Annotated in this window: 55 protein-coding genes and 4 pseudogenes (1 of these 59 cut by a window edge); 30 read left to right on the top strand and 29 right to left on the bottom strand. The window is 67.9% G+C overall.

Annotated features, from left to right (window positions below; genetic code table 11):
• From QC385_RS14375 to QC385_RS14350, 5 genes and pseudogenes are all read left to right on the top strand, one after another.
• On the top strand, positions 1–433 hold the 3' portion of the coding sequence (locus QC385_RS14375) for an Asp23/Gls24 family envelope stress response protein (RefSeq protein WP_279542063.1). Its footprint begins 50 nt before the window's first position; the window shows 433 of its 483 coding nt (coding positions 51–483); the start codon falls outside the window, past its left edge; the stop codon is at positions 431–433.
• A gap of 76 nt (positions 434–509) precedes the next feature.
• Positions 510–677 (top strand): hypothetical protein, encoded by a 168-nt coding sequence (locus QC385_RS14370; RefSeq protein ID WP_279541705.1) that lies wholly within the window; start codon positions 510–512, stop codon positions 675–677.
• A 383-nt stretch (positions 678–1,060) separates the two neighbouring features.
• A pseudogene (locus tag QC385_RS14365) lies at positions 1,061–2,341 on the top strand (acyltransferase family protein); the annotation flags it as partial.
• Complete coding sequence (locus QC385_RS14360; RefSeq protein WP_336621288.1) at positions 2,311–3,144, top strand: universal stress protein; 834 nt, start codon at positions 2,311–2,313, stop codon at positions 3,142–3,144. The pseudogene QC385_RS14365 and the gene QC385_RS14360, both read left to right, overlap by 31 nt.
• 554 nt (positions 3,145–3,698) lie before the next feature.
• Positions 3,699–4,181 carry an SPW repeat protein gene (locus QC385_RS14350; RefSeq protein ID WP_279541703.1) on the top strand — a complete coding sequence of 161 codons (483 nt, stop codon included), beginning with the start codon at positions 3,699–3,701 and terminating at the stop codon, positions 4,179–4,181.
• Positions 4,182–4,920: 739 nt separating this feature from the next.
• Here QC385_RS14350 and QC385_RS14345 read toward each other — a convergent pair.
• The 3 genes and pseudogenes from QC385_RS14345 to QC385_RS14335 form a co-directional block, all read right to left on the bottom strand.
• Positions 4,921–5,853: pseudogene (locus tag QC385_RS14345) on the bottom strand (TerC family protein); the annotation flags it as partial.
• A gap of 359 nt (positions 5,854–6,212) precedes the next feature.
• The gene (locus QC385_RS14340) at positions 6,213–6,368 is read right to left on the bottom strand and encodes a DUF6131 family protein (RefSeq protein ID WP_099054574.1); all 156 of its coding nucleotides are present in this window, start codon (positions 6,366–6,368) and stop codon (positions 6,213–6,215) included.
• Positions 6,369–6,450: 82 nt separating this feature from the next.
• Positions 6,451–6,678 (bottom strand): DUF6207 family protein, encoded by a 228-nt coding sequence (locus QC385_RS14335; RefSeq protein WP_279541702.1) that lies wholly within the window; start codon positions 6,676–6,678, stop codon positions 6,451–6,453.
• Between the two features lie 151 nt (positions 6,679–6,829).
• Here QC385_RS14335 and QC385_RS14330 point away from each other — a divergent pair, with 151 nt between their 5' ends.
• Entirely contained in the window at positions 6,830–7,036 is a 207-nt protein-coding gene (locus tag QC385_RS14330; RefSeq protein ID WP_279541701.1) for a hypothetical protein, read from the top strand.
• 318 nt (positions 7,037–7,354) lie between these two features.
• Here QC385_RS14330 and QC385_RS14325 read toward each other — a convergent pair whose 3' ends face one another.
• The 4 genes from QC385_RS14325 to QC385_RS14310 all read right to left on the bottom strand — a co-directional run bounded on the left by QC385_RS14325 (position 7,355) and on the right by QC385_RS14310 (position 9,751).
• Complete coding sequence (locus QC385_RS14325) at positions 7,355–8,329, bottom strand: ATP-dependent DNA ligase (protein ID WP_279541700.1); 975 nt, start codon at positions 8,327–8,329, stop codon at positions 7,355–7,357.
• 91 nt (positions 8,330–8,420) lie between these two features.
• A complete protein-coding gene (locus tag QC385_RS14320; protein ID WP_279541699.1) occupies positions 8,421–8,645 on the bottom strand; it encodes a DUF5133 domain-containing protein in 225 nt (74 codons plus the stop codon).
• A gap of 195 nt (positions 8,646–8,840) precedes the next feature.
• Complete coding sequence (locus QC385_RS14315; RefSeq protein ID WP_279541698.1) at positions 8,841–9,065, bottom strand: hypothetical protein; 225 nt, start codon at positions 9,063–9,065, stop codon at positions 8,841–8,843.
• A gap of 227 nt (positions 9,066–9,292) precedes the next feature.
• Positions 9,293–9,751 (bottom strand): anti-sigma factor antagonist, encoded by a 459-nt coding sequence (locus QC385_RS14310; protein ID WP_279542061.1) that lies wholly within the window; start codon positions 9,749–9,751, stop codon positions 9,293–9,295.
• 400 nt (positions 9,752–10,151) lie between these two features.
• Here QC385_RS14310 and QC385_RS14305 point away from each other — a divergent pair, with 400 nt between their 5' ends.
• Positions 10,152–11,387: an MFS transporter gene (locus tag QC385_RS14305; RefSeq protein ID WP_279541697.1), complete on the top strand. Its 1,236-nt coding sequence runs from the start codon at positions 10,152–10,154 to the stop codon at positions 11,385–11,387.
• A gap of 127 nt (positions 11,388–11,514) precedes the next feature.
• On the top strand, positions 11,515–12,297 hold the full coding sequence (locus tag QC385_RS14300; protein ID WP_279541696.1) for a phosphotransferase enzyme family protein: 783 nt from the start codon (positions 11,515–11,517) through the stop codon (positions 12,295–12,297).
• Positions 12,298–12,382: 85 nt separating this feature from the next.
• Here QC385_RS14300 and QC385_RS14295 read toward each other — a convergent pair whose 3' ends face one another.
• Both QC385_RS14295 and QC385_RS14290 read right to left on the bottom strand, forming a co-directional pair.
• Positions 12,383–12,517 carry a hypothetical protein gene (locus QC385_RS14295; protein ID WP_279541695.1) on the bottom strand — a complete coding sequence of 45 codons (135 nt, stop codon included), beginning with the start codon at positions 12,515–12,517 and terminating at the stop codon, positions 12,383–12,385.
• A complete protein-coding gene (locus QC385_RS14290; protein WP_279541694.1) occupies positions 12,514–13,407 on the bottom strand; it encodes a LysR family transcriptional regulator in 894 nt (297 codons plus the stop codon). The genes QC385_RS14295 and QC385_RS14290 overlap by 4 nt, the downstream gene beginning before the upstream one ends.
• Before the next feature lie 222 nt (positions 13,408–13,629).
• Here QC385_RS14290 and QC385_RS14285 point away from each other — a divergent pair, with 222 nt between their 5' ends.
• Entirely contained in the window at positions 13,630–14,016 is a 387-nt protein-coding gene (locus QC385_RS14285) for a VOC family protein (RefSeq protein ID WP_279542060.1), read from the top strand.
• Positions 14,017–14,077: 61 nt separating this feature from the next.
• Here QC385_RS14285 and QC385_RS14280 read toward each other — a convergent pair whose 3' ends face one another.
• Positions 14,078–14,548, bottom strand: coding sequence for a hemerythrin domain-containing protein (locus tag QC385_RS14280; protein ID WP_279541693.1), 471 nt, complete (start codon positions 14,546–14,548; stop codon positions 14,078–14,080).
• Between the two features lie 427 nt (positions 14,549–14,975).
• On the opposite strand from QC385_RS14280, the gene QC385_RS14275 reads away from it, so the two are divergent.
• From QC385_RS14275 to QC385_RS14260, 3 genes are all read left to right on the top strand, one after another.
• Positions 14,976–15,476: a cupin domain-containing protein gene (locus tag QC385_RS14275; protein WP_279541692.1), complete on the top strand. Its 501-nt coding sequence runs from the start codon at positions 14,976–14,978 to the stop codon at positions 15,474–15,476.
• Between the two features lie 1,367 nt (positions 15,477–16,843).
• The gene (locus QC385_RS14265) at positions 16,844–18,148 is read left to right on the top strand and encodes a serine/threonine-protein kinase (protein ID WP_279541691.1); all 1,305 of its coding nucleotides are present in this window, start codon (positions 16,844–16,846) and stop codon (positions 18,146–18,148) included.
• A 144-nt stretch (positions 18,149–18,292) separates the two neighbouring features.
• A complete protein-coding gene (locus tag QC385_RS14260) occupies positions 18,293–18,847 on the top strand; it encodes an RNA polymerase sigma factor (protein ID WP_279541690.1) in 555 nt (184 codons plus the stop codon).
• A gap of 360 nt (positions 18,848–19,207) precedes the next feature.
• Here the strand turns inward: QC385_RS14260 and QC385_RS14255 are convergent, their stop codons facing one another.
• On the bottom strand, positions 19,208–19,378 hold the full coding sequence (locus tag QC385_RS14255; protein WP_279541689.1) for a DUF5670 family protein: 171 nt from the start codon (positions 19,376–19,378) through the stop codon (positions 19,208–19,210).
• Positions 19,379–19,691: 313 nt separating this feature from the next.
• On the opposite strand from QC385_RS14255, the gene QC385_RS14250 reads away from it, so the two are divergent.
• Positions 19,692–20,039, top strand: coding sequence for an ANTAR domain-containing protein (locus QC385_RS14250; RefSeq protein WP_279541688.1), 348 nt, complete (start codon positions 19,692–19,694; stop codon positions 20,037–20,039).
• Positions 20,040–20,080: 41 nt separating this feature from the next.
• Here the strand turns inward: QC385_RS14250 and QC385_RS44010 are convergent, their stop codons facing one another.
• Together QC385_RS44010 and QC385_RS44005 are read right to left on the bottom strand one after the other, a co-directional pair.
• Positions 20,081–20,281 (bottom strand): STAS domain-containing protein, encoded by a 201-nt coding sequence (locus QC385_RS44010; protein WP_336621287.1) that lies wholly within the window; start codon positions 20,279–20,281, stop codon positions 20,081–20,083.
• Positions 20,269–20,457, bottom strand: coding sequence for a hypothetical protein (locus QC385_RS44005; RefSeq protein ID WP_336621286.1), 189 nt, complete (start codon positions 20,455–20,457; stop codon positions 20,269–20,271). The genes QC385_RS44010 and QC385_RS44005 overlap by 13 nt, the downstream gene beginning before the upstream one ends.
• 146 nt (positions 20,458–20,603) lie before the next feature.
• On the opposite strand from QC385_RS44005, the gene QC385_RS14240 reads away from it, so the two are divergent.
• Complete coding sequence (locus QC385_RS14240; RefSeq protein WP_279541687.1) at positions 20,604–21,083, top strand: ATP-binding protein; 480 nt, start codon at positions 20,604–20,606, stop codon at positions 21,081–21,083.
• 112 nt (positions 21,084–21,195) lie between these two features.
• Here the strand turns inward: QC385_RS14240 and QC385_RS14235 are convergent, their stop codons facing one another.
• Positions 21,196–21,702 carry a peptidase inhibitor family I36 protein gene (locus QC385_RS14235; protein ID WP_279542059.1) on the bottom strand — a complete coding sequence of 169 codons (507 nt, stop codon included), beginning with the start codon at positions 21,700–21,702 and terminating at the stop codon, positions 21,196–21,198.
• A gap of 334 nt (positions 21,703–22,036) precedes the next feature.
• On the opposite strand from QC385_RS14235, the gene QC385_RS14225 reads away from it, so the two are divergent.
• A complete protein-coding gene (locus QC385_RS14225) occupies positions 22,037–22,345 on the top strand; it encodes a hypothetical protein (RefSeq protein ID WP_279541686.1) in 309 nt (102 codons plus the stop codon).
• A gap of 186 nt (positions 22,346–22,531) precedes the next feature.
• On the opposite strand, the gene QC385_RS14220 is transcribed toward QC385_RS14225, so the two are convergent.
• Positions 22,532–22,879 (bottom strand): hypothetical protein, encoded by a 348-nt coding sequence (locus QC385_RS14220; RefSeq protein ID WP_279541685.1) that lies wholly within the window; start codon positions 22,877–22,879, stop codon positions 22,532–22,534.
• An 865-nt stretch (positions 22,880–23,744) separates the two neighbouring features.
• Between QC385_RS14220 and QC385_RS14215 the strand changes: the two genes are divergently transcribed.
• On the top strand, positions 23,745–24,671 hold the full coding sequence (locus tag QC385_RS14215; protein WP_443032901.1) for an alpha/beta hydrolase: 927 nt from the start codon (positions 23,745–23,747) through the stop codon (positions 24,669–24,671).
• An 850-nt stretch (positions 24,672–25,521) separates the two neighbouring features.
• Positions 25,522–25,692: a hypothetical protein gene (locus QC385_RS14210; protein ID WP_279541684.1), complete on the top strand. Its 171-nt coding sequence runs from the start codon at positions 25,522–25,524 to the stop codon at positions 25,690–25,692.
• 439 nt (positions 25,693–26,131) lie between these two features.
• Here QC385_RS14210 and QC385_RS14205 read toward each other — a convergent pair whose 3' ends face one another.
• Positions 26,132–27,781, bottom strand: coding sequence for a sensor domain-containing diguanylate cyclase (locus tag QC385_RS14205; RefSeq protein WP_279541683.1), 1,650 nt, complete (start codon positions 27,779–27,781; stop codon positions 26,132–26,134).
• Between the two features lie 1,014 nt (positions 27,782–28,795).
• Entirely contained in the window at positions 28,796–28,957 is a 162-nt protein-coding gene (locus QC385_RS14200; protein ID WP_279541682.1) for a hypothetical protein, read from the bottom strand.
• 198 nt (positions 28,958–29,155) lie between these two features.
• Here QC385_RS14200 and QC385_RS14195 point away from each other — a divergent pair, with 198 nt between their 5' ends.
• The 7 genes and pseudogenes from QC385_RS14195 to QC385_RS14165 all read left to right on the top strand — a co-directional run bounded on the left by QC385_RS14195 (position 29,156) and on the right by QC385_RS14165 (position 35,977).
• The gene (locus QC385_RS14195) at positions 29,156–30,379 is read left to right on the top strand and encodes a hypothetical protein (RefSeq protein WP_279541681.1); all 1,224 of its coding nucleotides are present in this window, start codon (positions 29,156–29,158) and stop codon (positions 30,377–30,379) included.
• A gap of 634 nt (positions 30,380–31,013) precedes the next feature.
• Complete coding sequence (locus QC385_RS14190; protein WP_279541680.1) at positions 31,014–31,532, top strand: HEAT repeat domain-containing protein; 519 nt, start codon at positions 31,014–31,016, stop codon at positions 31,530–31,532.
• A gap of 413 nt (positions 31,533–31,945) precedes the next feature.
• The gene (locus QC385_RS14185; protein WP_279541679.1) at positions 31,946–32,563 is read left to right on the top strand and encodes a LysE family translocator; all 618 of its coding nucleotides are present in this window, start codon (positions 31,946–31,948) and stop codon (positions 32,561–32,563) included.
• Between the two features lie 27 nt (positions 32,564–32,590).
• On the top strand, positions 32,591–33,307 hold the full coding sequence (locus tag QC385_RS14180) for an MOSC domain-containing protein (RefSeq protein WP_279541678.1): 717 nt from the start codon (positions 32,591–32,593) through the stop codon (positions 33,305–33,307).
• Positions 33,308–33,374: 67 nt separating this feature from the next.
• Positions 33,375–33,524 carry a hypothetical protein gene (locus QC385_RS14175; protein WP_279541677.1) on the top strand — a complete coding sequence of 50 codons (150 nt, stop codon included), beginning with the start codon at positions 33,375–33,377 and terminating at the stop codon, positions 33,522–33,524.
• A gap of 234 nt (positions 33,525–33,758) precedes the next feature.
• Positions 33,759–34,607, top strand: a complete 849-nt coding sequence (locus tag QC385_RS14170) for an MOSC domain-containing protein (protein ID WP_279541676.1) — start codon at positions 33,759–33,761, stop codon at positions 34,605–34,607.
• A 117-nt stretch (positions 34,608–34,724) separates the two neighbouring features.
• Positions 34,725–35,977 (top strand): annotated as a pseudogene (locus QC385_RS14165) (IS256 family transposase).
• 35 nt (positions 35,978–36,012) lie between these two features.
• On the opposite strand, the gene QC385_RS14160 reads toward QC385_RS14165, so the two are convergent.
• From QC385_RS14160 to QC385_RS14145, 4 genes and pseudogenes are all read right to left on the bottom strand, one after another.
• Complete coding sequence (locus QC385_RS14160; protein ID WP_279541675.1) at positions 36,013–36,579, bottom strand: GNAT family N-acetyltransferase; 567 nt, start codon at positions 36,577–36,579, stop codon at positions 36,013–36,015.
• 349 nt (positions 36,580–36,928) lie between these two features.
• Positions 36,929–37,087: pseudogene (locus tag QC385_RS14155) on the bottom strand (thioredoxin-disulfide reductase); the annotation flags it as partial.
• A 311-nt stretch (positions 37,088–37,398) separates the two neighbouring features.
• Positions 37,399–38,346: a hypothetical protein gene (locus QC385_RS14150; protein WP_279541674.1), complete on the bottom strand. Its 948-nt coding sequence runs from the start codon at positions 38,344–38,346 to the stop codon at positions 37,399–37,401.
• A gap of 673 nt (positions 38,347–39,019) precedes the next feature.
• Entirely contained in the window at positions 39,020–41,542 is a 2,523-nt protein-coding gene (locus QC385_RS14145) for a tetratricopeptide repeat protein (protein WP_279541673.1), read from the bottom strand.
• 1,023 nt (positions 41,543–42,565) lie between these two features.
• On the opposite strand from QC385_RS14145, the gene QC385_RS14140 reads away from it, so the two are divergent.
• A complete protein-coding gene (locus QC385_RS14140; protein ID WP_279541672.1) occupies positions 42,566–42,721 on the top strand; it encodes a hypothetical protein in 156 nt (51 codons plus the stop codon).
• Between the two features lie 64 nt (positions 42,722–42,785).
• Here the strand turns inward: QC385_RS14140 and QC385_RS14135 are convergent, their stop codons facing one another.
• Positions 42,786–43,709, bottom strand: coding sequence for a DUF4238 domain-containing protein (locus tag QC385_RS14135; protein WP_279541671.1), 924 nt, complete (start codon positions 43,707–43,709; stop codon positions 42,786–42,788).
• Between the two features lie 438 nt (positions 43,710–44,147).
• On the opposite strand from QC385_RS14135, the gene QC385_RS14130 reads away from it, so the two are divergent.
• The 3 genes from QC385_RS14130 to QC385_RS14120 are packed head-to-tail and all read left to right on the top strand — an operon-like array spanning position 44,148 to position 45,586.
• Positions 44,148–44,390: a hypothetical protein gene (locus QC385_RS14130; RefSeq protein WP_279541670.1), complete on the top strand. Its 243-nt coding sequence runs from the start codon at positions 44,148–44,150 to the stop codon at positions 44,388–44,390.
• Positions 44,391–44,394: 4 nt separating this feature from the next.
• A complete protein-coding gene (locus tag QC385_RS14125) occupies positions 44,395–44,955 on the top strand; it encodes an RNA polymerase sigma factor (protein ID WP_279541669.1) in 561 nt (186 codons plus the stop codon).
• Complete coding sequence (locus QC385_RS14120; protein WP_279541668.1) at positions 44,948–45,586, top strand: hypothetical protein; 639 nt, start codon at positions 44,948–44,950, stop codon at positions 45,584–45,586. Before QC385_RS14125 ends, QC385_RS14120 begins: the two co-directional genes overlap by 8 nt.
• A gap of 305 nt (positions 45,587–45,891) precedes the next feature.
• On the opposite strand, the gene QC385_RS14115 is transcribed toward QC385_RS14120, so the two are convergent.
• From QC385_RS14115 to QC385_RS14090, 6 genes are all read right to left on the bottom strand, one after another.
• Entirely contained in the window at positions 45,892–46,020 is a 129-nt protein-coding gene (locus tag QC385_RS14115) for a hypothetical protein (RefSeq protein WP_279541667.1), read from the bottom strand.
• Between the two features lie 142 nt (positions 46,021–46,162).
• A complete protein-coding gene (locus QC385_RS14110) occupies positions 46,163–46,417 on the bottom strand; it encodes a DUF2000 family protein (RefSeq protein ID WP_279541666.1) in 255 nt (84 codons plus the stop codon).
• Positions 46,418–47,381: 964 nt separating this feature from the next.
• Positions 47,382–47,924: a hypothetical protein gene (locus tag QC385_RS14105; protein ID WP_279541665.1), complete on the bottom strand. Its 543-nt coding sequence runs from the start codon at positions 47,922–47,924 to the stop codon at positions 47,382–47,384.
• Positions 47,925–48,161: 237 nt separating this feature from the next.
• Positions 48,162–49,484, bottom strand: coding sequence for a helix-turn-helix domain-containing protein (locus tag QC385_RS14100; RefSeq protein WP_279541664.1), 1,323 nt, complete (start codon positions 49,482–49,484; stop codon positions 48,162–48,164).
• A gap of 505 nt (positions 49,485–49,989) precedes the next feature.
• On the bottom strand, positions 49,990–50,331 hold the full coding sequence (locus QC385_RS14095) for a helicase associated domain-containing protein (protein WP_279541663.1): 342 nt from the start codon (positions 50,329–50,331) through the stop codon (positions 49,990–49,992).
• Between the two features lie 262 nt (positions 50,332–50,593).
• Positions 50,594–51,277: a TetR/AcrR family transcriptional regulator C-terminal domain-containing protein gene (locus QC385_RS14090; protein ID WP_279541662.1), complete on the bottom strand. Its 684-nt coding sequence runs from the start codon at positions 51,275–51,277 to the stop codon at positions 50,594–50,596.
• Positions 51,278–51,396: 119 nt separating this feature from the next.
• On the opposite strand from QC385_RS14090, the gene QC385_RS14085 reads away from it, so the two are divergent.
• Positions 51,397–52,101: a DUF4386 domain-containing protein gene (locus QC385_RS14085; protein WP_279541661.1), complete on the top strand. Its 705-nt coding sequence runs from the start codon at positions 51,397–51,399 to the stop codon at positions 52,099–52,101.
• A 300-nt stretch (positions 52,102–52,401) separates the two neighbouring features.
• Here the strand turns inward: QC385_RS14085 and QC385_RS14080 are convergent, their stop codons facing one another.
• Positions 52,402–54,942 carry a DEAD/DEAH box helicase gene (locus QC385_RS14080; RefSeq protein WP_279541660.1) on the bottom strand — a complete coding sequence of 847 codons (2,541 nt, stop codon included), beginning with the start codon at positions 54,940–54,942 and terminating at the stop codon, positions 52,402–52,404.
• A gap of 656 nt (positions 54,943–55,598) precedes the next feature.
• Here QC385_RS14080 and QC385_RS14075 point away from each other — a divergent pair.
• Positions 55,599–55,766, top strand: a complete 168-nt coding sequence (locus tag QC385_RS14075) for a hypothetical protein (RefSeq protein WP_279541659.1) — start codon at positions 55,599–55,601, stop codon at positions 55,764–55,766.
• Positions 55,767–56,131: the final 365 nt, after the last annotated feature.

Genomic DNA, 56,131 nt, shown 5'->3' with positions numbered 1-56,131 from the left:
GAGCGCGCTGAAGGGTCGTACCGGGGCCGGGGCTCCGGCCGAGACACGGGGGCAGACCACCATCGCGGACGGGGTAGTGGCCAAGATCGCGGGCATGGCTGCCCGCGAGGTACCGGGCATCAATCTCGGGGCTGGCATGGCCCGCGCCTTGGGCGCTGTGCGGGAACGCGTCCCCGGCGGAGGGGGAGGCGAAGCCGTCACGCGGGGGGTGAAGGTCGAGGTCGGCGAGCGGCAGGCCGCCGTGGACCTGGACGTCGTAATCGAGTACGGCGCCTCCATCGTCGACGTCGCCGGCGACGTACGCACCAACGTGATCAGCGCCGTGGAGCGGATGACGGGCTTGGAGGTCGTCGAGGTGAACATCACCGTCGGCGACGTCCATCTGCCCGACGAGGAGGAAGAAACCGAGCCGGAAGAGGGCCGTGTGAGGTGATCCACCGCCGGACCCCGGTGGGCGCGGGTGCTCGCCCGAACGGTGACGTACGTTCGCGAGACGGGTGGAATGCACGATGAGCGCAGCAACGACGGGCCTCGCGGCCGGAATGGCTCTGGGCTTCGCCGGCTATTTCGGCGGCTTCTGGGCGTTCCTGCTGGTGCTGGTCATGGGTGCGGCGGGGCTGGTTGTCGGCCTCGCCGCGCAGGGCGACCTCGACCTCCGGGGGCGGAGGCAGCGGTGAAAACCCGGCCCGATTCGTCCGGCGAGCGGTCGGGCCCGCCGTCCGCCGCCCCCGCCGATGACTGAGCGAGCCGCACCGTGACGTTGCCAGAGGCGGGCTCCTGCTGGGCGAGGTGCAGCGCTCCTCACTGTCCTCGCCGATCGCTGCAGGGATGAAGGAGCGGCAGACCGCTGTGATGCGGGAGTCCGGCCACGCGAGATGTCGTCCTGGACGAGCGCTGGCCTGATCTGACAGGTCCGCGCGCCGTGGCGCCGAGAGGGTAGTCCCGCAGTCGGAGCAGACCGCGTGATTCGCGCAGCAGGCAGGTCAGGATGTCTGCGCTTGGGCGGGCGCGCCGTCCAGGGAGTCGAGGAGCTCTCCGAAGGTAGGACTGGCTACTCGACCGCAGCGCGCGGCTCGTACGGCCGACTACCGCACTCCTGGTGACGCTTGCCGCCGCCGCGCTGATCGCCCGGCTGGCGGGCGTCGATCCCGCTCAGGTGGGCCGGGCGGTGTGGCTGGCCTCGATCCCGCTGTGGTTCCTGCTGGTCTACCTCGTGGTGGTCTTCCTGACGCCGCTGATGCACCGCCTGCACCGGCGGGCGGGGCTGGCCGTGCCGCTGGTCCTGGTAGGGCTGGTCGCCGCCGGAGACGTGGCGCGGCTGGCGTTCGACGCGCCGACGCTGCAGCTGGGCAACTACCTCTTCGCCTGGCTGGCGGTGCACCAGATCGGCTTCGCCTGGCAGGACGGGACGCTGCCGGCACGGCCCAAGGTGGCCGTGCCGCTGCTGGTGGGCGGTGCCGCGGTGGCGCTGCTGCTTACGGTGGCCGGCCCCTACCCGGTCAGCATGGTCGACTATGCCGGCATGCGGCTCAGCAACCTCTCGCCGCCTACGTTCGCGCTACTGGCGTTGGCCACGGCTCACCTCGGGCGGGCGCTGCTGCTGCGCGACGCGGGGAGTCGACGGTTGCGACGGCTCGGGCCCTGGCTGGCCGTGATCACCGTGAACTCGGTGATCCTTACCGTGCTGCTGTGGCACATGAGCGCGTTCGTGCTCGTCGCCCTGACCGTGTACGCCTCCGGCCTGTTCCCGCTGCCCCAGCCTCCGGGGGACACCGGAGCGTGGCTGCTGTGGAAGCTGCCGTGGCTCGTCATGCTCTTCACCGTGCTGGGCGCGCTGGTGGCGGCCTTCGGCCGGGTCGAGAGGCGCGGTGTGCGGCGCGGTGCCGTGCCCCCGCGCGGCTGGTGGATGCGGAGGGTGCTCGGCCGGCCCTGGTTGCGCGCCACCGTGACCACCATCGGCTACGCCGCCTGCGTACTCGGTCTGCTCGGCGTGGCCGTCGCCGGTCCCTCCGCCCGCGGCCCGTTGGGGGTGCCGACGGCAGCCCTGGCCGGCTTCCTGGCCGGCGCGGCCCTGTTCCGGGCGGCCCGCGCGGCAGCCGACCCCCGGGCCGGGCCGGCTGAGCAAATGCGCGTGCCGCTCAGGCGGCAGGACCGGCTAGCGCCTGGTGGCGTCCCTGAGGGCAGGGCGAGAGGCTGGGAGAGCAAGGCGCTGGGCCGTTGCCCGCGCCGACGCCGTGGCGAGGAGAGCGCAGCGTGTTGCCCAGGCCGGTCGTGGTGGGAGTGGACGGCTCCTCCGCTGCGCTGGCCGCCGTGGAGGCGGCAGCGCAAGAGGCCCGGATGAGGGGAGCCGAGCTGCACGTCGTGCATGCCTTTGTCTGGCCCGCTATGCATGTCCCGCCCGGCGGCTCGCCTTTGGGCCCGCCGACGGGAGGCGTGCAGGAATCCGTCGAGCATCTGCTCACCGAAGCCGTCGAACGAGCCCTGGCTGCCGCTCCCGGCGTGGTGGCCGATCAGGCGGTCATTGCCGGGGAAGCGGTTACGGCCCTGGAAGCAGAGTCGAGGACGGCGCAGCTGGTGGTGGTGGGCCATCGCGGCTCGGGTGGTTTCGCCGGGCTGCTGCTGGGATCGACGTCGGTCCGTCTGGCCGCTCACAGCCACTGCCCGGTGATGGTGGTACGGGACCGGATGGCGCATGACGGGCCGGTGCTGGTGGCGGTGGACGGTACACCCCAGAGCCGTGGGGCGATCACGTATGCGTTCGAGGAGGCTTCGCTGCGCGGCGCGGACCTGGTGGCGCTGCACGTATGGGGGACGTGGAGCGACCACGGTGACACCCGCCCGGCGGACCTGGTGGACCTCATCGGTGATGTGGAGACGCTTCAGGCACACGAGGAGCAACTCCTGAACGGGGCCCTGTCCGGGCACCGAGAAGAGCACCCTGAAGTGATCGTCCAGGCACGTGTTGTGCGAGGCCGTACGCGGCCGACACTGATCGAGGCGAGTCGTGGAGCCCAGCTCATGGTGGTCGGCACGCGCGGACGCGGCGGATTCACCGGACTGCTCCTGGGCTCGGTCAGTCAGGCCATGCTCCATCACGCGCACTGCCCGGTCACCGTGGTGCGTTCCGACCTGGTACTCCCGTAAGAAATGGCACCAAGCCGCCTTCCAGAGCGGTGCTCGCGCCGCTCGGGATCCTCCGGAGCCGGATCGACCGGACACAGTGCCCACGGTGCCGACAGCCGCCGCGCGGCGAACAGCGACTCCAGCGCGGCCCGGCGCCGCCGGTACGGCCAGACCTTCGTGTCCGTCCCGGACAACCTGAGCAGATCGAAGACCGAAGTGGGCCGGCCACTCGGCAGCCGCCCGGGCCACCGCGCCGGGCAAGCCGGTCCTGTAACCGCTCGAACGCGAGCCGCCGTTCCTCCCACACGACGAGCTCGCCGTCCAGTGTCGAGACATCGTCCGCTCGACGTCGGGTCGGCGTCGGGGTGCGCGCACGGCGCGGCGTCAGTCACCGCACGGCGGCGATCACCATCGATGGCGACGCGTCACACCCCCGTGCCGAGCGCCCGACAGTCGCCTCTGGTACGACCCGAAGTCGTCCGGCCCGAAAAGCAACCCAAAGCCGACAGATCGGGTTTATCCATCCTTTACGGGTACGCGGAGTGCGAGTAAGCCCCTCACAGCTGGAGGCGATCATGAGTTACACCCGGCCCCCCATGGAATCCCACCCGGACATCCTCGAGATGCGTGCTCGGCATGAGCGGGCAGCGACCACTCCGCGTGCGCAGGCGATCGAGGCCCTGGGCGTGATCACCGGACTGTACCTGGCGGCCTCGCCCTGGATAGCCGGCTTCAACGGTTTCTCGACCCTGGCCGTAACCAACCTGATCGTGGGTATCGCCTACGCGCTGCTGATGGGCGGCTTCGGACATGCCTACGAGCGCACGCACAGCATGGCCTGGGCCGCTGCGGCCCTCGGCGCGTGGACGATCATCGCGCCGTGGGTGGTCGCCGGGGAGGTGGACACCACCCGCACCATCACCAACAACGTGATCGTGGGTGTGATCGCCTGTCTGCTGGCTCTTGCGGCCGCTGCCGGTGCGAACATGCCGTCGGGCCGCCGCTCAGGTGGTGCCTCCGGGTACGGCAGCCACGGTGGGGGGCCATCCGAGCGGTAAGAACCGCCCCCTGGCATACCGTCCAACTCGCACTCATACGCCAGGCGTTGTAACCACATCTCAAACACGGCCTAGCGGACCTCGCGGGGCCGAACGGCTGGAGCACGGCGGCTGCCACCGCCGAAGCGCGCCGGCGCCTGGACATCGCGGTGGACGACCAGGCGCCTGGGCGGGACAACGCGGCGTCGGCGCCCGCAGCGCGTGGCCCGGAGCGAAGGCCGCCCAGACGTCGCGGGCTCGGTCCGGGCTTCCCGGCATCCGTACGGACCGCTGAGTGACATGGGTGCCTCCCGCCGGGGCGGGTCTGAGAGTGAGTTCCGGGATGTTGCCCGTCACTCCCTCGGTCCCGGTTCACGCGAACCCCTGCTCCACCTGTCCGTTACCGGGTCGCAGAGTGCTTGTGGTGGGGGTCCAGCCGGTAGTCGGGACAGTCGCGGTTCTGGCATGGGCCCGGGCCCCACACGGGAACGAATACGCCAAGGCTCTTGTGGCGGTGGACCGCGGCTGGCACGGATTTCTTGCACGTCGGGCATACGTACGCTTCTGGCTTGCGCTTCGTTTTGACCATTTTTTTACGATATGCCCGCGCTGACGTGTCGGGAAGTGCCTTGCTTCTGCGCCGCCCCGAGCCTGGGCGGGCTCCACTGTCCTCGCCCGGTGAACCGGGTGCGCTGGGCGTCTCGGGCTGCTCGGTGACCGCGAAGGTGTCCTCTTCGTCGGTCTGTTCCAGAATCCCTATCGGGGCGGGCCTTTTGAGGCTGAGCACCACGGAAGCTGTCAGGACGACGACGATGACCGCGAGGCTGATCGGCGAGGGAATCTCCGGGATGCGGGGGCTGATCAGCTTGTGGGATGCCTGGAGGATGAGCTTGACCCCGATGAAGGCGAGGATGATCGCCAGTCCCTTGTTCAGGTAGTGGAAGCGGTCCAGCAGGCCGGCGAGCATGAAGTAGAGGGCCCGCAGGCCGAGGATGGCGAAGGCGTTGCTGGTGTAGACGATGAAGGCGTCGTCGCTGACCGCGAGGACGGCGGGCACGCTGTCGACGGCGAAGATCAGGTCGGCGGCCTCGATCGCGGCGACCACCGCGAGCAGCGGGGTCGCCATCCGTATGCCGGCTTCCTTGACGAAGAATTTCGCCCCGGCGTAGTCGTCCCGCACCGGGATGAGCTTGCGGAGCATCCGTACGGCGAAGCTCTTGCCCGGGTCGAAGCTCTCCTGCTCGTCCTTGAGGAGTTTGTAGGTGCTGTAGAAGAGGACCGCGGCGAAGGCGAACAGCACCGCGGTGAAGCGGCTGACCACGGCCACGCCGAGGGAGAGGAAGATCCCGCGGAAGACGAGCGCGCCGATGACGCCGAAGAACAGCACGCGGTGCTGGTAGGCGCGGGGCACCTTGAAGTACGCGAAGATCACGGCGAAGACGAACAGGTTGTCGACCGACAGGCTCTTCTCTAGCAGCCACGCCGTCGTGTACTCGGTGCCCGCCGCGGTGCCGAGGACGAGGAAGACGACCGCGCCGAAGATCAGGGCCAGGCTCACCCACAGGCCGCTCCAGGCGGCGGCCTCCTTGAAGCCGATGACGTGCGCGGTGCGGTGGGACAGCAGGTCCACCGCCAGCGACACGACCACCGTCGCGGCGAACGCCCCCCACAGCCAGAGCGGCACCTCAAGCACGCCGAACACCCTCACCATGGCCCGCGCGAATACGCCGGCCCTATACAGGAGTGTCCGGCATTGCGCCCCCGGGGGCATGCGGAACAGGTGAGGCCGGCCGGAGACACGAATCTTCAGGCGGCAGGTGATGACGGGCGTGCACTATGGGTCGAGTTCGACGCCACAGGACCCAGAACGGACCGCACGCGGAGAACATCCGACCGGCGTGACCACAACGCCCCGCAGGATCGAGCGATGTCGCCACGGCACGGCGATCGGCCTGGCCAGTGCCAGGCATACCCGGCACGCCCCGCACCTGATCCTGCGCCGCTGGACTAGCTACACGGGGACGTCGCTTCGGTGCCGGGTAAGGAGGCAGTTCACCAGTAGTGTCGGCGGCCGGCGACTGCGTGTCCCATGGACCCCATGATCCACAGGACCGCGCCGATGACCGCGAGGATGATCCCGATCGTCCACAGGATCGATATGCCGGTGACGAAGCCGACAACCAGCAGAATGATGCCGAGCAGGAGCATGACCGCCTCCGTTTCCGCAGTAGTGCTGCTTTCACTGTGGACCTCGCCACGGCACTAGGGAAGCGCTGGTGACTTTTGAGCTCTAGCGAGCGCCGCGAGGTGAGCTGGAGTTTCTCCTTTGCCCACCTGGTGAGGCGGCCGGTGTAGCCGCCGTCGGCCCAGGTACCCGGGTCGTTCGGTCCGCCGGCGCAGTCGCCCACCGCCCGGCGAGCAGCTTCTGGGCGGCGAACGCGGTCTGGCCATCGGCGGCCGCGACCCCCACCACGGCCAGGCCCGGCTCCGCCAGGTGTGTTTCGTTGATCGGCTTCATGCACGGCATGACGTGCCAGCGCTTTGAGTGCCTTCGAGGATCACTCAACCGAGTCGCCGGCGGGGCCCGCGCTGGCCCGCTCACCCGGTGCGGGTGATGCCCGCAGGCCGGGGCAGGGGTCAGCATGGGCTGTCCCGGAGGGAGAAAGAGCATGCGTTACGAGTTCCGGGTCTGCGGTCCTGTCCCGGAGAACGCTGGGGAGGTGTTCCCCGAGCTGGAAGTTGCCACGCTGGGCGAGCAGACGGTCTTTCACGGGGCCGTCGTCGACGAGGCGCATCTGTTCGGTCTGCTGGCCCGCTTCCGCATGCTGGGCCTGCTGGTCACGGAGATGCGGCAGGCGCCTTCATCGATGGAGTAGCTGCGCTCACCGCCCCTCGGCGACCGCCACCGATGGCCTGCTGCGAGGTCGTCACCCGGACCGCCTCGCGGCAACATCTCCTGCGCCAGCCCTTGCGTCTTCTCTTGCGCGAGCCTCGCCGACACCGCCGCATTGGTGCAGGTCACCCCCACCGTACGGGCGTGGTCGGGGTACTGACATCCCCGTTGCGGCTGCTTTCGCCCATGTCCCTGCTGGAGTTGAGAGGTGAGGGAGGGGCGGGATGGGCGGCGCGGCGCTGCCGACGATCGGGACGCACCCGCCGGTGTTGCGCGCCGGCCGGGGCCGCCGCGCTGCCCGTCACGGCGGCGGTCTCAGGAAGGGGACATCGGTGGGGGAGAGGTCGGTGCGGGGGCGGTGCAGTCGGGCCGGGTGGCGCCACCGACCGGCGGCGTCGCGGGCGACGTCGACGCCGACCTCCACCACGAGCTCGGGATCCACGAGCGTGACGTCCAGCGTCTCCCTGGTGCCCCATCCGGCAGCAAACGACCAGCCCGTCCACGGGTGTCCGGGCCGGGCCGGGGCGAGGAGGCCGGCGACTGTGCTGCTGGTCGCCTGAGTGAGGGCCGTGGTGCGGCCGGTGTACTGAAGGCGCCCACGCTCGTTGTACCTACCCAGCAGCAGACTGCGCGGCGCGGTCACCGGACCGGTGACCGCGCCGACGATCGCCTCGGTGGTCTCCCGCACCTTGTACTTCCGCCAGCCCCTCACCGACGGCTGATACGTACTGTCCAGCCGCTTGTAGACCAAGCCTTCCATGCCGACCGCCGCCCATGTCAGCCACTCGCGCACGGTGTCCGGGTCGGTGGTCGACGGGCACAGCGCCCACGGTGCCGACAGCCTGCGTGCGGCGAATAGCGACTCCAATGCGGCACGGCGCCGCCGGTACGGCCAGAGCGTTGTGTCAGTCCCGGACAGCCGGAGCAGGTCGAAGGCGACGAAGTGGGCCGGCCACTCGGCAGCCGCCCGGGCCGCCCCAGCACCACGCCGCTGCAACCGGTCCTGCAACCGCTCGAAGGCGAGCCGCCCCTCCTCCCACACGACCAGCTCGCCGTCCAGCGCGGTCGCGTCCGGCAGCTGCGCGGCGCCGGCCACAACCTCCGGGAACGCCGGGGCCATCTCGGTGCCGCGCCTGGAGCGCAGCACCACCTGCCCCGAGTCGACGGAGACCAGGGCCCGGAACCCGTCCCACTTCGGCTCTGCGGCCCAGCCGGGCCGCAGACCGGGGTCGGGCACGGGCGAGGTCAGCATCGGCTCCGGCAGCGTCCACGTCACGCACCATGTCTTCCACGCTGGCCGGCCGCCGTTCGAGTGCAGGACCGAGCAGCGCCTCAGGCAGGCAGGGTGATCTCGGGGTTGGGCGTGCTCAGCGATGGAGAGGCTGTTCTCGTCGCATCGCGTCGGCCAGGTGCTGGCGGGCTACGTACAGCGCTGTGTCCAGCTGGCGGGTTCCGGTGACCACGCACAGCGTGTAGGAGGCGTCCTCAAGCTGGCGTTTGGTTTTCTCACTGCCGCTGGACGCCGCGCGCCGTCTGAGCGTCTCGCAGCGTTCGACGAGTTCCCGCAGGAGCGAAGGATGTGGTCTGAGCATGCGGGCTGCCTCCGTCCTCACCCGTTCGGACCTGCCTCCTTCACTCCTACGGTCGCAACCCTTGGCGCCCGCCGCACCCGGAGATCGAGGGCCCGCCGGATCATGGGTGACGGATGGGACCGGTAGCCCGATTGCGCGCTTCGCCACCGTAGGCACCGGACAAGGCGCCTACCCAGCAGCTCCTGTGGGCGCTAGCTAGCTCGGGCGCTCCCATTGGTGCGGACCGAGCCCCTGCCATTCGACTGCGCCAGGGAGATCGAGGTCGTTCTCGTAGCCGGTCAGCCCGACCTTCTCCAGGAGCCACACGAGCTCCTGGTCCGAGTGAGCGATACCGATGCACCGTTGTGCCTCCGGGCAGCGCACGATGACCTGTCGACCGCCTTTTCCGGGAACCGGCGGTTCCACGATGACCAGAGCCACGATGTAGCCCCCCTCTCGCGATGGGGCAAGGTGATCAGTCCGGCGTCGCTCTCTTCGCGCCGCTGTCGCTCATACACCCTGTGTACGACGGGTGTGAGGACCCCGCGACCGGAAAGCAGCCTGGTCCTAGCGGCCCCGGTGCGCACGTTCCTCGGGGGTGGATGGGGCTGTCCGGTCCCCGAGCCGTCCTGGCGGACGTCAGCGCGTGCAGGCGCCCGAGGGGCTGGTCAGTTGGTGAGTGCCTCACGCAGGGTGGGGCGGCAGTCGATGAGGGTGTCGACACCGACGATCGGCAGGGTGCGCATCACTGATCCGGCGGGGACGGCCAGGCGGAGCCAGCCGCCTGTCGCGGTGACGGCCTGGTGGGCGGCGATGAGGATGTTGATGGCGCTGGAGTCGATGAAGGTGACCTGCCGCATGTCGATCACGATGCGGGGCCGGGGGGTGTCGGAGACGTCCAGGGCGGGCCTGAGCTGGTCGCCGGTGTGGTGGTCGATCTCGCCGGCCGGCTGGTGGCGGGCCGTGTACAGCGCTGTGTCGAGCTGGCGGGTGCCGGTGACCACGCACAACGTGTACGAGGCGTCTTCAAGCTGGCGCCTGGTCTCCTCACTGCCACCGGACGCCACGCGCCGCCGCGTCTCGCAGGTGTGACGGAGGCAGGTCCGAAGGGGCGAGGACGGAGGCAGCCGTCATGCTCAGGCCCGATCCTTCGCTCCTGCGGGAGCTCGTCGAACGCTCGCCGCGATTTGTGCACCCCGAAATAGGCAGGCGGAGGGCCGCCCGGTCGGAGGTGGGTTGCGGGGCTGCCTCCCGGGTCCATGATTCTGGCTGTGCTCTGGCCGACCGTGCCGGAATGATCTTCGGGGTGTGCGTCGATCCGGGCCCACTGGCCCGCAGTGGTCGTCCGCCCAGTTCAGCCCGGTGCCCAGCGGCCTGGAGTGAAGCGGTCCTCGTCCTGCATTTCCCGCTCCCGCACGGTGAGGCCGGGCGGCCTACAGGAGGCTTTGCCGCAATCATATTGCTATTGCAAGTAACATGCAAGAAGCTTGGTGGGCCCTTACCGACACCTGGACGCGGAGCCATGCCATGCGCCATCTGATACCGGATGCCGGACCACAGCGCGTCCTCGCCGGCTCGAACTTCGTCTACACCGTTGGCAGCGGCCTTTATTTGACCGCCGGGGTGCTGTACTTCACTCAGGCTGTTCACCTCCCGGCGGGCCAGGTGGGGCTCGGGTTAGGCATCGCCGGTTTCATGGCGCTGGCTGTGGGCATCGCCGTCGGCCATCTCGCGGACACTCACGGAGCACGCGGCGTCTACGCGGTCACCCTTGTCGTCCAGGCGCTGGCAACGGCCGGTTTTGTGCTGGCGGACAGTTTCTGGCCGTTCGTCCTCGCCGTATCCGCAGCCACTGGGGCAAAGGCGGCCGGACTGGCTGCCCGCAGTCCGCTCATCAGGCACTACGGAGGGGACCGGCCGCAGGAGTTCCGTGCCTATCTCCGCGCTGTGACCAACGTCGGCATCTCCCTCGGTGCCTTACTTGCCGGCTGGGTCGTCCAGGTGGGCACCCTCACCGCCTATCAGCTTCTGGTCATCGGCAACGCGATCGCCTTCGTCGCCTCTGCGGCAATCCTGGTTCGCCTGCCGCCGGTCATGCCCGTCGCTACCGTCGCAGGTCCTCGCTGGATCGCCCTGCGGGACCGCCCTTACCTTCTGATCACTGTCCTCGACGGCATCATGGCCATCCAGTTCAAGGTGCTGACCGTGGCCATTCCGCTGTGGCTCGTAGGGGCCACCACCGCACCGCACTGGCTGGTCTCGGCCACCATGCTCACCGGCACCGTGATCGTGGTCGCCTTCCAGGTACGAGCCAGCCGTGGCATCAACTCCCCTGCAGCGGGCGCAGACGCCTACCGTCGGGCGGGCGTGGCCTTCCTCGTGGCCTGCGTACTGATCTCGCTGTCCGCGGGCATTCCGGCTTGGGCCGCCGCCACACTGATCATGACCGCGGTGGTCATCCACACGGTCGGGGAACTGTGGCACGCCGCGGCCGGCTTCGAGGTGTCCTTCGCCCTCGCCCCGCAGCACGCCACCGGCCAGTACCTCGGCGTGTTCGGCCTGGGCGCCGGCCTGGCCGAAGCCCTCGGCCCGGGCCTGCTCATCGCACTCTGCATCACCTGGGGCCGCCCCGGCTGGTACGCGGTGGGCGCCATGTTCGCCCTGACGGGCCTGGCAGCGCCCCCCGCCGTGCGCTGGGCGCAACGTCACGAGCCCGCTGCGCAGAAGCACTCTGAACCCGCGTGGAAGGAGCCAGCCGCCTGAACTCCCCCGGATAAAACAGCCTGACCAAGCGCTGCTGGTTCTCATCTTGTTCTTTAACCTCTGCCCCTGCCTGGTGCGCCTCCTTTAACGGGGTGCTCATGGCGGCCTGATGAAACACACTGGTTCGGTGCAGCATGATGAAGAACAGCCGTTGTCCGGCGGCAATGTCAGCGATGGTGTCGTTCGAGTCGGAGATACCGTCCGCCGTCCGACCGGACCGTGGACTCCCGCAGTGCACGCCTTGCTCACGCACCTGCACGAGGTGGGATTCCGGGCGGCGCCTCGTCCTTTGGGCATTGACGACCAGGGGCGCGAAGTCCTGACCTTTGTGCCGGGACATGTGGTGTGGCCCGACCGGTTCTCTCTGGTGGAGCCCGCTCGGCAACTGGCTCGCGTGGCACGACTGATCCGGGACTTCCACGATGCAGTGCAGGACTTCACGCCACCACCCGACGCGCACTGGCAGGTGCTGATCCCCGCCGAGGGCAGCGACATCATCGCCCATCACGATCTGGCCCCATGGAACCTTGTGGTCGCAGGCGAGTCCCAGTGGGCCTTCATCGACTGGGACACCGCCGGCCCGGGTTCCCGCCTGTGGGACGTCGCGTATGCCATGCACGGGTTCATCCCGTTGTCCGCGCATCCTGACTGGCAACGCCGCGACGCGGGAGACCGGCTGCGAGTCTTCGCCAACGCCTACGGCCTCGATGAAGCCGAACGCCGCCGGCTGGTCCCTCTGCTAGGACGCCGTACGCGTTCCATGCACGACTTCCTGCGCGACCAGGCCGCCCGGGGTGTCCAGCCCTGGGCAAACCTGTGGGCCGCAGGCCACGGCGACGCCTGGCGAAGCGACGCCGAGTACATCGAACAGCGCGAAGACCAGTGGGTACACGCCCTGCTCGCCGACTGAGGCACTTCCGCCCGCGCCTCGCTCCCAGCGTCGAACGGCGTCTCGAACTGGATCGCTCACCGAAGCTGACACGGCGGCGCGTGTGTCACTTCTCAAAGCAAGCCAGCCGGTCCGCGGGATCCAGGCCGATGCCGAGAGGCTCTACGAGGTCTTCAGACGCGACGACCTCCACAAGCTCCCGCAGGTCCAGAGTCTGTGCGACTTCCGCCAGCACACTCATGGCATCGGCTTCTTGGTAATATCCGCCGCAGCCCGTACGAACTCGCGGACGCGCTCTGTGGTGTTCCCTTCCAGCCAGACCGGTCCCCGTTCGATCGGCTGTGCGTCGTGCAGAGGCACATAGACCACGTCCGGTCGAGGGTAGTAACGCCGGGAATGTTCTCCGACCGGCAGGACGCCCCTGCCCATCGCAACCAGCGTGAGCATTTCGGAGAACGATCCTCCGGTCGGCCCCTTGGGAACTGGCCTGCCCGACGGGGTGTAGTCCGGCGTGCGATCCCGCTTGAACCCCGCTGAGGTCACCTCCGGGTACTGCACCACGGGGTGTTCCGCCAGCACTTCGAGCGACACCGACTCCTCGCCGGCGAGCGGATGCCCGGCCGCAGCGGCGAGTACTCGTTTCTCCGTCAGCAGTACTGGCCCACAGGCCATTCCATCGAAAGGGAACGAAGCAACGAGGACGTCTATCGAGCCGTCAAGCAGGCTCGCACGGGAGTTGGACAGCTGAACCTCCCGTACATCGACCTTGCAATCGGGGTGGCGCTCGCTGAACAGACTCACCACCTTCAGGAGTGCAGGTGCCGTCCACTCGCCGAGGAAGGCGACCCGCAGTTCTCCCGTGACACCGCGACTGGCATTGGTGGCCCTTCGGAGCGCCTCCTCCATCCCGGTGACCAAGGGGACCAGGTCATCGGCCAACTGCCGCCCGATCGGCGTGAGTCGAACCGTTCTGCTGGTCCGCTCGAACAGCATGCCGCCGATCCGCCGTTCAAGTTTCTTGATCACCTGACTGACCCGCCCAGTCGTGACGCGCAGGCGCTCGGCGGTACGGCCGAAGTGCAGCTGCTCGGCAAGCGTCAGGAAAGTCTCGATCTCCACCCGCTCCAGCACGATCCCCCATTCGTTGAATCAGGCTCAACGACCGTATTGTGATCCTGCCTTGATGGCGGACTCCCCACAGCGGATCGTAAATGGCGCCCACCTGGACTCCACCATCGAAGGAAGCCCATGAACGTCTCGGACGTCACCACCTGCCCGGCCCGTACCGACGAGCTCCTGCGGGAGCACGGCCATCCCGCACGGAGCCTCGGCGACCAAGCCGGGTTGCCCTCACTGCGCGTGAAGGCATTCGACCATCTGGTCCTCAACGTCGAAGACGTCAATCGGTCCCTGGACTTCTACGCCGGACTCCTCGGCCTGGAACCGGTACGCGTTGCCGAGTGGCGAGCCGGCGAGATCCCGTTCCCATCGGTGCGCATCACCCCGGAGACAATCATCGACCTGGTCAGCCGCCCTCGGGGAGAGTGCAACGTCGACCACATCTGTCTCACCGTGGAACCGCTGGACTGGGAGGAGTTCATCGCTTCGGAAGCCTTCACCGTCCTGGAAGGTCCCATCGACCGCTTCGGCGCACGGGGCACCGCCACATCGGTCTACGTCCAGGACCCGGACGGCAACACGGTGGAACTGCGCTGGTACCCGCAGGACGCCGCAGCGTGACCGCGCTCACACTGATCATTCTGAAGGTGGCGGTCACCGCCACCACCTATCCGGTCAGGAGTCATAACGGGCCCAGCACCTCTCCGGGTACGGCTGCCAGCTCAAGGGTTTCGAGCACAGTGAGCAGCTGCCGCTCCTCGTATCGGAAGTGGTTCTCCATTATCGCGGCGATGCCTTCGAGGTGCTGGTCAAGCTCCTCAGGCGGCGCGGCCCGGTTGACCGCGGCACGGAGGCTGCCAATCAGGTGGGCAATCATCGAGTGATCCTGCTCGAGCGAGCGCAACACCGGGCGCAGCTCCGGATGCGCAGCTGCGATGGCCGGAAACAGGGTGCGGTCTTCCCCCTGGTGGTGGCCGTCGAGCGCCGTGCAAAAGCCATGGCAATACAGCAGAAGTTCACGGGTGGCCGCCTGACCGGGGGTCCCGTCTGCGAGAGAGGCGCGGGTCACTGACAGCGCTTCCCGTAGCCGGTGGTGCACCCGACGGAGTTCTTGGCTCCAGGCGACGAGCCTGGTCGTCTCGCGCTCAGTCACGCGAGAGCGAAGGGTGCGACGCGTGCATCGTCGGCCTCCTTCGATTCGGCGCCTCCATGCCTGACACGGTCTGCCACCGGCACGCGACGCTTCCCAGACACTACCGCGCCTGCTGCCACGTCGACACCACCCCCCGTCCCGCACGCCGAGCATGACCCGCGTAACACCTGATAAGCGTCATCGTGAGCTGCTGGAGCCGCACCATTCCTGCTGCTCCGGCAGCCACCACCTCCCCAGGCTTTCCATCCGCCCACACCAATCTCAACCTCTGCTGCCGGCTGAGCGGTGCCTTCGGCCCGGACATCGCGGCCCTGATCACGCGGGGCGGCTGAAACACCCAGCCCAGACCTCGCCCCGACCTCGCACGCGCGCACGAAAGCGACCTCAAGACCCTAGGAGCATGACCATGAACGAGGAGACACCCACCATGTCCGCGACCAACACTCCGTCTGCGGCGGTGCTGACCCGCCATGCGGATGCCGAGACCTGTTCCGACCCGAGCAGTGTGATGACCCTGCTGGCCGATTCGGACGGCACCGCAGGCGGCTTCACCAGCTACCGATCCACCTTCGCGAAGGGCGGGACAGGGGCGCCGGCCCACTTCCACACCCGCGCATCGGAACTGTTCTTCGTGATCAGCGGGGCTCTGCAGGTGCTGGTGGACGAGGAAGTCACCGTCCTGGAGCAAGGCGACTTCCTCGCGGTGCCACCCCACACCCCGCACGCCTTCGCGGCTGCCCCGGGCCGTGAAGCGGATGTCCTGTTCGTCTTCACCCCCGGTATGGGCAGGTTCGACTACCTCCGCCTGCTCGGCCGGGTGATGCGTGGCGAGGCTGACCCGAAGGAGATCGCCGAGTCATCGGAGCGCTTCGACAACCACTATGTCGACAGCCCTGCCTGGCGTGCCGCTCTGGAGGCTTCCGCATGATCGACTCCACGACCCGGATCCGCATGGCCCGGCCCTCGAGGGACCGCGCCGCCGCAGAACGCTTCTCCGTAGCGGGTCTCGGACTCGAGATGATATGGCGTACCACTGAACGGATCCCCGGCGAACACGACTTGCTCATGGTCGGGCCGCCGGACGCCGCCTGACACTCGAACTCACCCATGACCCAGAACGGCCGATTGAACCCACCCCGACAGCGGACGACCTGCTCCTCGTTGACCGTGGCCGACCCCGACGGGTACTTCCTCGTCCTGTGCTCACGCGACTGGACCCTCTGAACCCGCGGCGTGGTACTGCCGGGTTCCCGGCCGCCGCCGGAGAGGCGGGTGATGACGTCGGCGCGGCTGCACGGCGGCGAGCTTCCCGGCATGGTCGAGCAGGAGCTCCTCGACTTCAGCCGGCCGGCCCTGACCCCAAGAGCCGAGGCGGGCTGGGCAGTCGGCCCGGGGCCGGGTGCGGTCGTCTCAGTCGTGGAAGTTGATGTAGCCGTCGCCGTCGGGGTGGGCGGCCGGATCGCAGTGAGCGGCATCCGGCCTGCCCTCAATGCCGGGAGCCGAGCTCTTGGCACACGTCCAGGTGGCAGCTCAACGCACGTGGGGCTCGCCCGGGCTACACCCGGCCTCACCGGTGGGGGCACGGTCACAGGATCTGTCGGACGGACGACGGCGGCGACGCACCGGTGGCGGAACCTCCGGGCCGGTGCAGCGGGGCCTCCGGGGGCGGCCCCGTCGCAGGTCAGGCACTGGTCATGAGGTCGAGGGAGACTCGACGTTTCCGTCGGCGGACCTGACCGGGCAAGCCGAAAGGGTGCTTAGGCAACTACCCCCGTTGTGCGACGAGCAATGGGCGTCGGGCTCACGGCCGCTGTGGGAGCTGCTGCGGGCTGTCCCGCCCCCAGGCGGCCAACGTCTCTGAGCTGAAAACGGCGGCTTGTTGGCCTCGGTGGCGGGCGGCGGAGGGCCGGTAGTAGACCCGGAGTTCCGCGCTGCTGCCTCCAGAGTCGACCACCATCGACCCGGGCAGGCCCCCTGGGTCGGGTGTGACATCTGCGGCGTTCGGTGCGCTGTAGCAGGTGGGCCGCGAGGGCGGCTCTGTGAGGCCCGCTTTCTCCCCCGTGAGCGGGTACTCGTCATGCAGGGGCAGGCAGGTGCACCCCCCGTCGCCTGCCTGCCCCGCGCAGCCCGCATGACCTGGGGCTCCGGCTTGCCGGCAGCCGCTGCGTGCCCCCGGTGCCGGTCCCGGCCGGAACGGGATGTCTGCGCTTCTGTACGCTGTGGCACGCACCGGCGTAAAACTGCTCATTGCACATGAATTCCGGCGTCGGGCGATGCGGAGTTCTCGGGGGAAGGATGGCTGTGCACGTGCTTGTGGCGGACCGGTACCAGCTCGACGAACCGCTGGGGCGCGGCGCCATGGGCGAGGTCTGGCGCGCCACCGACCAGACCCTGAACCGGCCGGTCGCAGTGAAACTCCTGCACACCGACCAGCAGGAGCAGGTGGCGGCGACCGATGGCGAGCGCTTCCGTCTGGAGGCCCAGATTGCCGCCCGCCTCAACCACCCTCATCTCGTGGGTGTCTACGACTTCGGCTCCCACCATGGCCGGCTCTACCTGGTCATGGAGCTCGTCGAGGGCTGGAGCCTGGCCCAGGAGCGATCGATGCGCGGCACCCTCGCCCCGCAGGACGCCGCCGAGATCGCGGCGCAGACGGCGTCCGGGCTGGCCGCCGCGCACCGCCAGGGCGTGATCCACCGGGACATCAAGCCCGCCAATGTGATGCTCACCGCCGACCGCACCGTGAAGATCACCGACTTCGGGATCGCCCGCTTCGCCGACGACGCCGCCAGCACCATGACCGCCACCGGAAAGATCGTCGGCAGTGCCGCCTATCTGGCCCCCGAGCGCGCCCTGGGCCGCCCCGCCGAGCCCGCCTCGGACGTGTACTCGCTGGGCTGCGTGCTGTACGAACTGCTCACCGGCCGCCCGCCGTTCACCGGCGCCACCTCTCTGGCCGTCGTCCAGCAGCACGTCGACGCCACCCCGATCCCGCCCCACCAACTGCGCCCCGAGATACCGGCCCCGCTCGCCGACTACGTACTGGCCCTGCTGGTCAAGGACCCCGCGCAGCGCCCCACCGCCGACCAGGCCGCCACCTGGCTGGCCAACCCCGCTGACCCGCCCGCCCGGCCCGCACAGCAGATGCATCCCGCAGCCACGCCGCTTCCGCCCCCGCCGGTGCACCTGCCCCGGACGGAAGGTCTCCCGGCGGTGGCACACACCCGAAGTGCCCGGCGTCCTGCGCCGTCCGGCAAGGCCCTGCTCGGCATCGGCGCGGTCATCGTGTTCGGAGTCTCGGCAGCCGTCGGCGCCGCCCTTTCCGCGGACGACAGCGGCGGTGCGTCGCCGCATCCCTCGAGCCCGACCCCCACCGCGACCTCCTCGCCGACCTGGCAGCAGCCCATGACCGAACCCCCGGTGCCCACGTCCTCCGCACCGGTGATCGACCACAGCTACGACGAGGAAGAGGCGAAGAAGCAGGCAGAGCAAGAGCGCAAGGCAGCCGAGGAGGAACGGAAACAAGCAGAGGAGCAGCGGAAGAAGGCCGAAGAAGAGGCCAAGAAGAAAGCGGAAGACGCCCAGAAGGGCGACGACTGAAGCAGAGACACACATCCCCCCGGGTGGGGTGCCAAGTCTTGTCTGTGCCCCATCCCGAGCCCCGGGCACCGAAGGATGCGTCAGCGGCGTCATGCGGCGCGGACCCGACACCTCATGACGCTTCACCGGAACCGAGAGACAGACGTGGCAACGAGCAGACACACCACCCGGCGGCGCCTCCGGCCGCACGACGCGATACTCGCCGCTGCCGTGGCCGGCGCACGCCTCGGTAATGAGGAGGACTTCAGGACCGTCTACCGGATGCTCCACCCCGCGCTGCTGAGCTACCTGACCGCCCGGATCGGCGACGACCAGGCAGCCTCGGACGCGGCCTCCGAGGTGTGGCAGGTGATCGCCCACGAGGTCTTCACCTTCGAGGGTGACGACACTGACTTCCGCGTCTGGGCCCTGTCCCTCGCCCGCCGCCAGATCCCCGACCATCCCCGGACGGATCCCGCCGGGCCCGCGACTGACGACATCCGGCGTCCGCTCTGCGCGCTGCCCCCAGACCTCGCGGATGCCCTGCTGCTGCGCCAGGTTGCAGGACTGGACGACGCCGCAGCCGCCCGCGTCCTTGGCACCACCGCCCCAGCTGTGCAAGCCGCATCACGCCGCGCCACGTGGCTGGTGGGCGACTGCCTCACGTCCCGCCCCATGCCCGGTAGTCCCCGGACGCAGTGGGCCTGCGCCTGGTGCTGACACGGGTATCACTGCCAGGCTTTTCAGGGCGCCGCACGCCCGGACTCTCGAGCCGGGACTGCTCGGCCGGCCTACGACCGGGCAGGCCCCGCCCGAACTCACACCGCGCGGGCGAGGCTGAGCAGCGCACCGGACACCCACCGTTGGGATGCCACCTTGCCTCCAAAAGGGGTGTCGGGGTGGCTGGGGTCCGGTGGTTTGGAGGCGCAGGTTCCACTGCTTCACCGGGCCCCAGCTATGAGGCCCGGTTCCCGGGAGGGTGGTAGTTACACCGTTTGCCCGGAGGGATGTCCTGATCCGGGCCATGCCTGGGGGCCCCGGATGTATCCGGGGCCCCCAGGCATGTTGCTGTGTGGCGGGTTACCAGCGATACCAGCGGCCCTTGCGGCCGCCCGTGTCTGCGGAGCGCATGACGAAGCCCAGCAGCCAGACGACCAGCACGATGACGGCGATCCACCACAGTGCCTTCATCGCGAAGCCCGCGCCGAAGAGGATCAGAGCCAGGAGAAGAACGAGAAGCAAGGGAACCATAGTTATCAACCTCCGTCGCTCCTGGTGCCCGGCGAATGCAGGAACACACGGTCGATTTCCCTGGTTTCTTCACTGCTTTTGCGGGCACTGAACCCAGTTTCTCCACGGCGTTCATCTCACTGCCGGGCTGGTGGGCGGCTGTCGGTTCAGCCGAGTTCCACGCATGTTGGGTCTACAGCCCTTGGAGGCTCTTCGCCGTTCTTTGGACGGCGAAGAGCAGCTCTTGTGTGATGTTCTCGCCACGGTGGGGGTGTCTTGCTGTCGCGGTGGGGGGCAGGCGTACGGGGAAGCCTTGCCCTGTATGGAGACCAGCATGACGACTTCCCGCGTGCCGCGGCCTTCACTCGACGGCACACGTGATGACGCCACGACCGCCCGCCTGGAGCGGGAGAACGCGCAGCTGCGGCACGCCGTCGATTCCCACGCGAGGGTGGACCAGGCCATCGGTGTCCTGATCGCGATCCACCGGCTTGCGCCGGCGGCCGGGTTCGAGGTGCTGCGTGAGGTGTCCCAGCGCACCAACATCAAGCTGCACACGGTGGCTGAGACGGTGATCGCCTGGGCGCTGGGGGAGGCGCTGCCGGAGCCGGTGGGGCGGCAACTGGACGCGGCCGTGCAGCGGCGCTCACACCAGCAGGATGCTCCCGGCGCGGAAGCGTAGAGCAGGCGGAGCGCTGGGCCGCTGACGCAATGAGCGTGACGCTAGGCGGTCAGAGCTTGCTCGAGGGTGGGACGGCAGCCGATGACCTGGTCCACGCCGACGAGCTGAAGGACCCGCAGTACCGATCCCTTGGCGCCGGCCAGACGCAGCCACCCTTGAGCGCTAATCGCGGCCTGGTGGGCGGCGATGAGGATGTTGATGCCGCTGGAGTCCATGAAGGTGACCCGGCTCAGATCGACCACGATGCGGGGCCGGGCGGTGTCGGGACGTCCAGGGCCTGCCTGAGCGGGGCGCCGGTGTGGTGGTCGAACTCGCCGGCCAGGGTCAGCACGCGGATGCCGTCGGCGGCGGTAACCACGACCGACAGCCCTCGGGGCTGCTGGGTTTTCTCGGCGTCCGTCATGGGTTCCTCAGGCATGTCCGTCATACTGGCACGTCAAGACTTGCACCTGGACTGCTGCCCCGGCGTAGTGCGCGCAAGGCCTTGGGACGAGGGGTAAGGCGTGTGCCGCACGTGGGCGGGTACGCGCGGGGGTGTGAACGGGGCATTAGAGGCGGGCCGTGATGGAACCAGTGTCGGTGAGTGAGGACGGCGCGGTACCGGATGAGCGGGCCATACAGACCACGGTGGCCCTGGAAGGTGACGGTACGTGCATCGCCCGCGCCCGCCACCTCGCCGCGGACTTCCTCACCCGCGTCCAGGCCGAGCACGGCCTGCCCATATCGCAGCGCGCCATGGACCTCACCCGGCTGGTGGTCAGCGAGCTGGTCACCAACGCCCGCAAATACGCACCCGGCCCGGTGCTGATGGACCTGCGCGTCACCGGCGACACGGTCGAGATCGTGGTGTGGGACTGCGATCCGGTACTGCCGGTGGCCCGGGCCGCCGACGCCGGGCGGGTGGGCCAGCACGGCCTGGAGATCGTCATGGCCGTCGCCCAGGGCTTCGAAGCGCAGCGGGAGCCGGTGGGCAAACGCATCACCGCCCGCATCGCCCTCCTGGACGACCCCGGCGGCGCCATCACCGGACGACGGCCCCTGTAGGAAACCGCGGCCGCCCCCAGTCATGGGGCGGGGCGTGGGCCGGCGATGTGCCGACAGCCCATGGCGGGCCGGGGCGGCCAACCGGCTCAGATCCGCCGCGGGCTGTGGGTGGTCAGCCGCAGTCGTTGCGGTTGATTTTCAGGGAGCGGGTCTGGTCGTTGAGGTTGTAGCTGCGAAGGTCGTGGATGGAGCCGCCGCTGCGCGTGACGCACACCCATCGGCCGCTGTGGTTGCGCTTTTCATACACCCGGGCGGTGCGGTCGGAGTTGTTGCGGATCGAGCTGCCGCGGTCACGGATCGCGGAGGGAAGGTCCTTCACGCTGCCGTCCGCCGCCCGCCTCACCCAAGGCTGACCGCCGAAGTTGATCTCGGGGTAGATACACACGTAGCCGGACGGGCAGTCGATCGCGGCCCGCGCCACCCTGGCCTCACTGGACGCGGCAGCCGGAGCGGCCATGGGCAGGAGGGTTAGTGCGGCGACGGCCGCAGCACGCATCACATTTTTGATCATGGCACTACACATAGCGGCCACCGGACGCCCGCCGGGCAGGGTTGCTTGCGGGTTCACTCCAACGGGCCCTGAGATAACGACCCGCGGTACGAGGAAGCGGACGAGCATGTCAGCCACTCGCGCACGGTGTCCGGGTCGGTGGTCGACGGGCACAGTGCCCACGGCGCCGACAGCTGGCGCGCGGCGAACAGCGACTCCAGTGCGGCCCGGCGCCGCCGGTACGGCCAGAGCGTCGTGTCCGTCCCGGACAGCCTGAGAGTGAGTAACAGCTCGGTCGACATGTGAGCTGACGCCGGGGAGTGTTCGGCTGGCCTGCTGGTGTGACTGTTCGATGAGCTGCCGATGACGCCGTTGGCGTGGTGTATCGGCCGTGCCGGAACCAGCGGGGGCACCTGGCGGCTCCTGTCCAGCAGATGTGATCCCCGTGCATCCGGAGGTGCCCGTGAGCCGCGTTGCTTTCCCATACGACTGTGCCGAGACGTTCGTCGACCCTTACGCCTGCGATGCGAGCGGTGAGGGCTGGTGGGGCCGGGGCGAGGACCATGATTTTCTCCTTCCGCCGCCCAATCCCATCGAGCGCCTCAAGGCTGCGATCACGCCGCGTGACCAGCGGCGCCTGGAACTGAACGCGACCCTGACCGCGGCCGGCATTCCGCCCTGCCCCGGGGACCGGGAAGCCATCGAGCAGCTCAGCGCGCTGCCCGACGGCATCAACGCCACCCTTCAGCGCTGGCTGCACCACGGCTCGTGACCGCCGGACGCCAGGCCACGGAGCTGGCCCGCCTTCATAGGGCTCGTTGTGAAAGTGTGCCGTGCTGCGAGCCTGCGCGGCTCCGGCCGCCGGTGCGACGGCCGGGGCGCTTCGTCCGGTACCCCTGGCCGCTAGAGGATGAGTTGCCCACCTTCTTTCGCGGGGTGGGGCGCACCTGGGCCTGTTTCACAACTGGTCATGCTGTGGCGTGTCGCCAAACGGGAGGTTTCCGCTTCCGGTGATTTTCAGCTCGCTCGAGTCGAGCCGGCCGCCGCCGGTGACGGTAAAGCGGCCTTCCCAATCCCCCTCCGTTCGGAGGACCAGGTCGTCAGCCCGGCGAATGGTCCATGCATCGGCCGCGGTCCTGGTGTGGAGGGTGCCGATCCACCTAGTGTGGCCGGAGTGGACGTGTTCCTGACCGCCGTGGGGGTCGGAGACCAGCGCCTTGTACTCCGTGAAGGACACCAGCTGAGCGCTCACCTCGTATGGGACTCCATCGGCGATCACGCGCGCCGGTCCGTTGTATTTCCCCATGACGGCCACAGTTACAGCAGGGCGGCATGCGCGGGCACGGACACGCCCCGTGGCCAGGACGGTCGCCCCCTCACCGTCACCTGCCTGGCTGTGCATTCAATGGACCGTCATATCGCCTTCGACTGAATGGATCACGGACCGCGTCCACTCACGGGTGCCCTGCTGCGGGTGGGCGACCTGGCCGCTTTGTGCGTGCAGGGCAGACCTGTCACGGGGGGAACCGGTCTCCACCTGCACGTTGGAGCCCGCTGCCCCCTCCACAGAGGGCGGGCTCCTTGACCCTCATGATCGGGTCATTGTCTATAGCGCGTTGCGGCGCCGTTGTGTCACACGGACACTGCGATGCCCGGCAGGCAGTTCTGCGCCTTACAGGTTTCGCGGTCACCGCGTGGAGGCCTTCGTGGCCCTGGTCTTGTTCTCGGCTGCCTTCTGGACCGACGCAGCAGGCGCCGCGCTGTTGTGAGTGACGGTGGGCGTCGGTGCGGGATCCGACATTGCGGTGTCCGTCGGTGGGATGCCGACGTGCACTATTCGGAGGGTGCGCGTTCGGCGGGCGGGATGAAGAACGGACGCTACTGCGCCTCGGTGGCGTAGCCGACGCCGAGCTCGTGGGGCCTGTTCTGCCGCGTGGTGTAGCGATCGGCGCCCGCCGGGCGCGCGGATGTGGTTGTTCCACGGATGGGGGATAGCGGGCTGGCTGGTGCGGGGTGCGGCTTGGAGGATGGAGTGCGGGGCGCTGCCCTTGGCTTCGGTCCGGCTCGGGATGATCGTGGAGGGGTTGGCGTGCTGTGTGCGGCTTGCAGGGCGGTCTCGGCGTGTGCCTGTTCCCGGCCCTGTCGGGGTCTGTGCCGTGGGTGATGCCCCGGTGGTGCAGGTCGCCGCCCGAATACCGGCTGCACCAGACGTGCATGGCAGGCAGCTATCCCCGGGTGTACGGCCTGTCAGCGTCGATGCGGACGGCGTCACGCTGTCCGGTTTGATGAGTGAGCCTGCGGATGGTTGTGCGCGTGCGGTGATCGTTGCGCTGCACGGCGGGGGGATGAATGCCGGGTATTTCGATGGTCAGGCGCATCCGGATGTGTCCTTGCTGGCGTTGGGTGCGCGCTTGGGCTATACGGTGCTGGCGTTGGACCGTCCCGGTTACGGTGCGTCAGCCGGCCGCTTTCCCCGCGGGCAGCGACTGACCGCGCAAGCAGCTACCGTGCGGGCCGCAATAGCCGCCTTCACTGCCCGCCACGCACCCAGTGCCGGCACCTTGCTGCTGGGGCATTCCTTCGGAGCCAAGGTCGCCTTCGCCGCCGCCGCTGACTGGAGCGTGCGCGAGTTGCTGGGCGTGGATGTCTCGGGGTGCGGCCGCAGGCTTGCGGTGAACCCCGGCCTGGTCGGCTGTGAGGCGGGTGTGGGCCTGCGGCGGTTGAACTGGGGGCCGCTGGGCTCGTATCCAGTACAGACATTCCAGGTGAGCCAGCCGGTGGTGGCACCGATGCCTGCCCATGAGGTCGGCACGGTCGCGGGCTGGACACGGCTGTCGGCTGTGATCCTGCCGCGCGTCCGCGTGCCCGTCCGGCTGACCTTCGCCGAGCATGAGGCATGGTGGCGCCACGACGATGAGGCGATCGCGGATCTGACCGCACGGCTGTCCGCCGCCCCGCGCGTCGTCGTCGACCGCCTGCCTCACGCCGGCCACAACATCAGCCTCGGCTGGACCGCCCGCGCCTACCATCTCAAGGTTCTGGCGTTCGCAGAGGAATGCCTTGCCTATGCGCGGCACACGGCCCTGCGGGAATCCTGACCGCGGCAACCGCCGCACCACATCCCAGGGCGGGGGCAGGCGAGCCAACGGATGCTGCAGGCGGTCGCGGTGCGCGCTGCTGCCTGGCTAGAGCGCCCTTCTTGGCGGTCGGTCGCCCAACAGGGTGAGGGCAGGTGGGCGGGTGGCGCGGGCTCTCGCCGAGGGCGGTGAGGCAGGACAGGGTGAAGGCGTGTCTCGTGTGCTGCTTCGGGTGGGGGAAGAAGAGATTGAGATCGAGGCTTGGCTGGGGGCGTTCCCTGGGGCTGGAGGGCCCCGATGGGGTGGTGTTCTGCGAGGTGTGCCCACGCGGCTGGCTGCTGCCCTGCATCACGGCGATGACGTGCGGATCCGCCTCCTTCCTCGAGGGCAGGAGCGGACGATCCGCGCCGCCGAGATGCACGTTGAGGACCGGGAGTGCGTCGAGGTGCTCTTCCTGGGCGAGGGAACGGATCCGTCGCGTGAATAGGGGCTGGGCCGTTTTCGGCGCGAGGTTGGCGACCTCCCGCTGCGGAGGACAGACAGGGTCGGATGCGGGACGCTGCCCGGCGTTCAAGCCTGCCACCGAGCCCACATGGAAGGAGGCGTACGCGCATTGCTCGTGGTGATGGTATGCGCTGCCCTCGCCGGAGCTGGGCGGTGACCTCTACTCGAGCGAGCTGCAGATCGCCGGCAGCGGGAGCGCCCCGTTCGACGACGAGGCAGGCGCTGGTCCTGGATGAAACAGGACCGGCTACGCAGGGGCCCCCGTCGCGTTGCCTCGCCCGGTCGCGTTCAACTGGTGGACCGGTGACAAACCGGTGCGACGCTGGTGACGCCGGGCTCGTGAACCAACCAGATCTGATGACGGCCGGTGAGCCGCGCTGCTCCCGAACCACACCGGTGCTCGTTCGGCATCGGCACCGGCCGTCCGGTTCCCGTCGCGACGGGAAGGGCCGTCCAACTGCTGACGGGCAAGCCGGTCGAGGGCGGCACGGCCTCCGTGCCGCCGGGCCAGGTGGCGGTCGTGCGAGAGCCGAGCTGACCGCACCGTGCTGGTTGGTCTCCTGGTTAGGCAGCGTCGCCAGTGATGGGCAGTCCTGTCTGCCGTTCGCCTGGGCGTCGATGGGTGGGCAGCCGAACGGCAGCAGGTGGGCTTCCGGACGCCTATCGCGAGGGTGGTCGGGGCTGCCTCGGCTTCGCGGCGGGGGCGGGCTAGGCGGCGGGCCCTGAGGGTGATGAACGTCCACTGGATGTGGGGCTTCGGCGTGGGACACCAGACGTAGAGACCGAGACCATGCAGGCACACGGCTGGTCCCGCGCCGCAGAGCGAGCGTCTGGGTGGTCCGCGAGCGTGATCGCGGTCATGCTCCGCTTTGCCGACCGGCTCCCGCGAGCTCTGGCCTGTGGCTATGGCGATGTCCAGTCCATGCTGGGCGATCAGGCTGGGATCAGGGGTTTGGGGTACCGGCAGCACGGGGTCGCTATCCCAGACCGTGCGCAGACGGTTCGTCTGACGCCTGGAACGGATTGGCCGTCGAGTCGGCCTCGGGTGACGGATTGTGGCGGGTTTGGCGGGGCTGCGGGATGTGCATGCGGATGCGGCCTTTGCCTGTTCTCTTCGCCTCGTACATGGCTTGATCTGCTTGGTGGAGGAGTTCGTCCGGTGTGACGTCCGGCAGGGCTAGTGTCATGCCGATGGAGGCCGAGACGAGTGCCTCTTTGCCTGCGATCTGGTATGGCTGTGTCAGGGCAGTCAGGATTCGCTCGGCGACGTCTTTGGCACGTGAGGGGTGTGTCCCGGCCTCTCCTTCCAGGAGGGCGGCGAACTCGTCACCGCCGAGGCGGGCCACGGTGTCTTCAGCCCGTACGGATGCCTGGATCCGGCGGGCGGCGTGGATCAGGAGAGCGTCGCCCACCGCGTGTCCGGCCGAGTCGTTGACAGCCTTGAAGCCGTCCAGGTCCATGAAGAGCACTGCGGGCGGGGCTGTGCGCGTGGTCCGCTTCAGCAGGGCATGCGCGACTCGGTCGGCGAACAAGGCCCGGTTGGGCAGTCCGGTGAGCGCGTCGTGGAAGGCCAGGTGCTCGAGTTGTTCCCGCTGGATGACCCGGTCGGTCACATCGCGACTGCTGAAGATCATTCCCTCGGTGTGGTGGCTGACCGTCGACTCGACGTGACGCCAACGTCCGTCGGCGTGGCGGACCCGGCAGGACACGCGGCGGCCCGGACCGCGGATGCCTGATGCGGCTTCCTGCCGCAGCGTCTCGACTGCTTGCATCAGCGGCGTCAGGTCGTCGGGGTGGCAGTACAGGGGCAGACGGGCACCCAGCAGGTCCTCAGGCCGGTAACCGAAGACGTGGTGGGCGGCAGGACTGACGTAGAGCACGCGGCCGTCCAGGCTGACGATGGTGATCACGTCGCGGGTGCCGTCGACCAGGGCGCGGTAAAGCGCCTCCCGGGTGGTGGCTTCGCGAGTGATACGCAGGTGATCGGCGTGGATGATGCCCTGGCGGATACCGAGCGAGATGGGCAGCAAACCCGCCAGGACCAGCAGAACCATGTCGGTGCGGCCTCCGGCCATGGTGTGAGCCGTCAAGGCCAGGACACAGATGGCCACGGGCACGAAAGCGGCCACGACCCCGACAACGGGCATGATGCGCTGGTCGACGTCCACGACGCTGGTGCCTCCGGCCAGCCATGGGGCAACGGCGATGAGGAGCAGGCCAGTGATCGAGCAGGCCGCCGCGCAAGGAACGCCGTACCAGGTGCCGGAGGCCGGCATGAGGATGCGCAGCATGTCGCTTGCGGTCAACACGATGAGGGCCAAGGCGGCTACCGTTGTCGCAGTGCGTTCGGGACGCTTCAGGGAGTAGCGCAGTGCCACCAGAAGTCCGAAGACCAGGATGTCCGTCGCCACGCGTGCCAGATCCTGCAAGGACCCGAAGGCATCGCCGCTTTGGTCGGCACGATTCAGCAGCAGCACCCAGCCCAGTGTGAGCAGGGAGCCGGCGATCATCCATCCGTCCAGGACTCGCCGCAGCCAGACCAGCGTCGCCCCGCGGTCCGCAACCGCGATCACCAGTCCGGCGATCGCGACCACCAGGCACAGGACGATTCCGGTGAGCGCCAGCACCTGGAGGACGACGTGGAGCCCGCCAGCGGGCCCTCCTCGAGAGGGAGGGAGCTGACTGATGACGAGGTGGTGAAGGCCGCCCGCTGCCAAAGAACCCGCGAAGAGTGCGAGGCGCAGACGCACCCTTCCGGTAACCGTTCTGGCACGCCCAAGCAGGGACAGGGCGGCCAGACCGTGCGCAGCCGGCACTCCGACGCCGACTGGAAGGAACAGTACCGCCGTCCCGCTCGCGCTCATCGCGGCGGCAAGCACGCATCCCAGCCCCAGAGTCTTGCCCCACCCACATGCTGCCCATGACCAGCCGATACGAACGGCGTGCCATGAGCCCCCCCAACCGGTCTGTCCCGGCCTCATGCGAACCCCCGACGGTCATCGAGCCCAAAGAGGGCAGGCACACCGTGTTCGTACTGCTCGTGCCGGATAAGAGCGTAGGAGGACGTCTAGCGCCCCTCCCCATGAAAAGCGGTAAGTTCACCTGAAAAACGGACGAGCCCCCAGAGGCTGACACCCTGCCAGTTGGAGGTCAGCTGCAGAAGCTGTCTGATCTCCAAGCCCTCTTGGCCGGTGCTCTCGCGATTCACGAGTGTGGGACAACCGGGAGCAGGCCTGCCACCCTGGAGAGCGGTGGCTATGCCATCGCCCAGTCCAGCGCGAAGTCGGCCAGCTGCTGGAGTGTGTCCGTAGTGAGCTCGCGCGCCTCGGCTTCGTGTTCGAGAGAAGGCCACCGGCGCCCTCAGCCTCTGCGACGAAGACCGCCGGTGGCCTTCGTCCCGGCTTCCCATCTACGCAGTTCCCGCCCGCGCCCGCTTGCCCCCTATCACTGCTCCCGGATGGGCATCTCGCGATGAAAGCTGGTTCCGGGAGGCGGTCAGGTAATGGTGTCGAAGGCTTCGATCTCCTCTGCATGATGACAATGGGGCATTTCACCTGCAGTAATCCGGTGTGTGAGTGATCGTGTGCGGGTGGGCGAGCGCCGTGGCGAAAGGCTGACGGTCGAGGATGCGGTCGGTCTTTTTATTCCGGGGCGTCCTGCCTTCCGTGGTCGTTCCTTCGCCGGCGCCAGATGGTCACCGCTTTGCGTAGTCCCTGCCCCATGGCGGCGATGAGAAGCCCGGAGACGATCTGGCTGCCGATGTCGTGAATGACGAAGTTCCACAGGTCCCACTGCCCTGCCAAGGCCTTCTCCCAAGTCCCATGCTGCATCCGGTCGTTGGGGCAAGAATCTCGGCCTCGATCGGGTGTGCGCCAGGGGCGCACACCCCGGTGATCTGCGACTTTTCAAGATCAAGCGAATGGGTGGTTGAGGCTCGGTAGCATGCGCTTCCGCAGCGGCCTCGGTGCGCGGCAAGAAGAGAGCATGCAGCAGGAGGATGGATGGACGCCCTGAGCGCCTACACCAGCGAGCTGAAAAAGGCTTTCGCAGAGTTATCGCTCAGCCAGGCGGCGTTCGCGGCCCGCGACGATGTTCCCTGGGAGCGCACACGGGTTAATCGTTTCCTGTCCGGAAAAGACAACACCATCGCTTCCAGAAGTTTCATTGACTGCCTGGCCAGTGTCGGTTCCCAACTGGGCAAACCCTTAGGTGCCGAAAGGCGCGAGCACCTGCTTTGCCTTCGGCGGGCCGCGTTGCGTGAGCGGGCAACAGCTGTGGGGCTGCTCGAAGTGATCGACGAAGAATTTCACATGGTGCGGGTGCAGATGTCGAACTCACGTGAGGAGATCGAGGTCTACCGGTACATCAAGGATTCCCTGCTGGTCGAAGTGCGTGAGTACCGGCGTCTCTTGGAGGACATGGAAGCGCGCAACGCCGAGCAGCACCAGGCCCTCCAGGTTGCAGCCCTCTACCTCACGACTGCCGAGAGCCGCCTGCAGCACGCGGAGCAGCAGCGCGAGACGCTGCTGACCGTAATCGACCACCTGCAGGACCACCTCCGAGAAGCGCGCCGCTCAGCCCAAGCGTGGGACGGCCTGTCGCAGCACGCGGGCTGGTTCGTCCCCCTGGTCACCGGCGTCCTGCTCAGCTCCCCCACATGGCCGACCGCAGGCCTGGGATTCGTCGCCTTCGCCACGTCCGCAGGCCTCGGCTCTCCCGTCAGCCGCTCGACTGGGAACTCGGTGACCCACGACTACCACTCCGGCACGATGACGGGCCCCTATACCGTGGGCTCCTTCCACGGGACCAGCACCACGGTCAGCACCACACAGTCCACCCACATCGACTTCGTAGCGATCCTCGGCTGGGCGCTCTTCATATTCAGTGCGGTCACGCTCGTCACTCACCACCTGTGGGTGTGGCCGGTCATCGTGGCCTATGCGCTCTTCGAAGTCCTCAGCCGCGCGCGCCTGGGCCCACCACACGCACGCTACGTGCTGCGCACCCTCACCGGCCTCGTCCCAGGCTCTCTCCTGCTGTTGGCCGCCTACCAACTCGGCGCAGACAAGGGGGCCGGCGGTGTCTTCACCATGGACCAAACGGCCTGGACAGCCACGGCCGCTTATGCGTGCATCTACCTCGTCTACGCCATCATCCGCCTGGTGCTGGCCCGTAACCGGCTCCGGCAACCCCCACGCCCTCAGCTGCCGACGAAGACGTCATGACAAACGTGGCCGACCGGGAAGGACCATCCTTGTCGATTTTCTGGCGCCGGTAGGCAACCACCAGGCCAGGGCACCGGCTCCAGCGACCACTCCGAAGGAGATCTTGACCAGGTCGAATCCTCGGCAAGGCCCCAGCTGTACTCGGTGGGCCGCCCCTGCCGCAGAGCGCCCCTCCCGCCGGGCGAGCAGTGGAGGCAAGGGCGGGCAGCGGCACCGGTCGAGACGGTCATGAGGGCCGCATGGTCAACGGCCGGCCGGCCCTGGACGCTGGATGCAATCGTCGCCGTGGGCGACCGCGACCGAGGAGTTGTTCCTCCGTGCGGCCGGTGCGGTCAGGTCCGTCTCGACTACTTCACCGACCTCAAGGTCATCGTCGGCGAGGGCGCCCGCACCCACACTCGGTACTCTGCCGCCTCCACATCCCCGTCATGCTGGTGAAGAGGTGGTGTTCCGACCGCGCGCAATTCCTCGGTGGCTCTGTTCGCGAGAACGGGAGTCGTTTGTCGATGAGCTCAGAAGGCGCCCTCTTGGCGGCCAGGCCGATGTTCACGAGTTCGGGAGGCACCGCTGAGAATGATCTTGCTAGTGTCCACCCAAGAGCTGGGGCGTTCAACGCATGGGAGGGGGTCAGGCGATGACCCCTGAGGAGCAGGATCTGATCATGGACCTGGCGGTCGGACTGGGTGACGGTCCGACGCGTACGCTCGACGAGGTGCTCGCCCATTTCGGCGAGTCCGACGGTGGGGCCTTCGCGCTCCGGCTGTTCCGGGAGGCCGTGGAGCGCCAGGACGCCGACGACGTCGAGATGGCGTTGATCGTCAAGGCCGCCTCCGGCGCCCCGGTCGAGGAGTTCCTGGAGCTGTTGATCGAGCTGTTCCCTGCCGAATGGCACAGGGACCACGAGGACATCGTGTCCCTGCTGGGGACGCTCCACTCGCCCAGGACGGTGCCGACGCTGGCCCTGGCGACTCGCTGGGTTCCCGAGCGCCTGGACTGGGACGAGAACCGGGCGCTCGCGGTGAAGGCGATCTGGGCTCTCGGCGCCATTCCCGGCCCGGAGGCCCGGGAAGCCCTCGAGGGCTTGCGCGACGCCGAGAACGAGATCATCCGTGAGAACGCGGTGAAGCAGCTCGCACGCCGCGGCGAACTCTGACCGCAGAGTCGTAGTCGCTCGTCCGGGACGCCCGGCCGCGTTTCCTCGGCCTGTCGTTCCGGCCGAGATCAATCTTGCCAGGATTTCCTGTACCTCAACGACTCACGGGATGTCGCACAAACCACCCATCGGGCCGTGAGTGACTCCCGAACTCATAGACATTGATCAAGGAACCGGCCCACGCGGTGACTCCCGAAGCCGTCGACAAACGACTTCCGTTCTCGTGTACAAAGCCACCTCGGGGCTGGCGGCGCCACCTGTAGTTGGCGATCGAGGTGATTGAGCGGCAGGGGCTGGACAGGCGGCCGCGAGGATGACCTACTCGGTGGTCGGCTTGAACTCACGCGGGAGGAGGGGCGACCGTGATCGTTGTCACACACGAAGTGTGATGGTGCCACAGCACACTGACTCCCATGTGGACGCAGATTGCCGCGGCGGCCGGAGTGCTCGGCCTGTTGACCGTGGTGCCGGGGCCGGACATGGCCGTGGTCACCAAGCGCGCGATCGCCTCCGGCAGGTCGGAGGGCCTGCGCACCGCTGCCGGTATCACCACCGGGCTACTGGTGTGGGGCGCGTTCACCGTCGTCGGGCTGGCGGCGGTCCTTGAGGCCTCGGCGGAGGCGTACTTTATTCTCAAGTTTTTGGGTGCCGCGTACTTGGCTTTCCTCGGTCTGCAGGTGCTGTGGCAAAGCCGCGGCTCCGCGCCGAGGACCGCCGAGCCGACGGCCACTGGCTCTGGGCGTGCGTACCTGACGGGCCTGACCACCAATGTCCTGAACCCGAAGATCGCCGTGTTCTACACCGGTCTACTGCCGACCCTGGCCCCGGACGGACTGCCCACGGCGGTCGGCATGGGACTGCTGGTGCTGTTGCACGCGGCACTGACCCTGACCTGGCTCGGCAGCTACGTCTACCTCGTCTCCAGGGCGCGCTCGGTCTTCGAACGGCCCCGCGTCCGGCGCCTGCTGGACCGAGTGACGGGCGTGGTGCTCATCGGCTTCGGGGTGCGGGTGGCAGCGGAAGCCAACTGAGGAGCAACTCATGGGAGGGATGGACGCATGGGCACGGTGCTCGGCACGATAGAGCGGATCTGGCGGTATCCGATCAAGTCCACCGGTGGTGAGCCGTTGGACGAGGTCGCCGTCGATGCCCGGGGCCTCGTCGGCGACCGGCTCTACGCCGTGCGGGATGCCGAGGGCAAGTTCGGCTCGGGCAAGAACACGCGCCGGTTCCGGCGCATGCCGGGACTGTTACAGCTGCGGTCCCGGTACTCCGGGGGAGCAGTTACAAAGGTTCCTGAGCTGCTGGACCCGGACGGCGTGCCGGTATTGGATCCCACTACCTTCGTGCGGCGTTATCTGGGCCGGAACGACGTCGAAGTGGCTCGCGAGGGCACAGTCTCGCATTTCGACCAGCTCCCACTCAGCCTCCTGACCACCGCCACCCTTGACTGGGTCCGCGCGGCCGTTCCAGGCGTGCCCGTCGACGAGCGCCGCTTCCGGCCGAACCTGCTGGTGCGGACACCACCGGGCACACCTGCGTTCGTGGAGGACGAGTGGCTCGACAGCGCTGCCCGCATCGGCGGCACTCTGCGTATACGGTTCGAACGTTCCAGCGAGCGGTGCGTGATGACCAACGAGGCCCAGCAGGACCTGCCGCACTCCCCGCTGATCCTGCGAGCCATCGCGCAGGCACATGACATGCGGCTGGACGCACTGGCCACGGTCGCACAGCCGGGGCGTGTGCGACTCGGGGACGCTGTCGAACTCACCTGATCCACTCCGGTACTTCCGAAAAGGGGGCGTCGAAGGCGGAGTCGGCCGACTCTACCGCCACCACCTGGTGCCCGTCCTCGACGTCATCACCCGGCCGAGCTCAACGCCCAAATCGATGCGTGGCCAGCAGGGCGACCAGCGGCGGATCAGCGAGTGCCCGCGCACCGTCGCCGAGTACTTCGCCATCGAAAAACCCTTGCTGCAGCCGCTGCCGTAAGACCACATCGAGACCGGGTGGCTGCTGACACCACGGGTCGACCGCTACGCGCAGATCACAGAGCCACTACCCGGTACCGGTACGGTTCATCGGCCGCCAGGTCCCTTGTCCTGCTGCACGCCTCCGAGGTGGTGGTCTACGACGGCCGTACCGAAATCGCAGTCCCGTCAGAGACGCCACCACCCTGATCTGAAAACGCACCCGGGCCGGTGTGACAGCGCCCATGATTGATCCATGGGAATTGTGACGGCGTTACGCCGTTATCCGGTGAAGTCCATGGTCGGCGAGGCTCTGACAAGCGTGGCGGTCACCGAACGCGGGCTGTGCGGAGACCGGGTGTGTGCCGTTCTCGACGATGCGGGCACAGTCGGCAGCGCTAAACACCCCCGCAAGTGGGGCCCGTTGCTCCGCTGCCGCAGCAGGTTGACCAGCACCGACACGGTCGTGGTCGAGCTGCCGGACGGAATCGTTCTGTCGGCCGGAGACCCTGACCTGGACGCGCGGCTGTCCAAGCTGCTGGGCCGCCACGTTTCCTTGTCGGCCACTCCACGGGAGCATGGCGGCGCGCTCGAGCGGGCGGTGCCCGGATACGAGGGCGGTGTCCCAGACGTCGTGCGGAGCACAGCAACCACCGACGCTACTGGAGCGGCCATCACCTCCGGCCAGGTCGTACCGGGGACCTTCTTCGACTACGGCACAGTCCACCTCGTCACCACAACCGCCCTGGCGCGGCTGCGGGCCACGTACCCCACCGGAGACTTCGACCCGCGCCGCTTCCGACCCAACCTCGTTATCGACACACCCGACGGGCCAGGCTTCCCCGAGGACGCCTGGATACATTCCCGTCTACGCATCGGCGAGGCTCTCTTCCGGGCCGTGGTGCCCACACCCCGGTGCGTGATTCCCACGCTCGCTCAGGAGGAATTGCCACCCGACCCCGGCATCATGCGTGCGGTCGCCCGCGAGCACCGCATACCAGTCTTCGACCTGGGCCGGCTGTCGTGCGTTGGGGTATATCTGGACGTCCTGGAACCCGGCACGGTCCGGATCGGCGACTCGGTCACCAGACTGGGCAACGAGTAATGCTCATTACCTATGGATCGGGCTCGGGTTGATGCGCGGAAGGCGTACCTTCCCGAGTGATCGATCGACTGGTATCGAGTAGGCCCGCGTAGCCGCGCGGGTCGGGAAGGCACGCCCATGCTCAGCGTAGTCAACGCCGATGGCATCACACCGAACGGCTCTCTCATCGATGAGATCGTCCGCGATGGCGCCCGCCGGATGCTGGCCGCCGCCCTGGAGGCCGAAGCCAACACCTATATAGCTGAGTTGGCCGATCAACGCGACGAGAACGGGCGACGGCTCGTGGTCCGCAACGGCTACCACCAGCCCAGGTCGGTCACCACTGCGGCCGGGACCGTCGAGGTGAAGGCGCCACGGGTGAACGACAAGCGCGTCGACGAGGCGACCGGCGAGCGCAAGCGGTTCTCGTCGGCGATACTGCCGCCCTGGTGCCGCAAATCCCCGAAGATCAGCGAGGTGCTGCCCCTGCTCTACCTCCACGGCCTGTCCTCGGGCGACTTCGTGCCCGCGCTGGAGCAGTTCCTCGGCTCCGCCGCCGGGCTGTCGCCCGCCACGGTCACCCGGCTGACCGCGCAGCGGCAGGCCGACCACAAAGCCTTCGGCGAGCGCGATCTGTCCACCACCGACTACGTCTACGTGTGGGCCGACGGCATCCACCTGCGCATCCGCCTCACGCGTGCCAAGTCCTGCGTGCTGGTCGTGATAGGCGTGCGGGCGGACGGCACCAAGGAGCTGATCGCCATGACCGACGGCTACCGCGAGTCCGCCGAGTCCTGGGCCGATCTGCTTCGCGATGCCGCCCGGCGAGGCATGCGTGCTCCCGCCCTCGCCGTCGGCGACGGCGCTCTCGGCTTCTGGAAGGCCCTCGCGGAGGTGTTCCCCGAAACCCGTCATCAGAGGTGCTGGGTTCACAAAACGGCCAACGTCGTCAACGCCCTGCCGTCATCGGCTCAGCCCGGTGCCCGCAAGGCCCTGCAGGAGATCTGCAACGCTGAGGACCGTGAGCATGCCTCATGGCGGTGGCCGCGTTCGAGAAGACCTACGGCGCGAAGTGGCCCAAGGCGACCCGGAAGATCACCGATGACGTCGACGAGCTGCTGGCGTTCTACGATTTCCCCGCCGAGCACTGGATCCATCTGCGCACGACGAATCCGATCGAGTCGACCTTCGCGACCGTCCGGCTGAGAACCAAGGTCACCCGCGGCGCCGGCAGTGCGACCGCCGCCCTCGCCATGGTCTTCAAGCTCGTCGAGTCCGCCCAGGCACGCTGGCGAGCCGTGAACGCACCCCACCTCGTCGCCCTCGTCCGTGCAGGCGCCCGCTTCGAACGCGGCCACCTGGTCGAACGCCCCGAGACCCTGGCGGCCTGAACAGCTTCGCCTTGTCCGCAGAAGGCGAGTGGGTCTCAGGAATCCGTGCGCCGTATATGCAGATGGCCATCGAGAAGGAAGGCGGGTGGCGCTGCGGGCAGGACTCTGTCGAATCCGTAACCGCTCTTCTGTGCAACGCGGCACGATGCCAGATTGTCTTCCTGGTGAAGGAGTTCGAGACGTTCCAGCCCGTCCGCGCCGAAGGCGTCGAAGGCCCAGCCGGTGAGAACCTCAAGAGCGCGCGGGGCCACACTCCGCCCCCGCGCATGGGCTGCTGTCCAATATCCCACCTCAGCAGAGGGTTTGCCGGAGGCGACTTCCTTGAGGACTACGTTGCCCACCAACTGTCCGTGAGCCACATCGGGTTGTCCCTCAAGGACGGCAAAGCAGAACCGGTCCCCTGCTGCCCAACCACGCTGCTGGGCCCGCACCCACCGTGCCCCATCAGCCTTGTTCTCCAGAGGCGTGCTCGTCCAGTGACGCAAAGCGGAGTCCTGGAACGCCTCGACCAGTGCATCAACGTCCTCCGCACACCAGGGTCGAAGAACGAGAGCGGGAGCGGACGGTGTCGGGCCCGCATGCAGCGTGGCGGCGGAGTTCACGAGCTGATCATATGCAGCGGCGTCCGCTGCCAGTGGGCCAAAATCCTTATCCACAGGTCTTGACTATTACTCCTGAGTCGTGCCCCTGCCAGGAGTGCGGGTGTGGGTGCGACAGGCGGAGGTGGTCGCGGATGAGCCGGATGACGGTGTGCCGCACTTCTCGCAGGGCCAGGTAGGTGTGCCGGGCTCCCGCGTCGTCTGCCGGGAGGTCGGCTTCGGCGGTGTAGGGCAGACGGAGGTAGGCGCACAGGACGTCGATGCAGGTCTGGCGGAGCTCGCCCAGGGCCGTTGCCCACCACGGCGCGGGCCCGCCGGGACGTTTCCCCGGCGGGCCCGCAGCGCGGTTCGGTCAGGCCGGGACCGCGGCCGGCTCCTGTTCGGCCTGGGCGGTATTGCGCGATGCGAGGTAGCGCTCGGCGTCCAGGGCTGCGGCCGCTCCGGTGCCGGCGGCGGTGATGGCCTGGCGGTAGGTGTGGTCGACGACGTCGCCGGCGGCGAACACTCCGGGGGCACGGCCCACTACGGCCGCCTCTCCGGACTGCTCGCCGCACCCGCCCACACAGCGGCAGCGCTCGCGCCGTTCGCTGGCGCCGCCCTGGCCGTGCCCCTCGGCGGCTACCGATCGCTGTTCTTCCTCCTGGCCGCCGTCTCCGTGGCCGCCGCGCTCATTGCACCGTGGACAGCCACCGACGCCGTACGCTGCGGACCCGGACGACGGCCCCGCAGTCATTGACCACAACTGATCACTCCGCTGAGTAACCGCAGAACATCGGCAGCGCTGTGCCAACAAAGGGTGCTGATTCGCTTGAACGGGCCGGATCAAGCTCGTTGCAGGTCGCGGATGAGCGAGCGCAGGTTGAGGTGTACCGATGCTCCGGGACCAGTAACTGCCTTTTCGGAGCCTTGGAGGAAGCGGCCGGTCTTCTTCTCCGCGACGACGTGGTCGGCATATCCCGCAGCACAGGCGAGGAAAAGCAAGTCGTTCAGGTCGTTCCTGACCCACTTGTCCGAGGCATTCCGCAGGCGTGCTTGGGTGACCTCGAGCACCCGGCCGTTGAAGGGCAGGCGGGAGAAGAAGCCGACCGCCTTCTCAGGGGCCAGATGGGTCGACAGATCCACAGCGCTGATGCCCGCGAGTACACACGCCTGAGCTATCTCCACCTTCAGGTCATCGAGCATGTACATCGCAGCCACCATGCGCATGTCTCGGTCCGCTGGGTGGCTTCGGAGGGACTCGGCGAGGGTGGTCGGGACAGCAGCCCACCGCTCGATAACAGCGTTCGTGGCGTCTTGCTCCTCCTGTGGCAGAGTCTCTTCCAGGAGGGTGCTTGCCCAGGCTGCCCGCCAGACGATGTCGGACATCCGCAGTGATGTTTCAACGGATGCGGAAGTTCCGATAGTGGGTGCATAGTCGAAGAACGGCGACTCTGCTGCGGTGGTGAAGACATCGCTCGCAGTCAGCGCTGCCCCGCCGAAGGCGCCGATGAATTCGTAGCGACGTACGACCAGCGGATTGAGCATGTGCCATCCGCCGTAAGCGTCGAGCATGGTCTGGGCGAGTTGGCGGCGGCGATCCTTGGTGCCGGCGTGAGCCGTCTCCACCAAGTGAGCGCTGGACAGCGGCAACCGTACTTGGCCCGCATCAACCATCTTCCACAACATGTCAGCGGCTTGGCGCTCCTCGGCGACCTGGATCTTCTCAGGCACGATTCGCGCACGAGCCATCGTGACCCAATGATTCTGATCCAGATAGACGACCTTGCCCATACGTCCCACCTTCGAAAGAGACCCCGCGCGCCTCACGCCGACCTTCAAGAAATCAGACCCCCGGCTCTGACGTCGGGTTGTACAGATCACCCGGCGCGTGTTCGCTCGCCGTACGTGCCCTGCCTGGGGCTCACAAGCGTGGATGGCCCGTGAATCTTTGGCGGAGCTTTCCGTCGTGGCTGTCACGCACGCGTGATGTGCAAGCGTGTCCGTCGAGGGCATGCGGCCGCCGCAGAAAGCCATTGCCCCACCGGCCGGTTGCGATGTGGCGGCTTTGCGTCAGCAGGAGCGTGTCAGTGGCGGTTGGTCAGAGGGGCGATGTCTTTGCTGGTGGCGGCCATGTGGGTCGGGCTCGTCGCTGACACGGGGTGGCATTTCGTGGACTGACGACTGCCATGAAGTGTGCACGGATGACTCACTGTCAGGTCGAGGGCACATCGCACGGAGGCGGACAGCGTGCGGGGGACGACCGGGCGGGGATCGATGCCGCGGGCACGGTCGACAGCCGCGCGGCCGACGCGGCCGCCCAGGAGGCGTTGCATCGTGGCGGACGGGATCGCGGCGGGCCGCCTACGGACGCAACTGCGAGGGAGAAACGAGCGGCCTGGGTGGCATCCCGGGCGCTGGCCGTGGATATAGCCTGAGCACAACGATGACTCCACCCTGGTTCGGGTCATAGGGGAGTGGTCGGAGTTCCGTCCGGTTCCAGACCAGACGGCCAGAGCGCTTGCCAGATCGCTGGTGCCTGTTGGCCCGCATTGACTCCTCGATTGGCTGCCTGAAGGGCGAGACGTTCGGCGTCAGCACGAAGCCCCGAGTCGAGGCGCATCTGGGCCAGCACGTTGAGGGCGTGGCGACTACCAGCGGTAGCGGCAAGCCGCACCAGCCGTTCGGCTTCGTCATGAAGGCCACCCCGCTCCCTGATGTAACCAAGCCGAGCCAGGGCGTCTACGTCACCCCGGTGCGTGGCTTCGACGGCAACGCGCTCGGCGTCGCGGGGGAGCCCGATTTGTTCGAGAAACTGGGACAGTTTGCTCAGGGCCTCTGCATCACCGTGGTCACTGGCTAGGACTGCGAGGCGGACTGCCTCTGTCAGATCGCCTCGCGACGCCGCGGAGCGGGAGAGATGGGAAAGTGTTATGGGGCTTCCCCGGTTCACTGCGAGTTCAGCGTAGACCTCGGCTTCGGTGTACTGCTGGCGCTGTATGTGGAGCTCGGCTAGGCGTCGGAGAGGTGATGCAGTCGGGCAGCTACGGGCGAGGCGTTCAGCGTCTGCGGTTCGCCCGGCTGCATCGAGCTCTTCGACGAGAAACACCAAGGGGACGTCCCGCCCGTTCTCTGCAGCTTTCAGCGCGTACCTTTCCGCCTCGTCCAGGAGGCCGTCGCCGTCACGGGGCCTGATCTGGCTGGCGTGATAGAGAGCTGATACGAGCAGGAAGGGATCCTCAACGCTGCCTTCCCGGATGCATTGGCTCCTAACGACGCGCAGTGTGTCCTCGACGAGCTCTTCCGCGAGCATGGCCTGGACGAGTTCTCTCAGCAGGGTGAAGAACATGAACGCTTCCGGCCCAATCTTCGAGATGATCGATTCAGCCTCGGCGAAGCGCTTGTTGCGTATGGCTTCTTGGGCGCGGTCCCGGACCTTCTGGATCTGCGTCGGCGCCAGAGGAAGGGGGGTCGGATTTGGAGGGGAGGCCGGGGCGACTGAAGGGCGTGCTGCCTGGCCGCCTTCCCGGACCAACCGAGCCTCGGTCTCGGCGACCCTCGCCGCGAGCCAGTCCAGCGGATTCAGGGAAGAACGCGTGGGGGCGGCTTCAGAGGTGGAGATTTTCGAGGCAAGCAACCTGCTGTGCCGCAGCCGCCAGCGGCCTTTCGCCGCCTGTGCTGCTGCCCGGATGTCGGACTCTGCGGTGATGTGGTCATGCACGGCGAGCCAGAAGGACTCTGGAGGACAGATCTCACGGCGCTCGTGCTGACCGTGCTGCTCTAGATAGTCGGCGAGCCGGTAGACGGGGCCGTCGTCGGGAGCCTTGTGGCCCGGCCGTGTCCGTACTCTTCGCAGAGGGGTGATGTTTCCGTGGACAGGCCGCGCCGAATAGGCGAGGGCCTTCTCAAGCCAGTCGTCTCCCGCAGCGTCGAACTCCTCGTCGTTCAGGTAGCCGGCAGCGGCGTGCTCAAGAAAGTTGCGAGGAAGATAGACGCCACACCCCAGTCGCCGGGCGTCCATGGCAGCGGAAAGTACTGCCTTGGGAACCACCGGGGCGTGCTGGTAGCGGCGTAGCAGTTCCGGTGCACCTGCCAGAAACTGCGCGATACGCCCGCCTGAGGCCTGTGCGTGCGCCACTGCCAGACGCTCATCCCAACGTGCGCTCGCCCGCAGCAGCATCAAATCGTCGCTGTCGAACGAGTCCGGCACACGTATCTCCCGGCCAGCCAACAACTCTCTGACTTGACGATGAGCCGCGCCTTCCTTGCCGCTCAGGCGGGCGGTGAGCTCATCCCAGTACTCCGGCCACAAAGTACCCAGAACCAGCACGGGACCACGGTCCGCATCAGCGAGCAGGGTCCGCAGACCGGCAGCGATGCGCTCGCCGATCTGCGGAGCAGCCAGATAGTGCTGCGCCTCGTTCAACCAGACCACAGTGCGGGGCCCGACGCGGGAGAGACCTTCCAATGCCGCGTCAGCTCGCGTGGGATCGAATGGATGCCACAAGCGCCACCCGCGCGGAGCCAGCGACTGAACAGCTTCCCAACAAGCCCGTGTCTTCCCAGTCGACGACCCTCCCACCAAGACCGCCATCTTGCTCTGCCCGCTGGCGCAAGCCTCGACGATCTTCAGCAACTGCGCATCGTGCCGGCGAGGAACGTACATCGGTAGCGCAGCCGAGACGGACACTCGTGCTTCTTGCTGCTCACCTGGCTCAGCTTCAGGGCGCCGGTGACGGCCCTTGATCGCGTGGTGGACCTCTAGGTCCAACGGATCGCACTCGCTGATGAGACGTCCCGAGAAATCAGCGACGTCGGAGACCGACGCGGCATCGGGCGACAGATGAATGGTGTTGTTGTCGCCAACGATCCCTATGCCGATGTCACGGCCAGCCCCCAGCCCACCCTTGGTGACGCTGACCCGCGTACCCGATCCGTCCCGGCTGCCATCGCTGTCCTGACGGCGTCCCCAGGCGGGAGGCGGACTCACGTCTCGTTCCCGTCCCCGGTGATGACCTCACCGATGCTCTCGCCTGCTGCAACACCGCCTGCCCCGGTCGCTTTGACGCTCCGGTTGAGCGGCTCGCTGGGCGGGACGACAGAACGAGCGCGGGGCGCAGTTACGCGGTTGTTGCTGCCGGAAATCGCGCGACCGATGTTCCCCCCGGCAGCTACCGCTCCTGGGCCGGCTTCCACGGTGTGGGCAGAGCCTGGACGCCATAGCGCCACTATCGAGAGGGCTAGACCCGTCAAGCCGACGATCGCGCCCACGACACTCGCAAGCTGGTCAGCAGTGCTCAGATCAACCACCACCGCGACGATGGTTAGTCCGACAGCTGCCAAAGCGCACAAGACTGCCGCGCCGACTAGCGCTGCTCTCCTCCACCCTGTCATGCACCTCATTGAACATCCCACGTGACGCGGCGTCATCCCACCTCCAGCAGCAGATGCTCAGCGAGCTGCTGTTCCGCAGCTCAGCCTGCGGTGCTGGTCTGGGGGAGGGCTACAGCGGCCGGGCACGCTGGTTCTCCTCACGACCCCCCCCTAGATAGATGTACGGCGCTTCGGGAGGCGGCCGCCGCTGCCGAAATCGATGAGCCCGGCGGAGCCCACCAGGTTCCGCAGGCCGCCAAGCCGGGCCTACGCTGCTTCCATGCCGAAGGAATCTCGCGAGGCCAAGCGGGCACGGAAGGCGGCGGCCAAAGCAGCCGCGAGGGCTCGTGCCGCCCGTGTCCTGGCCGGTGAAAACCCCCGACTATTTGCAACAGCTGGCACCGGCTGTCCGGCGGCCGCAGCCGCCCCGACACAAGGTGGTCCAGGCCCCGATCGAGCGGCACGCCAGAGCGCTCCGTCCCCCGAGGAACACCCCGCTTCAACCGCGGGACCGGGAGCAGTACGCGGAAAACGCGCCACCGGTATGGGTGAGGGGTGGCTCCTATGCCGAAGATGACTAGCGGGTCGGCCCGGTCATGGTATCCGGGGATGACCAGCCTCGAAGGAAGACATCAAGCACATGCGGCCGAAGCAGCGGAACAAGTACCGCCGTCTCGGCTTCACCTGGACAGAGATCAAGAGGATCGACCGCGCGATCGGCCGCGGTGAAAGCACGCTCACCCTTAAGACCACAGCTGGCGAGATCACGCTGACCCTTCCACCCAAGTGGCGGTGATCAGACGCAAGGCTTCACGCCGGCGCGATACCAATCTGGTCCGCAGGGGGTGGTCAGCCGACGCTCAGCGGTTCACGCGGTCTGCTTGCCGCTGTCTCGCTTTTGCCCTGGCGAACGTCTCCAGTTCGCTTCGAGGGTGCATGTAGACGTAGCGGTCGGAAGCGAGGATCTGCACGGTGTTGATCTCGTCGACGACGGCCCTGGGGATGCTGCCCAGAGTGTTCTTCGGTCCCAAGGCCAGCAGGTGCCTGGGACCGATGGGCAGGACGATGGAGTGCGCGTCCCCGAAAGCCATGTTGTACGAGAAGGGCGTTGCGTCCGTGCGCACGGTCACCGCTGGATTGTCGCCGATCAGGAACTGCCCACTCTCGGCAGTCAGCACCTCCAGATGCCATTTCGACGCCATCGCACGCACTTTGTTGAACATGTTCTCGATGCTTGTGCGAAACAGCTTGCCGCTCCCGAAGTCCTGGGTGACCTCGGACTGCTCGACGAGACGCTCAGCGAAGGTGCCGAGGGAGCCGGAACCGTCCAGATGGAGCCCGGTCTGGCGCAGCGCCTCACGGCGGAGCTGCTCCGGATACTGCCTGATGAGTTTGCTGCGGACATTCACGCGCACAGTCCCGAACGCGCTGGTGTACACGCCGCGATAGCGGTGCGAACGCACAAAGTGGAGCACGACCAGGTCGCGCAGCGCCTCGATATGCATGGGATCCGCGAATGGAGTGCCGGCTTGCACGGCCGCGAGCGCGGCAGGGGCGCGCGTCTCCACCGATCCCCACAGATCCTCGGCCGATGCGGAGTCGAACGCCACGAAGTCCTCGACCCAGCCGCAACGCCGTGGGCTCTTCAGCTTGTTCCGGCGTTCCGGGTTGCACACGTCGAAGGGCTGTAGCTGCCAGCCGCGGCCTTTCGGATCCAGCATCGTGAACTGCCTGAGGAGGACCTGGGAGACGAGGTGCTGCCGGGATATTTGAGCTGCCGCCACCCGCCAAATTCTGTCAAGCGCCCGGGGTACGGGCCAAGGGTTTGACCGACCCGTCGTGATGGTTCCGGCGTCTGCTGCCGCTGACGCGGGTGTTCCGACGGTGAGGTAGTCGGCCTTTGCTGCGGAGTCGTCCTCCCCGCCGACGCGGGGGTGTTCCAGACACCACGCACCACGCCGGATCGCCTTCGCGACACCTGCCCGCCGACGCGGAGCACAAGCAAAGGGTCCGTGCCGGCTGCGTGTCCGGCACGGACCCTGAAAAAGAACCCCCCGCTCGTGGGAATCGGCCTGTGGCCGTGGCCGCTTGCGGGTCCGCTTGATCCGGGCTCCGGGGCCGCTCTGGCCGTGGCAGCGTATTGACCTGTCACACATTGGCGGGCTTCCTGCTTAAGGGAGCAGACACGGCGCGGCGGGCGCCGTCGGGACGGTGGAGCACGCATGGATCCGGTGACGTTCGCGGTCACAGCGGGAGCAGCAGCCGGGGGGTACCTGCTGCGCCTCGGCTACCGGTGGATCAAGGCCCGCGGTGAGGTACGCCGTGCGGAACTGGAACAGCAGGGCCTGTCGGAGCGCATCCGCTCCCTGCCGCCCGGCAGCCGGCTGACGGAGAAGAGCGCCGACCGCGAGGTCGACATCACGGTCGGCGGCAACCATCTGGCCGCCGGGAACCAGGAGAGGTGAGCCCGTGGCCGAGCCCCCGGTGACGGCCGGGACTGAGGCTGAGCACCGTCCAGCGGTGCTGAGCCGACCGGCCGTCCAGCGCGACGACTTCGAGGCGTTCTACACGCGCGAGATGCGTGCCGTGTCGGTGTTCTTGATGCACCAGGGCGCCACGCCCTACGAAGCCGCCGACGCCGCCCACGAAGCCATCGCCAAACTCCTGCCCGACCAATGGCGCACCCTGGAGCACCCCAGGGCCTGGCTGCGCGTCACCGCCCAGCGCTGCTACTGGCGTCAGGACGACTGCCGTACGTCTCCGACGGACCCGGTGCCTGACCGCCCCGGTGGAACCTGCCCGGTCGCCGAAGTAGTGCTCACCGAAACCCAGCAGCGGGTCGTGGACGCGCTGCAGCAGCTGTCCCCCGGCAGGCGCACCGTCATGGCCTGGTTACTCGATGGCTTCGACTACGCCGAGATTGCTCAGATGCTCGACCTGACGCCTGCAGCCGTGCGGCAGAACATCTGCCGGGCCCGCAAAGACCTGATCGAAATCCTCGACCTCGACAAGGGGGTTGCACATGACTGACCGCACGCCCCACGAGGGCGGACGCCACACTCCCGAGGACCTGCTCGACGCCCTGTTGGCCGGCAACCGCGTCGAACTGCTGAACACCATGACCCGGGCCCTCGACACCGACGCCGGCCTCCGGGCACTGCGAATCCTGCGCACCGGTCCAACGGCAAAGATCGAGAACCGCGCCAGCGAAGCGACGGCCCCACCCCCACATCACCCGATCATCAGCCAACCGATCCGCGAATCCGCACCGCTGCCGCTGTCCAGCGAGGGGTCCGTCAAGGGGGACCCTCACCCGGCGATCGAGTTGATCCAGGACTTCCTCAAAGCCCTGACGGTACTGCGGCGCTCACCAGACATGCCCCCGACAGGCAGGGAGGTCTGCATGGACTGTGTCAGCCTTCTGACGAAGCTGGCGGATGGCCTGGAACAACGGTTCATGGCACGCGGCGAGGCCGTTGACCTTCTCACCGAGGTGGCGCGCCGCCTGGCGGATCTGCAGAGCGAACTTCCCTTCATGTTCGGGCTCGGCCTTGAGTCCGACGAGATCATCGAGGCGTTCGCCGAGCGGCTGAGGAGGATCACTGTGGTGGTAGCCCGCATGTTCGATGAAGCGTACGACAACATCTACATCGAGTACTGACAGCAGATCATCCGTGGTCGGTGTGGCCGCCAGCGCCCGGGACCAGTCAGGGGCCAGTCCCGGGCCAGATGACCATCTTTGCGCTGGCTGAAGAGTTCGCTCACCTGGTTGCCTATCGCTGAGGCCCCCTGGCGGTACGCCGCCCTAGTAGCTGGCCTGCAACAGGCAGCACCGCATCGCCGCACTTGCCGACCCGCTCCCGAGGCGGAGGGTGACGTGGACATCGCGGCCTGACCCCGCGCCCCATCGCCCCTCGGCGATCCGATGACGGAAGGTCCCCTCGCTGCAGCCGTTGCGGTTGGCGGTCAGGTTGTGACGCCGGGAGCCCGCGACGCGGCGCTCTGCTCCTGTCGCCGTTCCAGTTCCCTCTGCCGCAGGATGGCCTCCTTGCGGCACTTCTCCAGGGCGTCCTGGGCCAGACCTTCGTCGGTCACCTGATAGCGGTCTGGCTCGTAGCGATCGACCCGGGCGCTTCTTGGTCAGCGGATCCAGCACATCGCGCTGCCCGAAGACGGCGACTCCGTAGTAGTCGAGCGCCTGCTCCGGCGTGCTCTTCATCCGGTCGAGCTGCTCTGCCTAGGTGTCCCCAGTCATCTCTGCGGTGAAGTCGGTGTACAGCAGTCCTGCAGCGTCGGCCTGGTCGCGCAGCCGCCGGCCCCAGGCCGGGCGCCCTTCGAGGACGATGAGGGAGAGCCCGGAAATGGGGGCGTGGCTGCCGGCATCAGCGTCCGAGAACGCAACGAACGACATCTTGCGCAGCAGCTCCGGCTGCTCGGTGGCTGCCTTGGCGGCCAGCCCCAGGCACAGGTGCGACGCCGCGTTCGCCGCCACCCCGGGCGGAAGCTTCGCCTTGAGGCGGAAGCTTCGCCTTGAGGGCGACGACGAACTTATAGCGGCTGTCGACCTCAGTCGCGTCGACACAGGCGGGACTCGCAGTGGGGACGGTCATGGGTGCCTCTTTCAAGATCTCGAGGGGAGTCGCTGAGGGTCGCCTCGGGCGATGTCTCCTGGAGACTGGCGCAGACCGGGCACGCCAGTCTTGTACGATCTTGCGCCCTGATGTAATCCCGCACACTCACCAGTTGAGATGGCCTGTAAGCCGACCTATACCGTCGCCCAGTTGAGTCCGAGTGCGATGTGCCGGGTTGGTGTCAGTGGGTGGGTGTCAGTGACGGCAGGTCAGGACTGGGTGTTTTCGCTGGTCGGGTGTTGAGGAAGGGTGTGGTCACTGTCGTGGGGCGGTGCATGCGACGGCCACGGCTGTCATGGGGCGGTACACCCCGCTCCGCTCCACTGTCTTGAGAACGGCACTTCTGATCCTTCCTAGGGTTGCGCGGCGGCACGGTGGTCGGTGTCGGTTTTGCGCGGGCGGAAGGGTGTGGGGTGGGGGAGCCGGGCGCGTGGGGTGAGGTCACGGCGGGGTTGAGGGTGTCCAGGCCGGTGCTGGTGGCGCGGTTGCTGGAGCTCGAGGCGGCCGGGGCGTTGACGACGGCGCATGTGCGTGCGGGCGCCCAGGTCGGCGGGGTGAATGTGCGCACGGTGTGGCGCTGGCTGGAGGCGGCGCGGACGGAGGGCCGTATGGACCCCTCCCTGGCGTCGTTGGTGCGCCGGGACTTGGAGGCTGGCAGGTCCTGCCGGACCGCGCGGTGGTGCGCCGGCCGTGGAGGCGTTCGTCGCCGGCGGCTGCGACGACTCCGACGGCGTTGACTTGGCCGACGTCCTCGGAGAGCGCCCGTAAGCGACGCGCCCTGGCCCGCGCGCCTGTCGCCCGAGGCCCTGGCCGTCCTGCTGCTGATCAGTCGGTACGGCGGTCAATCTCGCTCTGCACAGCTTGGATGGCTGCGAGGGCACTTGCGATCGCGGCGCCTTGCAGACGTGAAAGATCGAGCAGATCGTCCAGAGCGACCCTTCTACTGCCGAGTTTTCGGTGGAAGTCGTCTGGCAGTGGGGTCTTTTTGTAGGCGTCGATGTCGGCGACTACCCGCCCGAACGGAAGGTTAGGAAAGCGGCGTTCGGCCTGCTTGATGCGGCTGAGGAGTTCGCTGAGCTTGACCATGTCCGCCTTTTGCACAGCGATGCCCGCCAGTTTGTCGAGCACGACGACGGTTTCGTCGAGCAGGTCGTAGTCGGCCTGGTAGCGCTTTGCTTGCTTGGCGCGGCGGCTCTTGCGGACCTTGTCGATGGAGAAGTAGGTACTGGCGATGAAGGCGGCGAGGCCGATGACGGCTGTCCATGTCCAGGAGCTGGTGAATGTGTTCTGGGAGGTGTCGCTTCCCAGTATCAGGCGAACGCAGGGGTGGGACGCGTTCGGCAGCTGTGATGCTGAGCAGTGCATCATCGGGCATGTCCTTGTGCTGGAGGGCTCTGAGGAGGCTGTGTCGAGTGGTGTGCGGCGGCGTCCTGCGTGATCGTGCCTGATACCTGGACAGGGCACCGGTGATCTCGGCAGCGGGGTGCCTGAGTGCTTCTTGCCTGACTGGCTTTGCCGCTCTGTTTCTGCGGTTCTCGCCTCTGGGGACTGTTCAGCGACGGCGCAGGGGGTGTGCCGTTGAGGCGGTGGTGGACCCGAGCCGCCTCAGGCGCCGCTGTTGCTGGTCGGCTTCCACGGCTTACCCGTGGCAGTGAGGACGGTATCCGCGGATGTGGTATCTCGCCGGGGGGCTGCTTCGCGCCTCGCGGTGCTGGTGACGCGGTCCACCTTCTGCACAGGAGGACTGATTTCCAGGGGACTGTCCACCAGGCCGGCGGCTTTGGCGAGTCGGAGGTGCCGGTGCCCATTCCGGTGGGTGGGCATGGTGTCGTAGTCGTGGACGAGCAGGACTTCCAGATAGAACGGCCGCCGGACGTGTCGCCGCAGGACAGCTTCCAGTGCGGGGTGCCATGCACCGGACTGCAGGGTGCGAAGGGTGGTGCGGTCGGCCACGAACACAGGCAGGTCCAGATGGTCGCGCTGCAGGCGGGCCGGCAGCACCGTCGCGGCGCGCAGCGCGCGCATGAGCTGACGGCTGAGCAGCCCGGACGGGTTCATCAGGAGTTCTGCCCAGGCTTCTCGCACGTGTTCGTTGAGCTTGGGGCAGTCCGGACACGTAGCCCGTGTCAGAACGACATCGGACAGGCGGATGCGCAACGTGGCGCCACACTGCAGGCACTCCACCGTCCACGGCGCGTCGAAACGGCGATAGCGTTCCAGCGCGTCGAAGCCGGCCTTCCGCAGCATCCGGACGGCGGCCTCCTGCGACACCTGGCCGCGGTTGTTGTCGGCGACCACCGACTCGATCTGCTTCAGCTCCTCTCGCCCGTCAGCGTCCTGGCGGGCACCGACGGCGTGCCGCTGTGCACGGAGCCAGGCATCGAACCACACCGTGCGGTCCCGCGGCGGCACCTGGCAGGCGACGAGGAAAGCTTCCAGACAATCCGTGGAAGCGGGCGCCTGCTTACCGGACGAGATCCGGAAGGCGGTACTACGCGACAGCTCTTTGCCAGTGGCCCGCGCCCTGCGCTCCATCATCCGAAACGACGGCGCCCCGTTGGCCTGCCGCAAATCCTCCAACGCGGTGCACAGGCCAAGCAGGTCCTTGACAAGGTCAGGACGCGGCTCCGGCTCCCTGCTCCTGCTCGTACTCCGTCCGCCGAGGCTCCCGCGATGCGCTGCGTGCCACAGCCGGGTGATCTCATCGACATCCATGCCGCACGCACGGGCAAAGGCCTGTGCCACGTCCCGCTTGGGCAAGAAAGCACCCGAGGCTGCCCGCTGCAACGTCCCCGGGCTGATGGACCGCGTCCGCTCCGACAGCTCCGCGTAGGAAAGGCCCGCTCCCCGCCGTCCGTTGCGCAAGGCAACAGCGAGTCTGCCAAGCGGACTGACCGGATCCGGAATCGGCTTTTCTGGTCGCCCCACTGCCTCGTCTCCATTTACCCATGAAGGGCCACTGCATACGGGCCCTGCTTACATCACATGCGGCTCGCATCAGCGGGCCGCGTACTCTTTGCTCCAACCAGACGACGCTTCACGGCAGTTGGCGCTACCGGGGAAGCCGTGCAGCATCCTGCCACCTGGATGCCCCATTGCGCTGAGGGACGACAGATAAATCAGTACCGTCCCATCTCAAGAAACCTCGGCATTCTGGTTGAGACATCCTTGATCAACCTCTGATCAGGTGTTTTACCTCTAGATCGATTCCGTTCGAAGGCGCCTCTTGGTCGCTTGATCCGGTTCGTCTCACGGCTGAAGGAATCGCGGCCATTCGGTTCCCATACTTTCCGTACCACCGCCGCCCAGCGCGACGGTGCCCTGCTTCCTTTGCTCCAACCGCGATTGAACAGGGAATACGAGCCCGCCGCGTTGGCGCGCGAGCAGGCACACGAAAGAGTCGACCCACGGATTGGGTCGACTCTTTCCCCTTTCAGGCCTTCATCTGATCAGCATGAAGATTAGCTGTGCTCAGCCATTGACCGTTTCTGACGCCACTGCCACGCTTCGCCATGCGGCAGTCGGTCCGCAGCCCGATCGTGCCACCGGCCAGTACAGACACTCCCTGACCGCGCCCCGGGCCGACTCGCCCACCGAACCGGCCCCGGGGCAGGCTGGGAGGCGTGACCAGCACGCCGATCGTCGTGCACCGGTGCTCCATCTCGGGCGGCAGCGGCGTGACACCGAGCTGTTCCAGGAGCAGGCGCTGCCCGTCCTTCAGCCCGTGCCAGATGGTGTGCTGTCGCTGTCTCTGGAGCCACCGGCCGACGTCCATGCCTGGCTGGGCCGTGTGAGGGCGGCGCGGTGAAGACGTCCGCGCGCCCGCGTCTCGTACCAGAGGTGACCGGCGGCGTGCCGGTGGGGCAGAGCGGTGCGGTGGCGGGTGCGGCGTTGCCGGCGGGCGCGCAGTCTGCTGCAGCTCGTTGCGCGGCTGTCAGCGTGGGCCTGTTCCGCTCATCCGAGGGATCGCAGCCGAGTTTTAGGCTCGGCTGGGCTTCCCTCCCCCTCGACGCTGGATCAGCCCCCCCCCGCACCCGCTACGCCTTCCGCGCGGACGTCCAGCCTTGGCGGCGGAGGCTTTCGAAGCCATCCAGGAGGAGGTCCAGGGCGAATTCGAACTCGAACTGGTCGTCGCAGCCGCCACCGACCGTGGAACCCCCGTCGTGTGCGGCCGTCGCGGCCAGTTCCGCGATGTGCGGGTAGCGCGCCGCCAGCCCGGGGTCCGGCGGGCCGGAGGGGCTTGAGGTGTCGAACAGTTCCTGGCTGAAGCCGAGCAGGCGGCTGCCCATCGCGTGCATGACGTGGTGCGTAAGGTCGGCGGAGAGGCCGCCGTCCCGGAAGCTCCCGGCCATCGAGTCCAGGTACGACAGCACGGCCGGGGTGGGGCCGGTCCGCGACTCGATGACCCGGGCCGCCCAGGGGTGGCGCAGCAGGACCCGCCGGGCCGAGAGGATCCGCCCGCGGACCACGCTCTGCCAGTCGGTGCCCGCAGCCGGCGGGTCGATCTCGCCGACCACGGTGTCGATCATGCCGTCGAGCAGCTCCTCCTTGTTGGCCACGTGCTTGTAGAGGGCCATCGGTACGACGTCCAGCTCCTGCGCGAGCCTGCGCATGCTGAGCGCGTCGATGCCGGTGGCGTCGGCGAGCGCGACGGCGGCGCGCAGGACGCGGTCCCTGTTCAGGTGGATCCGATGCGTGTGTGTGGCTTCCTGCCGGGTCATTCCGGTTCGGCCCTTTCCGTCCTCGACAGCGCCCTCTCCTTGACGAGTGTACGCCGTACACCTATGCTCGCCGCGAGGTGTACGGCGTACACCGCCGCCGAGTGAGGGGTACCGAGAAGATGAGTCCGGACCGGAGAACCGCGGTGGCCGCCGGGTCGCTATTCCTGCTGACCGAGGCCGCCGCGATAGCCGGGGCCGTTCTGTACCGCCCCCTGCTGGCGGCGGCGGACGGTCGGCTCACGCAGGGCGCCGACACGCGGGCGCTGCTCGGGGTGCTCTGCGAGGTGGTGCTGGTGGTGGCGGTGGCCGGTACCGGGGCGGCGCTGTTCCCCGTCCTGCGGCGCCACGGCGAGGGGCTCGCCTTCGGGTACGCCTTCGGGCGACTGCTGGAAGCGGCCGTCATCGCCCTCGGGATCGTCGCCGTCCTGGCGCTCGTCACCCTACGGCGGGACGCAGGGGCGGCGGCAGGCGCCGACGTCGCGCTGGTGGTCGTGCACGACTGGACGTTCCTGCTCGGGCCCAACATCGCCCTCGGCCTGAACACCGTCCTGCTTGCCCACCTGGCGTACCGCGCTCGGCTCGTGCCGCGCTTCATCGCCGTGCTCGGGCTGGTCGGCGGGCCACTGATCTGCGCCTCGGCCGTCGCCGTGATGTTCGGGGCCTACGCGCAGCTCTCCGTGGCAGGGGCGGCCGCCGCGCTCCCGGTGCTCGCGTGGGAACTGGGGCTGGCCGGGTGGCTGATCGTCAGGGGGTTCGGGCCCGGCTCAAGCGCCGCGTCCCGGGCAGACAGAGAGATGGCTGATCCGGCAGGTGTCCTTCGGTGAGGACGGCCCGAGCTTGACGGCGAAGCCATCCGGGAGACGCGCCAGCCCTGCCTGGCGGGGACCGTCATGATCTGCGAAAAGCAGCGACCGACGCGCGGCTGAGGCTCAGCACTTACACCGACGAGGGCGGGCCGGGAGCATCAGGTTGAGCGGCCCGAACTCGTCACAGGCCGGCATCCCAGCCCGCACTTCAGTCCTCCCACGCTGTCTGCCCCCTCACCGCCGCTTCCGGCATTCCCGTGACAGCACCAACTGGCGTCGGCTACGAGAGCCTCAGGAGAGCGCCGATGACAGAACGGGTTATGTCCAGCGCATGCCGATGTGGGAGAGCTGCTCCACGCGTTCCGGTGACAGTGTCGCGGCCCGCGAGCGCTGGTTGCCGATCCATGCCCCCAGCTTGAGCTCTCGCTGCTCCTGGTCCTCGCCGCTGTCACCGTCTCCGGCACCGCCGATGACGATCCGTTCGATGTGCTTCCTCGGCACCCGAAGGTGCCCCTCACGCTCGTAGAACTGGCGGGCGGCGGTGTAGTTGAGGGCCCATTTGTCGGCTTGGCTGGTCCGCGGTCTGGGTTTTTCGCTCTCGATGGCGGGTTGGATGCCGAGGATGTGCTCCAGCATCCACTGCTGGACGGTCGTCAGCTTGTCCCAGCCGAGCCGGACCGAGCGCACCCACCGTCCGAGGTCTTCGCCCTGGTGCACGACGGCACCGGGCTCGGTGGGCAGCTCGCCGCCGTGTTCCAGGTGCTGTCGGGTGAGGTGGAAGGCGCGCTGCCATTCCACCGGCCAGGTGGGGCACCAGGAGGGGTCGATTTCCTCGAGCTGTTCGCGTCGTTCCTGCGACAGCGCCCCGGCCGCCGACTTCACGGGCAGCCCTTCGGCGCGCCGCTGCTCGTTTTCGGCGGCCCGGCGGGCGGCGGCCCGCGCGTTCTTCAAAAAGATCCCTACCCGGTACCCCTGGTAGGTGGCGTCCAGTGGGGCCAGGAGGTGGCCTGCTTCGGCTGCCCATCCGCGCGCCGCGGCGAGGCCTTCTTCCCAGGCGACGTCGTAGTGCGACCACACCATGCCGAGCCGCTCCAGCTGCGCGATGCGGTCCTCGTCCATGTCACCCCGGGCGTAGAACCTCCGAGCGTCGGCGATCCACTGCCCAAGTGGGAACCCGGCGAGCGAGGCCGGCCACCCCTCGGATTCCGCCTCCTGGTCGCCGCTCTCGGGCACGCGGTACGTGAATGGCACCTTCAGGTTGCCGTGGATCCGGTGGTACAGGGTGGCGGCTTCGATGCCGCGTCGCCAGTGTTGGTGTTCGGGGTTGAGGACGCGCAGGCTGATGAACGCTGCCAGCTGCGCGGGGTCGCGCGGTGTGCTGAACTTCAGCAACTGCCGGGCTGGCACCGACAGCCAGTCGCTTCGGTCGCTCCCGGCCCCCTCGCCTTCCTCTCCGCTGCGGCTTTGAACGCCTCGGACACGGCTTTGTGCCTGTTGCTCGGCGAGCTGTTCCACGACCCGGGTGTCGTGCGCTCTGAGCGCTTCAAGCAGCTTCGCGAGGCCGCCGTACGCCCGGCTGGTGAGCATGTTGTCCGTCGTCTCGCCCGGCCCGAGCAGGACCGGCACGACGAGGGAGGCGACCTTCCCCTCGCCGGGCTGCATCCGTAGCGCCCGGCCGACGGCCTGGACGAGGTCGGGCATGGAGCCGCGTACGTCCGCGAAGTACACGGAGTCACATTCTCGGGTGTCGACCCCTTCCCCGAGCACCTTCACCGAGCTCAGGAAACTTTTCTCGACGACCGTGCCGTCCGTGGCGATCCGGTCGGCGAACTCGCCGAGAACGCGCCGCCGGTGGCCCGGCTTGTGGTCCCCGCACAGCCAGTCCGTCCAGATCGTCTTGGGGTACAGCTCGGGGTCGGCGGCCCGCAGCTGCGCGGCGATGTCGGGAAGGCCGGCCGCGAACGCCTCAGCCTCCTTCACCATGTGGTGGAAGACCAGCGTCCTGCGGAAGCCTTCCTCGGCCGATGCCTTTACCAGGGCGGTCTGCAGGGCGGCGAGCCGGGCCCCGCGGACCTGCTCGGAGCGCGCGTCCTCGCCCAGGAGTTGGGCGGCCTGGAGGTGGGTGTCGGTGATGTCCACGCAGACCACCTGGTAGGGGGCACAGATGCCCCGATCGATCGCCTCGGACAGCGTCAGCGTGTAGCAGCGGCTGCCGAAGGGGGAGTCGGGGTCGTCTTCCATGCTTGCGACCAGTTCGCCCGGCGCGCCCTGCTGCTCCTGGTCTTCGTCGAGCTGCCACAGCCGGGGCGTGGCGGTCATGTAGAGGCGGCGCAAGGAAGGGATGCGGGTGTTGTCGTGGACGACTGCCCACGGCTTCCCGATCCGCCCGGAGGTCCGGTGCGCCTCGTCGATCACGATGAGGTCCCAGCCGGGAAGGCCGGCGGCGTGGGCCCGTTCCAGGGTGCCCAGTCCGAGGGAGGCGTACGTGGCGAACACGGTGACGCGGTCGAACGGCCGTACCCAGTCGACCAGCTCGTCCACGTCCGTGGTGTTGGGGAAGGACACCTCCTCACCTCGCAGGGACGACACCCCGATCATCGGCCCGGTGCGGCCTGTCTCGCGCCACGCGGCTTCGGTCTGGGCAAGCAGGTCGAGGGAGGGCACGAGCACCAGCACTCGGCCCGCTCGGAGCTCCTCGGCGCTCCGGGCGGCCACGAGGGTCTTGCCAGTCCCGGTCGCCATGATCACCTGAGTCCGCAGCCCCCGCTCCGGCACAGTAGATCTTGCAGGCAATTCGAGCGCTCGGAGTACCGTGTCCACGGCTTCCCGCTGGTGGGGACGGAGGTTTTTCATCGCCATTCAGTCTGCCTTCTCCTGCAAGCTGAACGAAGGGCTGCACATGGCGAGGAGCGACAACGCGCGCCCAGACAGCGCAAGATGGACTGCGTCCCCTTCGTTGAGAAACCAGGCTCACCTTCCTGATCCAGAATGGAAGGTCACGCTGGGAGCGCCTCCTGATGCCCACAGACCTGGAGCCACCTGATTCCAGAGTCTATCGCACCCTTAAAACGAAGCACGCTTCTTCATGAAACCAGCATCAGCCCTGGCGAATCAGCACTGAGCCGATGGGTACTCCCTTTCTCTCATTGTCCGCCCTGCCTTGGAGCGCCATGACACAGAAGACTGAGGACGAGATGGGCAACCGGTTCTGCAAAGCGTGTGGCACGCCGGCCGAAGACGGGAGGCTGTGCAAGCACTGCGGCACCGTTCTGGACTTCCCGGACGAGGCAGGTCTGGTCGAGGACCAAGGTGCGGGAGTGCGACGCGATTTCGAGGGACGGACCGGGCCGCGAGACCAAGGGTGACCGGACCAGAGGTACGCGTACCGTGCCCGCCTTCCCCTTCTTGCTGCCAGTCTCGGGCCGCGCGATGCGCGACCTGGACCGCCTCCGCTCATGTCTGCGGGGGCGAAGCCGGGGCATACGGGTTTCACCCCCTTGAGAGGAGTTCGTTTCATGGTTGGCATAGTCGCGGCGGTGTTGTTCTTCGTTGCGTTTTTGATCAACGCGGCGGACGTCAGTACCAACGAGGTGTTCTCTTCGACGAACGTCATGCTGCTGGGACTGATGTGCCTGGCTCTGCATATGGCCGGGGTCGGGACCGGTTGGGCCCGCAGACGGTGACCCGTGTTCTGCGCATCTGGTGACAGTCCGTCACCAGATGCGCAGAACACCAGGCAAGACCCCCCTCGCCTGCAGTCAGCTGGCCCGCGTCAGCGGGCCGAAAAGGTCCTGGAGGCGCAGCCGGAGGGACCGTCAGGCGGGGGAGCGCAGCGGACCCGCCGGCCAGGCTGGAGCGAAGCGGAAGCCTGGTAGCGGGACGCAGTCCCGCCAGTCCGGGGAGCGCAGCGAACGGACTGTCAATCTCGGTGCGCAGCACCGAGATTGAGCGGGAGCGCAGCTCCCGCCAGCGCTCACGCGGAGCGTGAGCGCAACCACCGTGCGCAGCACGGTGGTTCGCTTGCACATCGCGCAGCGATGTGGTACCC

It is taken from the genome of Streptomyces sp. DH10 (assembly GCF_029813805.1).
GTDB classification, from domain to species: Bacteria; Actinomycetota; Actinomycetes; order Streptomycetales; family Streptomycetaceae; genus Streptomyces; species Streptomyces coeruleofuscus.
The sequence above is the reverse complement of the archived record's forward strand: the minus strand, read 5'-3'. Positions and strand labels throughout refer to the sequence as shown.

Coding starts and splice junctions, on each gene's coding strand:
- QC385_RS14295 (WP_279541695.1), bottom strand. CDS start 12,517: ATGAGTGTGCTGGCGGAAGTCGCACAGACTCTGGACCTGCGGGAGCTT.
- QC385_RS14195 (WP_279541681.1), top strand. CDS start 29,156: ATGGACGCCCTGAGCGCCTACACCAGCGAGCTGAAAAAGGCTTTCGCA.
- QC385_RS14275 (WP_279541692.1), top strand. CDS start 14,976: ATGTCCGCGACCAACACTCCGTCTGCGGCGGTGCTGACCCGCCATGCG.
- QC385_RS14330 (WP_279541701.1), top strand. CDS start 6,830: ATGCGTTACGAGTTCCGGGTCTGCGGTCCTGTCCCGGAGAACGCTGGG.
- QC385_RS14220 (WP_279541685.1), bottom strand. CDS start 22,879: ATGGGGAAATACAACGGACCGGCGCGCGTGATCGCCGATGGAGTCCCA.
- QC385_RS14265 (WP_279541691.1), top strand. CDS start 16,844: ATGGCTGTGCACGTGCTTGTGGCGGACCGGTACCAGCTCGACGAACCG.
- QC385_RS14240 (WP_279541687.1), top strand. CDS start 20,604: ATGGAACCAGTGTCGGTGAGTGAGGACGGCGCGGTACCGGATGAGCGG.
- QC385_RS14140 (WP_279541672.1), top strand. CDS start 42,566: ATGCGGCCGAAGCAGCGGAACAAGTACCGCCGTCTCGGCTTCACCTGG.
- QC385_RS44005 (WP_336621286.1), bottom strand. CDS start 20,457: ATGCCTGAGGAACCCATGACGGACGCCGAGAAAACCCAGCAGCCCCGA.
- QC385_RS14075 (WP_279541659.1), top strand. CDS start 55,599: ATGGTTGGCATAGTCGCGGCGGTGTTGTTCTTCGTTGCGTTTTTGATC.
- QC385_RS14180 (WP_279541678.1), top strand. CDS start 32,591: ATGGGCACGGTGCTCGGCACGATAGAGCGGATCTGGCGGTATCCGATC.
- QC385_RS14250 (WP_279541688.1), top strand. CDS start 19,692: ATGACGACTTCCCGCGTGCCGCGGCCTTCACTCGACGGCACACGTGAT.
- QC385_RS14150 (WP_279541674.1), bottom strand. CDS start 38,346: ATGGGCAAGGTCGTCTATCTGGATCAGAATCATTGGGTCACGATGGCT.
- QC385_RS14305 (WP_279541697.1), top strand. CDS start 10,152: ATGCGCCATCTGATACCGGATGCCGGACCACAGCGCGTCCTCGCCGGC.
- QC385_RS14080 (WP_279541660.1), bottom strand. CDS start 54,942: ATGGCGATGAAAAACCTCCGTCCCCACCAGCGGGAAGCCGTGGACACG.
- QC385_RS14185 (WP_279541679.1), top strand. CDS start 31,946: ATGTGGACGCAGATTGCCGCGGCGGCCGGAGTGCTCGGCCTGTTGACC.
- QC385_RS14130 (WP_279541670.1), top strand. CDS start 44,148: ATGGATCCGGTGACGTTCGCGGTCACAGCGGGAGCAGCAGCCGGGGGG.
- QC385_RS14090 (WP_279541662.1), bottom strand. CDS start 51,277: ATGACCCGGCAGGAAGCCACACACACGCATCGGATCCACCTGAACAGG.
- QC385_RS14340 (WP_099054574.1), bottom strand. CDS start 6,368: ATGCTCCTGCTCGGCATCATTCTGCTGGTTGTCGGCTTCGTCACCGGC.
- QC385_RS14095 (WP_279541663.1), bottom strand. CDS start 50,331: ATGGACGTCGGCCGGTGGCTCCAGAGACAGCGACAGCACACCATCTGG.
- QC385_RS14190 (WP_279541680.1), top strand. CDS start 31,014: ATGACCCCTGAGGAGCAGGATCTGATCATGGACCTGGCGGTCGGACTG.
- QC385_RS14085 (WP_279541661.1), top strand. CDS start 51,397: ATGAGTCCGGACCGGAGAACCGCGGTGGCCGCCGGGTCGCTATTCCTG.
- QC385_RS14350 (WP_279541703.1), top strand. CDS start 3,699: ATGAGTTACACCCGGCCCCCCATGGAATCCCACCCGGACATCCTCGAG.
- QC385_RS14370 (WP_279541705.1), top strand. CDS start 510: ATGAGCGCAGCAACGACGGGCCTCGCGGCCGGAATGGCTCTGGGCTTC.
- QC385_RS14105 (WP_279541665.1), bottom strand. CDS start 47,924: ATGATGCACTGCTCAGCATCACAGCTGCCGAACGCGTCCCACCCCTGC.
- QC385_RS14170 (WP_279541676.1), top strand. CDS start 33,759: ATGGGAATTGTGACGGCGTTACGCCGTTATCCGGTGAAGTCCATGGTC.
- QC385_RS14235 (WP_279542059.1), bottom strand. CDS start 21,702: ATGCTCGTCCGCTTCCTCGTACCGCGGGTCGTTATCTCAGGGCCCGTT.
- QC385_RS14120 (WP_279541668.1), top strand. CDS start 44,948: ATGACTGACCGCACGCCCCACGAGGGCGGACGCCACACTCCCGAGGAC.
- QC385_RS14320 (WP_279541699.1), bottom strand. CDS start 8,645: ATGCTCAGACCACATCCTTCGCTCCTGCGGGAACTCGTCGAACGCTGC.
- QC385_RS14255 (WP_279541689.1), bottom strand. CDS start 19,378: ATGGTTCCCTTGCTTCTCGTTCTTCTCCTGGCTCTGATCCTCTTCGGC.
- QC385_RS14335 (WP_279541702.1), bottom strand. CDS start 6,678: ATGAAGCCGATCAACGAAACACACCTGGCGGAGCCGGGCCTGGCCGTG.